This window comes from Enterobacter sp. DC4, assembly GCF_000568095.1.
Classification (GTDB): Bacteria; Pseudomonadota; Gammaproteobacteria; order Enterobacterales; family Enterobacteriaceae; genus Enterobacter; species Enterobacter pseudoroggenkampii.
The window spans coordinates 228,274-285,944 of sequence record NZ_AZUB01000006.1 but is presented as its reverse complement, the minus strand read 5'-3'; the positions used below and the strand labels follow the sequence as shown (position 1 = coordinate 285,944).

At 51.2% G+C, this 57,671-nt stretch carries 47 protein-coding genes and 1 other RNA gene (2 of these 48 only partly in view); 32 read left to right on the top strand and 16 right to left on the bottom strand.

Going from position 1 to position 57,671, the window contains the following annotated elements; translation table 11 throughout:
* A protein-coding gene (gene ffh, locus P349_RS06060; RefSeq protein WP_014884878.1) for a signal recognition particle protein crosses the window boundary here: on the bottom strand, positions 1–1,347 show its 5' portion. The gene continues 15 nt to the left of window position 1, outside the view; the window shows 1,347 of its 1,362 coding nt (coding positions 1–1,347); it begins with the start codon at positions 1,345–1,347; its stop codon lies beyond the left edge, outside the window.
* Between the two features lie 166 nt (positions 1,348–1,513).
* On the opposite strand from ffh, the gene P349_RS06065 reads away from it, so the two are divergent.
* A complete protein-coding gene (locus tag P349_RS06065; protein ID WP_014884879.1) occupies positions 1,514–2,305 on the top strand; it encodes a cytochrome C assembly family protein in 792 nt (263 codons plus the stop codon).
* 18 nt (positions 2,306–2,323) lie between these two features.
* Positions 2,324–3,610, top strand: coding sequence for an HlyC/CorC family transporter (locus P349_RS06070; protein ID WP_032646908.1), 1,287 nt, complete (start codon positions 2,324–2,326; stop codon positions 3,608–3,610).
* A 52-nt stretch (positions 3,611–3,662) separates the two neighbouring features.
* On the opposite strand, the gene grpE is transcribed toward P349_RS06070, so the two are convergent.
* Positions 3,663–4,256, bottom strand: a complete 594-nt coding sequence (gene grpE, locus P349_RS06075; protein ID WP_032646909.1) for a nucleotide exchange factor GrpE — start codon at positions 4,254–4,256, stop codon at positions 3,663–3,665.
* Positions 4,257–4,378: 122 nt separating this feature from the next.
* On the opposite strand from grpE, the gene nadK reads away from it, so the two are divergent.
* The 3 genes from nadK to bamE all read left to right on the top strand — a co-directional run bounded on the left by nadK (position 4,379) and on the right by bamE (position 7,481).
* Entirely contained in the window at positions 4,379–5,257 is an 879-nt protein-coding gene (gene nadK, locus P349_RS06085; RefSeq protein WP_008502500.1) for an NAD(+) kinase, read from the top strand.
* 85 nt (positions 5,258–5,342) lie between these two features.
* Positions 5,343–7,004: a DNA repair protein RecN gene (gene recN, locus P349_RS06090; protein ID WP_032646911.1), complete on the top strand. Its 1,662-nt coding sequence runs from the start codon at positions 5,343–5,345 to the stop codon at positions 7,002–7,004.
* Between the two features lie 138 nt (positions 7,005–7,142).
* On the top strand, positions 7,143–7,481 hold the full coding sequence (bamE, locus tag P349_RS06095; RefSeq protein ID WP_023308883.1) for an outer membrane protein assembly factor BamE: 339 nt from the start codon (positions 7,143–7,145) through the stop codon (positions 7,479–7,481).
* A gap of 103 nt (positions 7,482–7,584) precedes the next feature.
* Here the strand turns inward: bamE and P349_RS06100 are convergent, their stop codons facing one another.
* Both P349_RS06100 and P349_RS06105 read right to left on the bottom strand, forming a co-directional pair.
* Entirely contained in the window at positions 7,585–7,872 is a 288-nt protein-coding gene (locus P349_RS06100; protein WP_023308884.1) for an RnfH family protein, read from the bottom strand.
* Positions 7,862–8,299: a type II toxin-antitoxin system RatA family toxin gene (locus P349_RS06105; RefSeq protein ID WP_024908332.1), complete on the bottom strand. Its 438-nt coding sequence runs from the start codon at positions 8,297–8,299 to the stop codon at positions 7,862–7,864. The genes P349_RS06100 and P349_RS06105 overlap by 11 nt, the downstream gene beginning before the upstream one ends.
* Before the next feature lie 156 nt (positions 8,300–8,455).
* Here P349_RS06105 and smpB point away from each other — a divergent pair, with 156 nt between their 5' ends.
* From smpB to P349_RS06115, 3 genes are all read left to right on the top strand, one after another.
* Positions 8,456–8,938 carry an SsrA-binding protein SmpB gene (smpB, locus tag P349_RS06110; protein ID WP_008502505.1) on the top strand — a complete coding sequence of 161 codons (483 nt, stop codon included), beginning with the start codon at positions 8,456–8,458 and terminating at the stop codon, positions 8,936–8,938.
* A gap of 89 nt (positions 8,939–9,027) precedes the next feature.
* Positions 9,028–9,391: a transfer-messenger RNA gene (gene ssrA, locus P349_RS25685) on the top strand.
* Between the two features lie 204 nt (positions 9,392–9,595).
* Positions 9,596–10,837, top strand: coding sequence for an integrase (locus P349_RS06115; RefSeq protein ID WP_032646913.1), 1,242 nt, complete (start codon positions 9,596–9,598; stop codon positions 10,835–10,837).
* A gap of 398 nt (positions 10,838–11,235) precedes the next feature.
* Here the strand turns inward: P349_RS06115 and P349_RS06120 are convergent, their stop codons facing one another.
* Both P349_RS06120 and P349_RS06125 read right to left on the bottom strand, forming a co-directional pair.
* Complete coding sequence (locus P349_RS06120; protein WP_032646916.1) at positions 11,236–14,526, bottom strand: DEAD/DEAH box helicase; 3,291 nt, start codon at positions 14,524–14,526, stop codon at positions 11,236–11,238.
* The gene (locus P349_RS06125) at positions 14,519–15,373 is read right to left on the bottom strand and encodes a hypothetical protein (RefSeq protein WP_032646917.1); all 855 of its coding nucleotides are present in this window, start codon (positions 15,371–15,373) and stop codon (positions 14,519–14,521) included. The genes P349_RS06120 and P349_RS06125 overlap by 8 nt, the downstream gene beginning before the upstream one ends.
* Before the next feature lie 521 nt (positions 15,374–15,894).
* Here P349_RS06125 and P349_RS0124550 point away from each other — a divergent pair.
* The 4 genes from P349_RS0124550 (at position 15,895) to P349_RS06135 (ending at position 23,712) form a co-directional block, all read left to right on the top strand.
* Positions 15,895–16,524, top strand: a complete 630-nt coding sequence (locus P349_RS0124550; protein WP_050597514.1) for an AbiJ-NTD4 domain-containing protein — start codon at positions 15,895–15,897, stop codon at positions 16,522–16,524.
* A gap of 154 nt (positions 16,525–16,678) precedes the next feature.
* Positions 16,679–19,993 (top strand): NERD domain-containing protein, encoded by a 3,315-nt coding sequence (locus tag P349_RS26035; protein WP_081758219.1) that lies wholly within the window; start codon positions 16,679–16,681, stop codon positions 19,991–19,993.
* Between the two features lie 103 nt (positions 19,994–20,096).
* Positions 20,097–22,721: an AAA family ATPase gene (locus P349_RS06130; RefSeq protein WP_032646919.1), complete on the top strand. Its 2,625-nt coding sequence runs from the start codon at positions 20,097–20,099 to the stop codon at positions 22,719–22,721.
* Positions 22,722–22,869: 148 nt separating this feature from the next.
* Positions 22,870–23,712, top strand: coding sequence for a hypothetical protein (locus P349_RS06135; protein WP_032646921.1), 843 nt, complete (start codon positions 22,870–22,872; stop codon positions 23,710–23,712).
* A gap of 309 nt (positions 23,713–24,021) precedes the next feature.
* Here P349_RS06135 and P349_RS06140 read toward each other — a convergent pair whose 3' ends face one another.
* Positions 24,022–25,320 carry a hypothetical protein gene (locus P349_RS06140; RefSeq protein ID WP_238550723.1) on the bottom strand — a complete coding sequence of 433 codons (1,299 nt, stop codon included), beginning with the start codon at positions 25,318–25,320 and terminating at the stop codon, positions 24,022–24,024.
* Positions 25,321–25,415: 95 nt separating this feature from the next.
* On the opposite strand from P349_RS06140, the gene P349_RS06145 reads away from it, so the two are divergent.
* Both P349_RS06145 and P349_RS06150 read left to right on the top strand, forming a co-directional pair.
* Positions 25,416–25,631: an AlpA family phage regulatory protein gene (locus tag P349_RS06145; RefSeq protein WP_007678426.1), complete on the top strand. Its 216-nt coding sequence runs from the start codon at positions 25,416–25,418 to the stop codon at positions 25,629–25,631.
* Positions 25,632–25,726: 95 nt separating this feature from the next.
* Positions 25,727–27,181, top strand: a complete 1,455-nt coding sequence (locus tag P349_RS06150; RefSeq protein WP_032646922.1) for a YfjI family protein — start codon at positions 25,727–25,729, stop codon at positions 27,179–27,181.
* A gap of 117 nt (positions 27,182–27,298) precedes the next feature.
* Here the strand turns inward: P349_RS06150 and P349_RS06155 are convergent, their stop codons facing one another.
* Entirely contained in the window at positions 27,299–27,925 is a 627-nt protein-coding gene (locus P349_RS06155) for an inovirus Gp2 family protein (protein WP_032646923.1), read from the bottom strand.
* Positions 27,926–28,112: 187 nt separating this feature from the next.
* Here P349_RS06155 and P349_RS26665 point away from each other — a divergent pair, with 187 nt between their 5' ends.
* The 6 genes from P349_RS26665 (at position 28,113) to P349_RS06180 (ending at position 31,420) form a co-directional block, all read left to right on the top strand.
* Positions 28,113–28,283, top strand: a complete 171-nt coding sequence (locus P349_RS26665; RefSeq protein WP_193745673.1) for a hypothetical protein — start codon at positions 28,113–28,115, stop codon at positions 28,281–28,283.
* Between the two features lie 91 nt (positions 28,284–28,374).
* Positions 28,375–28,989 (top strand): EcsC family protein, encoded by a 615-nt coding sequence (locus P349_RS06160; RefSeq protein WP_338010672.1) that lies wholly within the window; start codon positions 28,375–28,377, stop codon positions 28,987–28,989.
* Between the two features lie 141 nt (positions 28,990–29,130).
* Positions 29,131–29,868 (top strand): DUF3944 domain-containing protein, encoded by a 738-nt coding sequence (locus P349_RS06165; protein WP_032664170.1) that lies wholly within the window; start codon positions 29,131–29,133, stop codon positions 29,866–29,868.
* 19 nt (positions 29,869–29,887) lie between these two features.
* A complete protein-coding gene (locus P349_RS06170; RefSeq protein ID WP_032647916.1) occupies positions 29,888–30,574 on the top strand; it encodes a DeoR family transcriptional regulator in 687 nt (228 codons plus the stop codon).
* An 8-nt stretch (positions 30,575–30,582) separates the two neighbouring features.
* Positions 30,583–31,023 carry a hypothetical protein gene (locus tag P349_RS06175; RefSeq protein ID WP_032647918.1) on the top strand — a complete coding sequence of 147 codons (441 nt, stop codon included), beginning with the start codon at positions 30,583–30,585 and terminating at the stop codon, positions 31,021–31,023.
* A 34-nt stretch (positions 31,024–31,057) separates the two neighbouring features.
* A complete protein-coding gene (locus tag P349_RS06180; protein WP_032647920.1) occupies positions 31,058–31,420 on the top strand; it encodes a hypothetical protein in 363 nt (120 codons plus the stop codon).
* A gap of 243 nt (positions 31,421–31,663) precedes the next feature.
* Here the strand turns inward: P349_RS06180 and P349_RS26705 are convergent, their stop codons facing one another.
* Positions 31,664–33,481 carry a hypothetical protein gene (locus P349_RS26705; protein WP_202963025.1) on the bottom strand — a complete coding sequence of 606 codons (1,818 nt, stop codon included), beginning with the start codon at positions 33,479–33,481 and terminating at the stop codon, positions 31,664–31,666.
* 320 nt (positions 33,482–33,801) lie between these two features.
* Between P349_RS26705 and P349_RS06185 the strand changes: the two genes are divergently transcribed.
* From P349_RS06185 to P349_RS06215, 8 genes are all read left to right on the top strand, one after another.
* Positions 33,802–35,151 (top strand): GrpB family protein, encoded by a 1,350-nt coding sequence (locus tag P349_RS06185; protein WP_032647922.1) that lies wholly within the window; start codon positions 33,802–33,804, stop codon positions 35,149–35,151.
* Positions 35,152–35,669: 518 nt separating this feature from the next.
* A complete protein-coding gene (locus tag P349_RS06190; protein WP_032647924.1) occupies positions 35,670–36,518 on the top strand; it encodes a hypothetical protein in 849 nt (282 codons plus the stop codon).
* Between the two features lie 355 nt (positions 36,519–36,873).
* Entirely contained in the window at positions 36,874–37,551 is a 678-nt protein-coding gene (locus P349_RS26415) for a hypothetical protein (protein WP_151432657.1), read from the top strand.
* Positions 37,552–37,920: 369 nt separating this feature from the next.
* Positions 37,921–38,739: a DUF932 domain-containing protein gene (locus tag P349_RS06195; RefSeq protein ID WP_193745672.1), complete on the top strand. Its 819-nt coding sequence runs from the start codon at positions 37,921–37,923 to the stop codon at positions 38,737–38,739.
* Between the two features lie 32 nt (positions 38,740–38,771).
* Positions 38,772–39,245, top strand: coding sequence for a RadC family protein (gene radC / locus P349_RS06200; protein WP_032647929.1), 474 nt, complete (start codon positions 38,772–38,774; stop codon positions 39,243–39,245).
* 8 nt (positions 39,246–39,253) lie between these two features.
* Positions 39,254–39,475 (top strand): DUF987 family protein, encoded by a 222-nt coding sequence (locus tag P349_RS06205; RefSeq protein WP_032647930.1) that lies wholly within the window; start codon positions 39,254–39,256, stop codon positions 39,473–39,475.
* Between the two features lie 21 nt (positions 39,476–39,496).
* Positions 39,497–39,820, top strand: coding sequence for a type IV toxin-antitoxin system YeeU family antitoxin (locus P349_RS06210; RefSeq protein ID WP_032647933.1), 324 nt, complete (start codon positions 39,497–39,499; stop codon positions 39,818–39,820).
* A 31-nt stretch (positions 39,821–39,851) separates the two neighbouring features.
* Positions 39,852–40,175, top strand: a complete 324-nt coding sequence (locus tag P349_RS06215) for a TA system toxin CbtA family protein (protein ID WP_032647934.1) — start codon at positions 39,852–39,854, stop codon at positions 40,173–40,175.
* A 442-nt stretch (positions 40,176–40,617) separates the two neighbouring features.
* Here the strand turns inward: P349_RS06215 and P349_RS06220 are convergent, their stop codons facing one another.
* The 4 genes from P349_RS06220 to P349_RS06235 all read right to left on the bottom strand — a co-directional run bounded on the left by P349_RS06220 (position 40,618) and on the right by P349_RS06235 (position 43,968).
* Positions 40,618–41,664, bottom strand: coding sequence for a bifunctional transcriptional activator/DNA repair enzyme AdaA (locus P349_RS06220; protein ID WP_032647936.1), 1,047 nt, complete (start codon positions 41,662–41,664; stop codon positions 40,618–40,620).
* Entirely contained in the window at positions 41,648–42,424 is a 777-nt protein-coding gene (locus P349_RS06225) for an isocitrate lyase/PEP mutase family protein (RefSeq protein ID WP_032647937.1), read from the bottom strand. The genes P349_RS06220 and P349_RS06225 overlap by 17 nt, the downstream gene beginning before the upstream one ends.
* A 132-nt stretch (positions 42,425–42,556) precedes the next feature.
* On the bottom strand, positions 42,557–43,348 hold the full coding sequence (locus tag P349_RS06230) for a hypothetical protein (protein ID WP_032647938.1): 792 nt from the start codon (positions 43,346–43,348) through the stop codon (positions 42,557–42,559).
* A gap of 305 nt (positions 43,349–43,653) precedes the next feature.
* Positions 43,654–43,968: a hypothetical protein gene (locus tag P349_RS06235; protein ID WP_024908324.1), complete on the bottom strand. Its 315-nt coding sequence runs from the start codon at positions 43,966–43,968 to the stop codon at positions 43,654–43,656.
* Positions 43,969–44,367: 399 nt separating this feature from the next.
* Between P349_RS06235 and P349_RS06240 the strand changes: the two genes are divergently transcribed.
* The 3 genes from P349_RS06240 (at position 44,368) to P349_RS06250 (ending at position 45,782) form a co-directional block, all read left to right on the top strand.
* Positions 44,368–44,724 carry a hypothetical protein gene (locus P349_RS06240; protein ID WP_008502540.1) on the top strand — a complete coding sequence of 119 codons (357 nt, stop codon included), beginning with the start codon at positions 44,368–44,370 and terminating at the stop codon, positions 44,722–44,724.
* 87 nt (positions 44,725–44,811) lie between these two features.
* On the top strand, positions 44,812–45,156 hold the full coding sequence (locus P349_RS06245) for a cupin domain-containing protein (protein WP_024908323.1): 345 nt from the start codon (positions 44,812–44,814) through the stop codon (positions 45,154–45,156).
* Positions 45,157–45,224: 68 nt separating this feature from the next.
* Entirely contained in the window at positions 45,225–45,782 is a 558-nt protein-coding gene (locus tag P349_RS06250; RefSeq protein WP_032647940.1) for a YceI family protein, read from the top strand.
* On the opposite strand, the gene P349_RS06255 is transcribed toward P349_RS06250, so the two are convergent.
* From P349_RS06255 to P349_RS06265, 3 genes are read right to left on the bottom strand one after another with little or no spacing between them, the layout of a single operon-like run.
* Positions 45,774–46,565: an anti-sigma factor family protein gene (locus P349_RS06255; protein ID WP_032647942.1), complete on the bottom strand. Its 792-nt coding sequence runs from the start codon at positions 46,563–46,565 to the stop codon at positions 45,774–45,776. The two genes, P349_RS06250 and P349_RS06255, sit on opposite strands and share 9 nt — an antisense overlap.
* The gene (locus P349_RS06260; RefSeq protein ID WP_081758218.1) at positions 46,562–47,092 is read right to left on the bottom strand and encodes an RNA polymerase sigma factor; all 531 of its coding nucleotides are present in this window, start codon (positions 47,090–47,092) and stop codon (positions 46,562–46,564) included. Before P349_RS06260 ends, P349_RS06255 begins: the two co-directional genes overlap by 4 nt.
* A 7-nt stretch (positions 47,093–47,099) precedes the next feature.
* Positions 47,100–47,627, bottom strand: coding sequence for a tetratricopeptide repeat protein (locus tag P349_RS06265; RefSeq protein ID WP_032647946.1), 528 nt, complete (start codon positions 47,625–47,627; stop codon positions 47,100–47,102).
* A 755-nt stretch (positions 47,628–48,382) separates the two neighbouring features.
* On the opposite strand from P349_RS06265, the gene P349_RS06270 reads away from it, so the two are divergent.
* On the top strand, positions 48,383–57,671 hold the 5' portion of the coding sequence (locus tag P349_RS06270; protein ID WP_032647947.1) for a BapA/Bap/LapF family large adhesin. 815 nt of this gene lie beyond the right edge of the window; the window shows 9,289 of its 10,104 coding nt (coding positions 1–9,289); its start codon is at positions 48,383–48,385; its stop codon lies beyond the right edge, outside the window.

The window sequence follows — 57,671 nt, the reverse complement described above, 5'->3', positions numbered from 1 at the left end:
ACCGGGAGGCATCATCCCTTTCATGCCGCGCATCATCTTCGCCATGCCGCCTTTCTTCATTTTCTTCATCATGCGCTGCATGTCGTCGAACTGTTTCAGAAGGCGGTTAACGTCCTGCACCTGCATGCCGCAACCGGCTGCGATACGGCGTTTACGGGAACCTTTGATGATATCCGGGTTAGCGCGTTCTTTGAGGGTCATCGAGTTGATGATCGCCTCCATACGCACCAGCACCTTGTCATCCATCTGCGCTTTCACGTTGTCAGGGATCTGGCCCATGCCCGGCAGTTTGCCCATCAGGCTGGCCATGCCGCCCATGTTTTTCATCTGACGCAGCTGCTCAAGGAAGTCGGTGAGATCGAAACCGTCACCTTTTTTCAGCTTGCTGGCCAGCTTCTCGGCCTGCGCGCGGTCAACCTTGCTCTCGATATCTTCGATCAGCGACAGTACGTCGCCCATGCCGAGAATACGGGAAGCAATACGGTCCGGGTGGAACGGCTCCAGCGCTTCGGTTTTCTCGCCCACGCCGAGGAATTTAATCGGCTTACCGGTGATGTGACGAATAGAGAGCGCCGCACCGCCGCGGGCGTCACCGTCCACTTTGGTCAGCACCACGCCGGTTAACGGCAGCGCTTCGTTAAACGCTTTCGCGGTATTCGCCGCATCCTGACCGGTCATGGCGTCGACAACGAACAGGGTCTCTACCGGATTGATAGAGGCATGCACCTGCTTGATCTCGTCCATCATCGCTTCGTCAACGTGCAGACGACCGGCGGTATCCACCAGCAGCACGTCATAGAATTTCAGCTTCGCCTCTTTCAGCGCGGCGTTAACGATGTCGACAGGCTTCTGCGCCACGTCGGACGGGAAGAAATCTACACCGACCTGCTCGGCCAGGGTTTCCAGCTGCTTGATCGCCGCCGGGCGATAGACGTCCGCAGAGACCACCAGCACTTTCTTCTTGTGTTTTTCACGCAGGAACTTACCCAGCTTACCGACGCTGGTCGTCTTACCCGCACCCTGCAGGCCCGCCATCAGCACCACGGCCGGTGGCTGAGCCGCCAGGTTAAGCACCTGGTTCTCTTCGCCCATCGCCGAAACCAGTTCATTACGAACGATTTTGACGAACTCCTGACCCGGGGTCAGGCTCTTGTTAACTTCATGACCAACCGCCTTCTCTTTTACGCGGTTGATAAAATCGCGAACTACCGGCAACGCGACGTCTGCTTCCAGCAGCGCCATGCGCACTTCGCGCAGCGTTTCCTTGATGTTCTCTTCAGTAAGGCGTCCGCGGCCGCTGATGTTGCGCAGCGTGCGCGACAAACGATCGGTTAAATTATCAAACATTGTCTCTCGCCTGAGTAGAAACGTTGGGCCGCCATGGGCGACACATACACAGAATTTCGCCGGAGTATAACATGAAGGCGCCTTTGTTGTTATGCAACGGTTGGAGCAGGCGTCACGTAACGTTATACTGCTTCTCTTTCTTATTAAGACAACTGTCGATGCCTATATGCCTGTTTTCGCACTGATCGCCCTTGTTGCCTATTCTGTCAGCCTCGCGCTGATCGTTCCCGGACTGCTGCAAAAAAACAGCGGCTGGCGGCGCATGGCTATTCTTTCTGCGGTCATCGCACTGATTAGCCACGCCTTTGCGCTGGAATCACGCATCATCCCCGGCGACGGCAGCGTGCAAAACCTGAGCGTCCTCAACGTCGGCTCGCTGGTCAGCCTGATGATCTGTACGGTGATGACCATCGTCGCGTCTAAAAATCGCGGCTGGCTGCTGCTGCCGATTGTCTACACCTTCGCGCTGATCAATCTGGCCCTCGCCACCTTTATGCCTAATGAGTTTATTACGCATCTGGAGGCTACCCCGGGGATGCTGGTGCATATCGGCCTGTCGCTCTTTGCCTACGCGACGCTGATCATCGCCGCGCTTTACGCCATGCAGCTCGCCTGGATTGACTACCAGCTGAAAAACAAAAAGCTGGCGTTTAATCATGAGATGCCGCCGCTGATGGTCATTGAGCGCAAGATGTTCCACATCACCCAGGTGGGCGTGGTGCTGCTGACGCTGACGCTCTGCACGGGCCTGTTTTACATGAAGAACCTGTTCAGCGTGGAGAATATCGATAAAGCGGTGCTCTCCATCATCGCGTGGTTTGTCTATATTGTCCTGTTATGGGGCCATTATCATGAAGGCTGGCGCGGTCGTCGCGTGGTCTGGTTCAACGTCGCGGGTGCGGGCATTCTCACCCTTGCCTATTTTGGCAGCCGCTTCATACAGCAATTTGCTGGCTAAGAAACAAAGGAGTTCCCCCTGGAACACATCTCTACCACCACGCTGATCGTTACGCTGATCGTCATGGTGGTCATCTCCGCCTATTTCTCCGGCTCGGAAACCGGCATGATGACCTTAAACCGCTACCGGTTACGTCATCGTGCTAAACAGGGTAACCGCGCCGCACGTCGCGTTGAAAAACTGCTCCGCAAGCCGGATCGCCTGATAAGCCTGGTGCTCATCGGCAACAACCTCGTCAACATTCTGGCCTCTGCCCTCGGCACCATCGTCGGGATGCGCCTGTACGGCAACGCCGGGGTGGCGATTGCCACCGGCGTGCTGACGTTCGTGGTGCTGGTGTTTGCCGAAGTGCTGCCGAAAACCATCGCCGCGCTTTACCCTGAGAAAGTCGCCTACCCGAGCAGCTTCCTGCTGGCACCGCTGCAGATCCTGATGATGCCGCTGGTCTGGCTGCTGAACATGGTGACGCGCGTCCTGATGCGGATGGTGGGAATCAAAGCCGACGTCACCATCAGCAGCGCGCTCAGCAAAGAGGAGCTTCGCACCATCGTGCATGAATCCCGCTCGCAGATCTCCCGCCGCAATCAGGACATGCTCCTGTCGGTGCTGGATCTGGAAAAGGTGAGCGTGAACGACATCATGGTGCCGCGTAACGAAATCGTCGGTATCGACATCAATGACGACTGGAAAGCCATCGTTCGCCAGCTGACGCACTCCCCGCACGGGCGCATTGTGCTCTATCGCGACTCGCTGGATGACGCCATCAGCATGCTGCGCGTGCGCGAAGCCTACCGTCTGATGACCGAGAAAAAAGAGTTCACCAAAGAGGTAATGCTGCGCGCCGCCGACGAAATTTACTACGTGCCGGAAGGAACCCCCCTCAGCACGCAGCTGGTGAAATTCCAGCGTAACAAGAAGAAGGTTGGCCTGGTGGTCAATGAGTACGGCGATATTCAGGGGCTGGTGACGGTCGAAGATATTCTGGAAGAGATTGTCGGGGACTTTACCACCTCAATGTCGCCTTCCCTCGCGGAAGAGGTCACCCCGCAAAACGACGGATCGGTGCTGATTGACGGCAGCGCGAACATTCGCGAACTCAACAAAGCCTTTAACTGGCATTTGCCGGAAGATGAGGCTCGCACCATTAACGGGATGATTCTGGAAGCGCTGGAAGAAATCCCGGCAGCGGGCACGCGGGTGCGCATTGAGCAGTACGATATTGATATCCTGGACGTGCAGGACAATATGATTAAGCAGGTGAAAGTCCTGCCTGTTAAACCCCTGCGCGAAAGTATCGCTGAGTAAGGCTGTAGGCCGGGTAAGGCGAACGCCGCTACCCGGCACTACAGGTAGCGAATTACGCTTTCGCTTTCGCCACGGTCACCATCGCAGCGCGAATGGTACGGCCGTTCAGGGTGTAACCTTTCTGCATTACGCCCAGCACTTTACCGGCTTCAATCTCTTCAGATTCAACCATCGCAATCGCCTGGTGAACGTTTGGATCCAGCGGAACGTCGGTATCGGCAATCACTTCCACGCCAAACTTACGCACCACGTCGAGCATGGATTTCAGCGTCAGTTCGATACCTTCGATCATTGCCGCGTTGTCCGGATTCGCTTTGTCAGCCACTTCCAAGGCGCGATCGAGGCTATCGATTACCGGCAGCAGTTCGTTGACGAATTTCTCCAGCGCAAATTTATGCGCCTTCTCAACGTCCTGCTCGGTACGGCGACGCAGGTTTTCCATCTCCGCCTTGATGCGCAGAACACCATCGCGTTCGCGATTCTGTGCTTCTACCAGTTGGGCTTCCAGATTCGCAATTTTTTCATCGCGCGGGTCCACCTGCTCAGCAGATGCGTCTGGCTCTACAGCCTCAACTTCATCGTGCTGTTCCGTGATAATTTCTTCAGGGGCTTGCCCCTCAGGCGTTTTCTGTTCTTTACTACTCATGAATTTCTCCGCGTTTTTCTGCATTCATCTCGCTAACTTCGCTTATTATGGGGATCAGTTTCCGGGATTCAAGGGAACAAGACAGATTGTCATCATTCATCAGGCACAAGGACCTCCAGAAAATGAATAATCATTTCAGGTGTATTGGGATCGTCGGGCATCCGCGTCACCCTACCGCACTAACGACACATGAAATGTTGTATCGCTGGTTGTGTAGCAAAGGCTATGAAGTGATGGTCGAGCAGCAGATTGCTCAGGAGCTGCAGCTGAAGAGCGTCAAAACCGGCACGCTGGCGGAAATAGGCCAACAGGCCGATCTCGCCGTGGTAGTGGGAGGCGACGGCAACATGCTCGGCGCGGCCCGCACGCTGGCGCGTTATGACATTAAGGTCATCGGCATCAACCGTGGCAATCTCGGTTTTTTAACCGACCTCGACCCGGACAATGCGCAGCAGCAGCTGGCCGACGTGCTGGAAGGCCACTATATCAGTGAAAAACGCTTTTTACTGGAAGCGCAGGTGTGCCAGCAGGACTGCCAGAAGCGCATCAGCACCGCGATTAACGAGGTGGTTCTTCACCCCGGAAAAGTGGCGCACATGATCGAGTTCGAAGTTTATATCGACGAAATCTTTGCCTTCTCCCAGCGTTCTGACGGGCTGATTATCTCCACCCCGACCGGCTCAACCGCCTACTCGCTTTCTGCCGGCGGCCCGATCCTGACGCCCTCGCTGGATGCCATTACCCTGGTGCCAATGTTCCCGCACACGCTCTCCGCCCGTCCGCTGGTCATCAACGGCGACAGCACGATCCGTCTGCGCTTCTCGCACCGCCGTAACGACCTGGAGATCAGCTGCGACAGTCAGATAGCGCTGCCGATCCAGGAAGGTGAAGATGTCCTCATTCGTCGGTGTGATTACCACCTGAATCTGATTCATCCGAAAGATTACAGCTATTTCAACACATTAAGCTCGAAGCTTGGCTGGTCAAAAAAATTGTTCTGATTCTGCATCCAGTACTTTACTGTATAAAAAACCAGTTTATACTGTATGAAAATACAGTTATGGTTTTTCATACAGGAAAACAATTATGCTGGCACAACTGACCATCAGCAACTTTGCCATTGTTCGTGAGCTTGAGATCGATTTCCACAGCGGCATGACGGCGATCACCGGGGAAACCGGTGCAGGTAAATCCATTGCCATTGATGCCCTCGGCTTGTGCCTTGGCGGCCGCGCAGAGGGCGATATGGTGCGCATGGGTGCCAACCGTGCCGATCTGTGCGCCCGTTTCTCCCTGAAAGATACCCCTGCCGCCCAGCGCTGGCTGGAGCAGAACCAGCTCGAAGATGGACGTGAGTGTTTACTTCGCCGCGTGATCAGCAGCGACGGTCGTTCACGTGGCTTTATCAACGGCACGGCGGTTCCGCTTTCCCAGCTCCGTGAACTCGGCCAGCTGCTTATCCAGATCCACGGTCAGCACGCGCATCAGCAACTCGTCAGACCCGAACAGCAGAAAGCGCTGCTGGATGGCTATGCGGGTGAGTACGCGCTTACTCAGCTTATGGCGGAACACTATCGCCAGTGGCATCAGAGCTGCCGTGAACTTGCCCAGCATCAGCAGCAAAGCCAGGAGCGCGCCGCACGTGCGGAGCTGCTGGCGTACCAGCTTAAAGAGCTGAACGAATTCAACCCACAGCCGGGTGAGTTTGAGCAAATCGACGAAGAGTACAAACGCCTGGCGAACAGCGGTCACCTGCTCTCAACCAGCCAGAATGCGCTTAACCTGCTGGCGGATGGCGAAGACGTGAACCTGCAAGGCCAGCTGTATAACGTCCGCCAGCTGATTACCGAACTGGTCGGCATGGACAGCAAGCTTTCAGGCGTCCTGGATATGCTGGAAGAAGCGGCTATTCAGATCTCCGAAGCCAGTGACGAACTGCGCCACTACTGTGAACGTCTGGATCTCGACCCGAACCGTCTGTTTGAGCTGGAGCAGCGTATTTCCCGTCAGATTTCACTGGCGCGCAAGCACCACGTTACGCCGGAAGAGCTGCCGGGCTACTATCAGTCTCTGCTGGACGAGCAGCAGCAGCTTGACGATCAGGCTGATTCGCAGGAAACCCTTTCTCTGGCGGTGAACCTTCACCATGAACAGGCCCTGGCGACAGCGCAAAAGCTGCATGAAATCCGTCAGCATTACGCCCAGGAGCTAAGCCAGCACATCACCGACAGCATGCACACGCTGGCGATGCCGCACGGTGTATTCACCATTGATGTCCGCTTTGAAGAGAACCACCTGACGGCGGAAGGTGCGGACCGCATCGAGTTCCGCGTCACCACCAACCCGGGTCAGCCGCTGCAGGCGATCTCCAAAGTGGCCTCCGGCGGTGAACTGTCGCGTATTGCGCTGGCGATTCAGGTGATTACCGCGCGTAAAATGGACACCCCGGCGCTGATTTTCGATGAAGTGGATGTCGGCATCAGCGGCCCAACGGCGGCGGTGGTGGGTAAACTGCTGCGCCAGCTCGGCGAATCAACGCAGGTGATGTGTGTCACCCACCTGCCGCAGGTCGCGGGCTGCGGCCATCATCACTTTATCGTCAGTAAAGAAACCGACGGTGAAATGACCGAAACGCACATGAAGCCACTGGATAAACGTGCGCGCCTGCAGGAGCTGGCACGCCTGCTCGGCGGCAGCGAAGTCACGCGTAATACGCTCGCGAACGCGAAAGAACTGCTGGCGGCATAAACTTTTTCGGGATCTCAGGGTCATACAGAACAACAAAAACGCCGCCAGACCGGTTTCAAAGTGGGGCAAGGTCTATTATCATCGGCATATTACATATGAGCCGCGTTCTGCTCGGGCCCGAAAAGGAATCAAATCACTATGCGTTGTAAAATGCTGACCGCTGCCGCAGCGGTTCTTCTGATGTTGACCGCAGGCTGTTCCACTCTGGAGAAAGTGGTTTACCGTCCTGACATCAACCAGGGGAACTACCTTACCCCTAACGATGTGTCCAAAATCCGCGTGGGGATGACACAACAGCAGGTCGCTTATACACTGGGAACCCCGATGATGTCCGATCCGTTCGGCACTAACACCTGGTTCTATGTATTCCGTCAGAAGCCGGGCCACGAAGATGCGACCCAGCAGACCCTTACGCTGACCTTCAGCAGCGCCGGTGTGTTGACCAACATCGACAACAAGCCTGCCCTGACCAAATAATCAGAAGTCAGAAATGCAAAAAGGTGCTCATTGAGCACCTTTTTTGTATTTCTTTTATCCCCTCGCCCCTTTGGGGAGAGGGTCAGGGTGAGGGGAAAACACGCTACTTACCCGCCTTCTCCGCACGCTGACGACGCAGCTCTTTCGGGTCGGCAATAAGCGGACGATAAATCTCCACCCGATCGCCCTCTTTCAGCACATCACCCAGCTTCACCGGACGGCTGTAAATCCCGACCTTATTTTTCGCCAGGTCGATATCGCTGCGAAGCTCAAGGATGCCGGACGCACGGATGGCCGCCTCAACGGTTGCCCCCTCTTCCAGCGTCACGCGCTGCAGATACTGCTTCTCCGGCAGCGCGTACACCACTTCTACAGCAATCTTATGCGACACTGTAAACCTCTTTGGCGCGGGTGGTGAACGCCTGAACCATATTGGAAGCCAGCTCTTTAAAGATGCGGCCAAACGCCAGCTCAATCAGCTTATTGGTAAATTCAAAGTCCAGCTGGAACTCAATGCGGCAGGCGTCAGCGCTCAGCGGCGTAAACTTCCAGCCTCCCATCAGGGTTTTAAACGGACCATCTACAAGATGCATCAAAATACTCTGATTGCTGGTCAGCGTATTGCGGGTGGTGAACGTCTTGCTGATCCCCGCTTTGGAGACGTCCACCGCCGCAGTCATCTGCGTCGGGCCGGACTCCAGAACGCGGCTCCCGGTGCATCCCGGAATAAATTCTGGATAAGACTGAACATCGTTCACTAACTGATACATCTGTTCCGCGCTGTAAGGCACAAGCGCAGTACGGCTAATCTGAGGCATAGCATTTCCCATGGTCACACAACGGACAAATAATAACATTTATCACCTGTTAAAAAAACGCTAAGCCTCATCTCGTGCTAAGATAGCGCGTTAGACCTCACAGGACGCAATGAGGTGACTTTTTGAAATCAGATTACCGACGGCTTTACGACACTTATGACGAAGAAAAAAGCACATAAACCAGGCTCGGCGACCATTGCGCTCAACAAGCGTGCTCGCCACGAGTATTTCATTGAAGAAGAATTCGAAGCTGGCCTTGCGTTGCAGGGCTGGGAAGTAAAATCGCTGCGCGCCGGGAAAGCCAACATCGGCGATAGCTACGTGATCCTGAAAGATGGCGAAGCCTTCCTGTTCGGCGCGAACTTTACGCCGCTGACCGTCGCCTCTTCACACTACGTGTGTGACCCTACGCGCACCCGCAAGCTGCTGCTGAACAAGCGTGAGCTGGAATCCCTCTACGGACGCATTAACCGTGAAGGTTTCACCGTGGTCGCCCTGTCGCTGTACTGGAAAAACGCCTGGTGCAAAGTGAAAGTTGGCGTCGCAAAGGGTAAAAAACAGCACGACAAACGTACTGACCTGAAAGAGCGCGAATGGCAGCTCGACAAAGCGCGCATCATGAAAAACGCAGGACGTTGATTCTGCACACTTATTGTACTATTCAATAAGTTAGCGTTCCGGGCTGGTATCCAGGAAGTGAAATCTGGTATACTCAGTTCAACACTATTGGGGCTGATTCTGGATTCGACGGGATTTGCGAAACCCAAGGTGCATGCCGAGGGGCGGTTTGCCTCGTTAAAAGCCGCAAAAAAATAGTCGCAAACGACGAAAACTACGCTTTAGCAGCTTAATAACCTGCTCTGAGCCCTCTCTCCCTAGCTTCCGCTCTTAAGACGGGGATCAAAGAGAGGTCAAACCCAAAAGAGATCGCGTGGAAGCCCTGCCTGGGGTTGAAGCGTTAAAACTAATCAGGCTAGTTCGTTAGTGGCGTGTCTGTCCGCAGCTGGCGTGCGAATGTAAAGACAAACTAAGCATGTAGTACCGAGGATGTAGAAATTTCGGACGCGGGTTCAACTCCCGCCAGCTCCACCAAAATTCTCCATCGGTGATTACCAGAGTCATCCGATGAAGTCCTAAGAGCCCGCACGGCGCAAGCCCTGCGGGCTTTTTTGTGCCTTGAATTTGCCCCACGAAGTCTGATGCCAACTAATTAAATCCGAACCTTTTAGGCACCTTGTTAGGCACCTCATAAAGCTATATTGTTTTTGAGGTGCCTAAAACTATGGAAACCCGGCAATGGCAAGACAAACCAAACCTCTATCCGTTAAGGAAATCGAATCTGCTAAACCCAAAGAAGCGGACTACGTTCTCTATGATGGCGATGGCCTTGAGCTACTCATCAAATCCAGCGGGAGTAAAATCTGGCAGTTTCGCTACATTCGCCCTGTCACTAAGAAACGAGCGAAGAAGAGCATTGGTCCCTACCCGTCAGTTACCCTTGCCGATGCCAGAAACTACAGAGCAGAGTCTCGCTCTCTCCTGGCGAAACAAATCGATCCACAGGAGCATCAGCAAGAACAACTACGCAGTTCGCTGGAAGCTAAAACCAATACTTTCCAGCTAGTAGCTGAACGATGGTGGAACGTGAAGAAAGCCAGCGTGACAGAGGACTATGCCGACGATATCTGGCGCTCTCTTGAAAGAGATGTCTTTCCTGCAATTGGTGACGTTAGCGTTACAGATATTAAAGCTCACACATTGGTTCAGGCCGTCCAACCAGTTCAGGCCAGAGGAGCACTGGAAACCGTTCGTCGCCTGTGCCAACGCATTAATGAGGTCATGATCTATGCCCAAAACACAGGACTGATTGATGCTGTTCCCAGCGTTAATATCGGTAAAGCCTTCGAGAAGCCTCAGAAAAAGAACATGCCCAGCATTCGACCGGATCAGCTACCTCAACTGATGCAGACAATGCGAACAGCCAGCATTAACCTTTCCACACGCTGCCTGTTCATGTGGCAACTTCTTACAATCACCCGCCCTGCCGAAGCGGCTGAAGCTCGTTGGGAAGAGGTAGACCTTGAAGCACGAGAATGGAAGATTCCTGCCGCCCGCATGAAAATGAACCGCGACCATACTGTGCCCTTGTCAGATGAAGCAATAGCTGTGCTGGAGATGATGGAGCCGTTAAGCGGGAACCGAGAATTTATCTTTCCTAGCCGTATTAAGCCCAACCAGCCAATGAACAGTCAGACCGTTAACGCATCGCTGAAACGCGCAGGTTTTGGTGGGGTGCTCGTTTCACACGGTTTGCGATCTATTGCCAGTACAGCCCTCAACGAGCAAGGTTTTCCGCCTGATGTGATTGAGGCTGCATTGGCCCACGTGGATAAGAATGAGGTTCGCCGTGCTTATAACCGCAGCGATTACCTGGAACAGCGTCGCCCGATGATGCAATGGTGGGCTGATTTTGTTAAAGCTGCTGATAATGGAAGTATGATTGAAGGGGGAATAAAAAGTATGCGGCTGGTTGGATAACTTATGTGAACGGAAATTAGACCAAGATTTTGGGATAATCTAAATAAACTTTATATTTCATTCAGTAAGTGTCTAAAGAAGACCTCACATGTGACTATTTTCACCCTGCGAAACACTTACCGCTAAGCGGTAATCTGTTCATTTTTATTCAGCATTCGGAGCAGGTACTGCTCTAGCTCTTGCTGGGTATAAAAAAACCAACTTTAAGTTTCAGTATTCATAAATTGTCATTCGGTACAACATCGATACTGCCTCGGTGTATATGCGCAAGATCGTCAAGAAGGCGTTGGCACTGGTAGGGTAACGTTATTGTTGCCAGCAGAGGCACTCCGTTCTTTGCTCAATGTGTTCTAATATGAGATTGGGGGGCTTAACCCCCCAATCTCAGAAAAGTAGTTCTACTCTTCTTCATCCAAATCCGTAAATGCTTGGAGCAAGATTGCGGCTTGAACCTCCTCTCTAACAACATCCATTTCTGCGGAAGCTCCAGCTTTGAATGAGTCACGAAGTGAGATATGCGTTTCAAAGGTTCCCACTCGCGAGGCAATTTTGGTCATTTGCCTTAAAGCCATATGATGACGATCATAGTCACCGGCTCTCACCATCTGCGGAAGCATTTCAATCACAGGAGACATAGGCACGCCTTGTTCAGCGGCTTTGTAAGCGGCTATCTGTCCAAGCACGCCGCAGAGAAAGCCGATATCAGGCGCAATGCGTATAGCAAATCGGCGGGCCCGTTGTGCTGTAGTGGATTGGTTTGCTTGCTGCTTAACCTCTCCCTCGTGCTTTCGAATGAACGCCAGGAGCCAATGCTCGATTTCGATAAGTGTTCGCCCTGCGCACCACATTGAAACCAATGTTTTGAGTGCTCTCAATATTCTTTTAGAAGAAGCCCTAGGTTTTGTTGTATTCGTGTAAGAACGACCAAAAACGGACTCAAGAGCTGTTTGTCTGACGAAAATTGTTAAATCGAAGGGATGGTCAGCAACTATATCCAGTAGCCAGTTGATCCAGTGCTCTGTCGCCGTCTTTTCAACTGGCGCTGTATCAAACGCCGCAACCAATCTTTCAATCAGCTTTGGTGGAACACCATTACGGATAGCAATTTCCCGTTGCCAATCGAGAACGAGGGGGTCTTCCAGTTGTTCCTCAGCAGCCTTGAGAGCTATTCGACGATGTTCGAGCCACTGGTCAGCTCGCAAAGCATTAGTTTCCCTACGCCGAAAAAAACCTAATGAGCGGCAAACGATATCGTCGAAGCCGCTCTCTCCTGTTGTGGTGACAGCAGACATACGCCGGATAATTGACTGCACTTTAGGATCCGAATTAGCGGATATTTCGATCCGGTCAAGAAGTAACTCTATCGGATCATATATCTCTTCACAGGCATCCTGTTCCGAGAAAATGATCTTCATAATTCCATCCGACGGAAGGGAGAGGTTATCCATTTCCACACAGATAGGTGTTGCAGGAACAACGATTGCCAAGCCGGTTGCGGCATACGCCGCACGACCAGCCCTCCCGAGCGCATTAAGTATCTCGTGAGGACGTAAGTCCGCACGAGGGTTCCCGCTGGGATCATCAACCGCACTTCTATCGGTTCCAGCAAGAATCACAACATCACACGGCAGATTAAGTCCCTGCGCAATTGTGGATGTTGCGGCGACCACATCAAGTCCCAGGTCCTCGCTATCAGTATCCCTACGAGCCCGAAAAAGGCTTTCAGTCAGCCGTCGTTCCAATGGTAACAAGTCACCATGATGAACTGCAGCTCTGCACCCCATAGGGTCAAATGTAGCTTCGGCCGCTCCAATATCCCTAATAACTGATTTACGCATTTCCTCCTGCGCCACATCCAGAGCGATGGTGGCTGGTGCCAGTAGTTCATTGATCTGGCCTGCAACGCTCCCGCACGCTTTGGAATCGTTGCAGAAGACGATCACCCGCTTTCCTATGGCCGCATAGTCTGCCGCGATTCGCGCAGCGACTTCATTTCTGTTTGATGTCAATTTTCCTTTGACATTTTTAAGAAGCGACGGTTTTTGATCCGTGAGGGCCTGTATTACTAGCTTCTCTGGCCTTTTAGGATGCCATCCAGAAATCAGGGAAAAGAGTCCAAGAGGTTGTGCGGGAACCCGATTCCTTGCTGCTTTGGTCTTTGCCTTTGATGCAACTTGTACGGCCTCACGCACGTCAGAGCGGTCATAGATGACGCAAGAACGAAGCTGTCGAGTTGGCTTCCAAGGATCGTCGAACGACTCAACCTCCGTTCCCGTTACAGACCGCAACCAACGTGCGATTTCTGCGCCGTTAGAGACCATAGCTGACAGCAGTAGTAGATCTGCTCTCTTACGATGGCGGAGAAACGTCAGGAGTGCCAACATCGAATCAATGGCTCGTGTACTAATTTTCGATGAAGTAGCGGGATCATCTGCACTAATGAGGTGAAACTCATCGAAGACAAGGAGACCGACCTTGTCAAAAAGCTCAGGTGCGAAACCAAGGAGGGCAAGGCAACGTTCAGGAGTCATGACAGAGAATGGTGGCAGCTTATCCCCAAGCTCTTCGAGCGCAACGTCTTCAACGACGCTCACCACCTCTAACTCGCCGATTTGTGCGGAGAGATCGGTCTCGACTTGATCGACGAGCGCGTGAGTAGGAGCTAGATAAACAACACTCTCACCCGAACATAAAGTTGCTGCGATTTTTAGTACGGATAGCGTAGTTTTGCCCGAACCAGTCGGTGACGTCATCACCATAGACCTGCCACGGTTCAGATATCCTGTCCCGATAGCTTTTAAATGATTGATCCACAGAAATGGACGGGAATGTGTCTGAGACAGGAGCCAGTCAGCCCATGTCCTCGGTTGCGCGCCTGATGGTGCTGGCAGGCGAATCAGCATCGCAGCCTGCACTCCATCAACAAGCCGGCTCAACAAAGTGGCCAAATGATGCGGACCGGCAAACTGGTGATGAACTTTCCCTTCCAACGCTGCGTTGATCTCTACCTCTGAGGCCTCCGACAGGTGGAGAACACGCTTGAGTCTTGAACGAATATCAGTGTCGGGCACAGCGCTTCCACGCGCCTCCTGTCCAAGCCCCTGAACTACATAAGCACATTCCCTTAAAAGAAGGTCAGTGGCTACTTCTCGGCTATCACGCGTTGCGATGGTGTCTTCGCCGAGATCACGCTCTATCAATGTAGTGAGATTACCAGTTGCCAATTCCCGAAGGCTCAGGATCAGTGAACGTCGTACTGCCCGACGTTCACCCTTCGCCCGGAGCTGACTAGCGACTTCCGCTGCGTCTGCTGCCCGACCAGCAATCAGGAATAAAAGCGTCGCTGAAATTGACGATCCTATTGCATCACTTGAAACAACGGTTGGGCGATCCATTGCGGTCTCGCGAACGCGGCTCAATATTTGATGAGCGCTCGCGGCGACAAAAGCCGTGGCGCGCGTTTGCTCTGGTCGAAGATCGAGTGCAACATAGGCTTCGAAGGTCGAAGCAAGGCGTCGAACCTGGTCGAGTACATCGCTTATGGCCTCAGGTTCGCCTTCGCGAGACAGAAGCCGTACAGTCGCTAGTTCTATGTGTGCAGCCGTCAACAGTTCGTCTAGAGTTTCAGGAGCGAGGCCGGGCAAATCAGGGGCTTGTCGCAGGAGCGCGCGGGAACTAGGGTCAAACATTGGCGATCTCCTCGACTTTGGCAGCCACCTCTCCGGCGAGAAGATCCAAACCCGTACGCACATCTTCGAAGGCCAACACACCAGCCGTGCGAGCTTCAAGTTTACCACCAGCCGCAGTTTTGAAACCGGCTATGATATGCAAAAAATTCCCAGCTCTGCGCTGATCTTCACCAGTCGCTACAGCAACTCTGAACTCGCGAGCTCCTTCCCAGAAAATTTTATCCACAGCCTCTTCTGCGTCGATACTTGGAACACTCCTAAGCAAAGTTACGAGGTCGGCGAGGATCTCATCATCGCGATCGCCGCTCCGAATTGTTCTTATTTCAGGCCACACGCTAGAGGTTATAAGATTGCGCGGTGTTTTCGAAGCCTTGTCCTCACAGAGCACAATTCGTTTGATCTCACACACTCTCTCATCTAGCTCGATGATAAAACCGTCAAAGCCTTTATCCGCCTGTCGAACGTGAGGTGACGTCATATAGCCGTCCGAAAGTTCTAGCCGAGCGGCAATCCAGGAAATATGCTGAAATAGAAGTCCATCCCGGTGAATAATAGATGTGTTGATCCGCTTTCTCGCTGCCTCCTTCTGTGCTTCGGTTCCTGACTTAAGTAGCTCGACGTCTTCAGCACGCGGAGCCGTCAGTTTTCTCACGACATTCTCAGCCACCCTGCCTTTCGAAACCCGCCGTCGCGGCTCTAGAGCATCAATTACTCTCTGAGCATTTTCTTCCTGCCGTAAATATAAATAGGCAATCACTTCAATCAGCTTAGCTCGACTTTTATTACTGATTGTCCATTCTGAAAACTCGCACTCTGCAGTTAAGGCCTGATTGAAGGTTATTGGCATCCTATTTTTTCACCTGCAATAGAAGTAATTAATTATAATTTCAGCATGAGAAATTTTTATGACAACATGTTTGATTCAAAATGCTTACGTAAGGAAAACAGGCTTTTTAATTGCATCCGATCACCTTGGTGTAGCTGAACCAATCGATCTTGCAACCAAAGCCACAAGTCAATACAAAAATATAATAAACGAAATACTTCCTTGCGTCTCTGCCACGCGAATCGCTTTGCACAATATTCGCTAGCCAAGAATGAAAACGTGATACCGACTTTTGCCTAACACATCAAGCTGAAATCCGTCCTCGAACTCTGCTCTGTAAATTAAGGCGTGTGGCGAGGACGAACACCTCAACGCGCACCAAACAGCGAGTCGCGAAAATCATGCTAGGTCACAAAATGTCCTTAGCTTGATAGTAATGTTAACAGCATGATTATCAGCCGGATACGGCGAAAACCAGATTCAGCAGCTAAGAAATTTAAATGGGAATATGGTAGCTTGGGGGCTACGGTTAAGGAGGAACTATGGACTCGTTTTCCAGGCGACAGGGTTATTCAAGACCTGACGCAGAAATCAGCATCAGACACGAAGCTCCAGAATCGCTGAGAGCGGCGATCGTGCCTATCGCCTACCGATCTGGCTTCGCCCCCAGCGAACTTCATCATAGGTTGTGCGGCATCCTTTATAAAACTCCAGATAAGAGCAACTGGTCAGAGTATCCGAATATTGATGACGAAGTCAGAATCCTGATGGACGAGCTTGAATGGTTCGAGGTCTACGATTTCATTGAGCATTTAGCTGAAAAGTCTCTTTACAAGGGCGGTGGCTTTTCGGGAGAAGTTAACAGCTATTGTAGGGTGACCGGCATCGGTTGGCTGCTTCTCGATCAAAAGATTCAAATGCGAGGTACTGAAGCCTTCGAGATAGCAGCGAAAGAAGGACAATTACTACTCTCCCAGCAGCATCGCACGACCGCAGCATATGAGCTACACGAGGCTCTGCAGGATCTATCACGCAGGCCTCAACCTGAAATTAGTGGAGCGATCCAGCATGCGATGGCTACTCTGGAATGCGTGGCGCGAGACGTTATAGGAAGTAAGGACACGCTTGGTCAATTGATCCAGCGAAATCCCGGGCTTTTCCCAAGCCTGTAGATCAGATCGTAGAGAAGGCATGGGCCTACTCCTCCAACTTCGGCAGGCATCTCATGGAAAAAAAGCCCCCTGAGTTTGAAGAAGCGGAATTGATGGTCGGGGTGAGTGGAGTGCTATGTCGATATTTAGCGCGTCGTACAGGTAATTCAACCTTATGAGTACAGCACGTCACAATGGGAACGGCATTCGGCTATTTATCGGGGAACGGATAGAACACGCCTCGGATCGCGATGTCTTGGTCACCGTTTGCGATATTCTAGAAAAGGGCACTGGATGGGCCTACATATTCGCCAACTTCAACGTTAACGGGCGTCAGGTTGATGTTGCAGTCTTTTCCGCCACAACTACTCTCGTTATTGAAGCTAAGGGATACACACTGCCCATCAAGGGAGGTGTGAACGGCCGCTGGACGCAAGTCGGACCGTACGGTAGCCGAAAGCTACGCAACGGGTACACTCAAGCGTTGGATGCCAAAAATGCATTGCGTGATTCAATGGTCGAGTTATTCGGCACTCTTTCCGGGTATCCCAACGCCTTATTAGCCATTACGCCAGCGATTCCATCTGGCTCCTCATTGCCACCGAGTGACTTCAAGGTGAAATCTGGCGGACTGGATGCGATCAAGATTGCTCTCGGTTCAATATCAGGAGCCTTGCTAAGTGAAGATCAATGCCAAGCACTCGCAGCCCATTTAACCCTTGAAGGCGTATCGGGAATAGATGCAGCAATTGATGAAACTGTGCTCATATCGGAGCGAACAGTGTCTTGTTATGAATCCGCTTTCTTGGAGTATCATGGGCCAATTGGTGCACGAATGTTACAAGACCAATACCTCCTTGATGACAAACTGATTTCGGCATCAAATATTCTAAAGAAGGCTATGTCATCGCAATCTGCGCTTCTGATCAGGGGGCCATCAGGATGTGGAAAGTCCTTGCTGAGTGCGCGTATCGCCACAGAATGTATGCAGGCTGGTTTACTGCCTATCCACATCCAAGGCAAAGACTTCGAGGGCAAGCTTCAGAAAATAATTGATACCGAGCTTATGTTACTCGGCGCTTCCGTGCGCGATGTACTGAGAGCAAGTCGTCTCCTTGTAAAGCATATTGTCCTGTTTATTGATGGCTACAACGAATGCCCAGAGCATTTGCAAATTGCTTTGACACGCAGTATTCAAGCGTTTTCACTACGCTATGGTGTCGGCGTCGTTATCACCTCACAAGGTGCATTGGCTAGACAAGAGCTTTTGCACGTCGAAGAGATTCAGGTCCGCCCACCGCAACATGCACTGAAGTCACAGATCGCAAAACTTAGCCAAGAAGATAAAAACTTCATGAACTGCCAAGCTCTACTTGAGATAGCACTCTCAGGGCTTGAAGCGGAACTCATTGGGCAGGCGGCCACATCTTTGCCTGCCGGGGCAAGTACATTTGTTCTATTCGACACGGTCGCCAGGATGCGCCTAGGCAGTTTCGCAACTGAGGGAATTAGGGCTCTTTCCGGGTTTGCTGAAAAACTAATCTCTCAAACTGCGTTTAGTATGTCCATTCGAGAGTTCGACAGATTTTGCGATGCGACAAGCGTAACAGACACAACTCGGCACGCGCTCCTTGACTCACGGCTTGTGCTACAGCGCGGTCACAGACTTAGTTTCTCTCATGAAATGTTTTTCTATGCCTTCATAGCGGAATCTGCGATTCGTGTAGCGCGCACAGACTCTGAGCGTGTGCAAGCTTTTCTACGATCTCCACGATTCAATGGTTCTAAGACTCTTATTGTCGGCGCGATGGAAGACGATTCGACGCTAAGGGATATTTTGGAGAAGACAACTGATCGGGGCATCCTTGAGTCTTGCGTGAGGGGAGAGTGTGGAGACACCGCGAGACGTATTGTAAAAGCAAAGCTCGATGTGATAATTGCCGAAATGATCGCAGAGATTTCTGAACTGCGCTTCCTACTAAATGGCGAGGGATGGCATAGCTGTTCAATTGAAACTGGCGTTAATCGGCCAATCCTCTCGAAATTCGAAGTTTTTCTTCCCGCTATCGGCTGGCTTTTAATGCAGGGTGTCTACTTAGAGCAAATCATGACAGCATGTCGCGCCATGGACGAGAAAATTGCCGAAGCCAATCGTGATCTCTATGAAGAAGCAATAGCCAAAAAGGTGCCACTTCGGCACGAGACATTTAGCCAAGCCTATGTGTTTAATCGTAAGATAGCGCTTTCGCAGCTTGTGTCCTTCGTCCATAGTGGCGGCCTTAGTTTTCGCCATAGCCCAGGGGGCAAATTTAGTGAAGCTTTGAAAAAGTCATGGAAGGAAGCGAGCACGCATAGCGAATTCTACGTCATTATCGGAATCACCAAGTTCACAAAGCAAGCTTCATGGGCATCGCCATGTGTGTTGAATCTTCTTGAACATCTGGAAAGCTTACCCTACCACCTTCAGCTAGACACGATAGACTTTTGTGTCCACTTAAATAATGTGGATGATTCCGTCAAGGCAAAGATGATCTTGGCACTAGAAGATTCCATAGACAAATTGGGCATATTTATGAACTCTTTGATTTTGGATGCGCTTAAGAGTTTAGGTGGACTAGATGCCGAAGAAGAAAAATACAGAGCGGTGGTCTTAAAGGAGCTCGAAAGTGTGTTCTCCGAGTCAGGAACACAGTCCGAGACACTAGCATGGAATATCTTCTCTCGACAGTTCGATCACCCCTATGACAGCATTTATTGGGAAGAGATAAACAATCTCGCTAGGGATCAGAAACAGCAGTTCCTCTTCAAGTCACTCAAAGGGGCGAGTACCGAGTATGTTTTGTTTGTCAGTACTCTAATTAGTCAGCTCGCAAAATTCGGTGACCCAGCAGTTTCCGAGGCTATTGAACCATGGCTTACGTTGCCAGCCAAAAGGTCGGTCATGCCGCAAGATGCTGTCGAAGTTTTTTTTGCAGCGCACGAAGCGATGGGGATTTTGGGCCTTCCACTTCCTACCAATACGACATCATCTGTCGATATCGATGGAGCTATGCAGGCCTGCGGGGAGTTAACTTACTGGGCTTGCAAGCTGAACAATGGTGAACTCGAGTCCTCGCCTCAGACTCTTAATGCGCGGACTACGTTACTGACTTACTCCGCTACGGCAAGTGCCGGAGCACTATGGTCTTCAACATCACGAATGTTGTCTACGGATGGTACAAGAGTTAACGTTGCAACGCGCTATCCGAAAACAGCCCTGGCTATCTGCCGCGATGCATTGACCAACCATGAGTCGCAGAAAACGTACCACGAACACGGGTTAATGAATGATCTGGCGAGCATAGCTTCCTTTTCCATTCAAGTGATTGGGCAATTTGGTGACGCCGATGACCTGCAACGTTTACGCAGCCTTTGCGACGAAGAGGCGCTAGGTCATGAAGCACTCAACGCGATCCAGAAGATTGAAGAACGCATTCGTCACATGAAATAAATACATCAGCGCTGAATGTCTAGAACCTTTGAAATCAATACGCCAAGTGACAATGACCAAGGCAGGGATGCGCTACTGCGTCTGACTGTGTAAAGGAGAATACATGGCAAGCATTGTTTCGGAGTACCAACGCTTTCTCGATTGTTTAACGCAGCAGGACGTTCCTGATGATGTCCGGCGACTTGCGTATCTGATCTACGATCATATCCAACCTCTCGCTGAAGTCAGCTCGACTCGCCGGGCGCGTTCAGTTCGTCTTGCTCCCCTAGCTCTAAGACATCTAATTGATCAGCCCATCGCTTACGAAGGCAATTCTGACGCCCCAAAAGCAGGTTCTGGTCTGGGACGATTGCATCAGCTTGAGGTTGGTCCATTCCGTGGATTCATGCGGCAGGAGATATTTGATCTCTCCCACGATATCACTCTTATTTACGGTGCAAACGGTACCGGTAAAAGCAGCTTCTTTGAGGCTCTCGAAGTGTCAATGCTGGGCACTATCAGTGAAGCGCAGTTAAAGCGGGTGGAGCAAAGACTTTATTGCAATAACGCTCGTCTCAAGCACCACGATGCGCCAGTGCTCCTTGCCTGTGAGGCTCAGAACTTACGGCCCGTCCAGCCTGATGCATCAGAGTATCGTTTTTGTTTTATTGAGAAGAACCGGCTTGATGACTTTGCCCGTATTGCTGCAAGAACCCCTAGCGATCAGCGACAGCTAATCGCAACGTTGTTTGGTGTAGATCAGTTCAGTGAATTTGTCCGTGGGTTTAACCCATCACTCGATCAAGATCTGATGCTTTCCGGGCCAATGGCAGCTCAGTTAGTCGAACGGAGACAGCAGGTAGCTGCTTCAGAGCAGGTGATTGCAGCGAATCCGCAGAAAATAGCTTTGATTGAATCGCAGGAAAATGCGCTTGCGCAGCGCATATCCCCCGAAGCGACTTATCAGGCATGTGTTGAATGGCTGGAAGGTACACAACTTCAGCAGGGACGTCTGCCATATATTCAATCTCAACTTGATGCTGTCCCACCACTGGTATATGGGATTACGCAATCCCGACTGGAAGCGCTTCTCGCTGAAGCATACCGTCTACATGGGAGCTGGCAAGAGACCACAAGCGAACTGGCATCACGTGCGACCGAGGTGTCGTATGCAAAACTGTATGAAGCAGTGCAAGCCTTGGCGGTCGGAGCAACCACCTGCCCTGCCTGTGGTACAAATCTTGATACCGTAACAGAGGATCCTTTTATACGAGCGCGTACGGGACTTGAAGCCCTAGCACAGTTGGCACAGATTCAGCTGCGGGAGCAAACATTACGAGCAGAGCTGAACGAGTCTCTCCAGTTGCTGTTGGAGGAAATGCGCCGCACCTTAACAGCAGCAATCGCCGCATGCCCGGAAAATCTTCAGGCTGTAGCACTGCCGGAATTACCCCAGACATCAGTTGGAGCGTGGCTTGAGTGCTGGGTTGAAGGAGAGAAACGACCCTGGAACACACTCCTGTGCATTGCCAAAGAGATTGAGCATATCGATAAACAGTCCCTCGCAGTACATAATCAACGTGGTGCGTTGACCGAGGAGCGGGACCGTCTGATTCAGTATCGCTTCGAAATTGAAAGACTACGTACGCAGCGCACAGCCGCCAACGTTGAACTAGCTGCAGCTCAATCTAATCTGACCCAGTTCAATGACAATAATCGAGATCTGCGCCAAGCCATTGCTGAAGAAGAAACTGTCATAAAGTTAAATCAACGAATTAAGGTAGCTTACGACGGATTCCTACCGGAAATCCAAAGATACATGGCCGCACTACCTGGCATATTGCTTCAGGGATTGGGTGAACAGGCTCGGGATCTGTATAACGCTTTTAACCGAAGCGATGCGCCTAGCGATCTGCTGCATGCACTTCATCTGCCAGTTGCTGAAAATGGCAAAATTGAAGTCGAATTCGCCGGTGAACCAGGCATTCGTTACGATGCGCTAATCATTTTCAGTGAGGGACACATCAAATGTCTTGGCCTCGCAATTCTGTTGGCCAAAAATATTGTCCAAGGATGCCCGGTGGTTATCTTTGATGATGTGGTTAATGCGATTGATGATGAGCATCGAGACGGTATATGGCGTACCTTCTTTGAAGATGGGCTACTGGACGACAAACAGGTAATCCTGACTTCCCATGCCGAAGAATTCCTCATCCGAATTCAACAGGAGTTAGGTGCAGCAAGGGCAGGAGCCATTAAGCGCTACAAATTCCTACCACACGATGGTGAACACGAACTGCGAGTAGACAGCAATCCACCGAGTAAGAATTACGTTCTGCTTGCGCAGCAGGCTCTAGATGGGGATGAAAAGCGTGAAGCTCTTCGTCAGTCACGTCCCGCCCTGGAAAGCCTTACAGACAGCCTTTGGTCTTGGATGGGCAGACGCGGTGACGGACGCATTGATATTAAACTCAGTGGACCACGTTCGCCTTGGGAATTGAATAATAAATGCTCTAAATTGAAATCGGCCGTCAATCGCATTGCAGGGCAGCATCCCGGAGCCCCGGCTGCAGTTGCTGCATTAGAAAGATTACTCGGAGTCAATGGCTCCAGCATTGAATGGGGATATCTGAACAGCGGCGTGCACGATTCACAGCGAGACCACGAATTCGACCGCTCCACAGTAAGAACAATAGTGGAGTCGATTGTGTCGCTTGATGCGGCCCTTAGCGCCATGAGAAATCAGTAAGTGATACACAGTGCAACTGGTGCCGGGGTGGTGTCGCAATCAGCCACCCTAAACGTAGTTTTAGCCGTTCAGATGCTTGCTGGCTTTCTCGATGAGTTGAATCGGGTTAGCCCCACGGTTCAACTGGAAGCTAGCGAGCAACTTACTTATGAATAACATCAGCAATGGCATTATATCAATGATATTTTTTTACCAAATAAAAAGAAACAGATATGAAATAGCTACCGTACTACTCATGATAAGCATTGGACTGCTTAATTTGGGGTGGCTGAGTTTAAAGAAAATTCCTGAAACTCCTCCAGGATATTATGAAAATATCGTCATCGAACACCTGCAATTATTCACAAACCTGCGCAACGAGTATCATAATCAGCAACATGAAATGAAGAATGAAATGCTGTCCAAAGAGCATGCGTCTATAGAAGTAGCTAGAATTGCATTAAAATTAAACATATCTGAATCCCGATATCTGGATTTTTGGGTAGCAGAGAGACCGATCATTATTGGTATGTTGAAGCCTTTTGAAGAGTCAAAATATAGAAGCTGGTATGTACACCTTCCTCAAGAAACTCGAAAACTGGTTAACAACATAGCAGATAATCTACATGAGGTTTATCCCAAACTTGCGAAGTGTAATCAAAATGCGGCTAAGGATTATATGGCATTAGTTTCGGGACTGGCGGCACCATCATCTCGCGATAAAGTATCTGCTGCTTTGGTTGCGCAAACTCGAGTAATAATGCGCAATATTTCTCAAGATCAGCATTCTCCATCAGAGATTTGCGATAGTGCAATGGTGTCATATTTCTCTTCGATACAACTGTTATCGAGAACATATAATGAACTTGCAGATGCTTATCAAGAGCAACTAGAAGCGAATGAATTATTACGTAAAATAGTCAGCACGATATTATCCTTTCTTTTATTTTTAGTTTGCTATAAGTGTCGTGAAAATTTGATAAAAAAGGCAGCAAAATCACTGGGGGGATAATTTTTTCTAAACTATTGAAGTTACTGTTATTAGAGTAAGGATTTTTAGGACTGATTAGGCATAAGATCGATATTTAAATGGAATTTCCTCAAGGTGAGCTTGTTAAAAATTTGTTTTTCAGAATTATACAAAAGAGATAAGAACAGTCTGGTCAGGTGGGCAAAAAAACTAACATTCCGGAATTCCCCTTCGTGCAGGTTAATATTTTTAATTAAGCGACACACCACTTATTTTTGAAATATAAAAACTTCCTCTAAAGGTAATAATCTTTCACATCGCCAAATGAACACTATACCTGCCACCTATGCTTTATGGATAATTACATTCGTTACTTCCTGTACTACAGAACCTCAAAGCCATATCGTAATAATTATTATTATCAAGAAACCAAGGGGTGATAACCCCCTGATTCAATAAAAGAAAACAATAATACTTAACTTGAGAGTAACGTTCTTTTTTTACAGATTTATATCGGAGATAAAGGCTCCGAGCTGATACACTAAAACCATACTCCAAATACTTCAATCTTATTTTTTCTGAAATAGTCCGACTATTATTTTCCTCATAATAAATGGCCATCTCAGGTTCATCATCATGTTCGCATGCAATATCAAATGCCCCCAGCGTTCCCAGCCAACTGCCTTGAGTTCCGCTAAACATACGTTTATGAAGATAATATTTATTTATATTCCCAAGAAAAACATCCACATCCTTAATCGAAATATCGCCTTTACATTGAAAACTCACAAAAGATTGCCTCCCCTCCCCCATAAACCAGTCATCCACTAACCTTTTATAGTGATCAGAAATATTTTTTTGCTCTAAGGCAGACATTCTTGGGTCAGGAGATGGTAACGCAATCGTATTGTTGTTTTTTAGCGATAACATTACCGCTACCGCTCGTTGAAGTATCTTAAACTCGAAAAGCAAACATGCTCTGAGAAACAACAACGACACCCCTGACTCATTTTTTTTCGCATATGTGTCAATATTTAGAGAATATTTCCCACATGAGATAATACCAAGACTTACCAGCTCCCGATAAAACGCAAGAGGGGCCTCTGTATATTCCAATGCATAGCAGCATTCGACAAGACGATATCTAATGAGATAGGGTGTTGCTGATAATTCTAGATCTTGATCATTTACCAACTCTTCAACAGCTCTATCAATGAACTCACCCTGCACACCATTGTTCTCCGCAGCAGCGTATAACATTGTAAGACTAAAATTACTCGCCGTTTGAGTACTCTTGTCATAAATAGTCCCTTCTTCAAAAAGCGTATTTGTATCGGACTGTTCAGAATACTCAGCAATGGCTGAAGAAAGTTTGCCATCTACAGATAGATAAATTTCCAGTGCCCCCAGCAGATAGTGCTTAGCTATCGCAGCCTGTTTTCCCGTCATTCCGACTTCTCGCAGCATATTGTTGATTTTGAGGATAATGCGGGGATACCACTCTGCAATGGGATCTTTACATACCTCACTCATCACAACCTGAGTGAAGTGAAGGGTATCGATCACATCAAAAGCTGCTTTTTGGATAGGTGTTGTCGCTGGCATTTTTAGTGTCAAAAAAAGGAGCTCATAACTTGAAATTTTAGACACTAAAGAACTTCATTACAATCCCCTCCGTACACAAAAAACACCGGTGTTAGGTAAGAAAACAAAATATTAACTATTTAAAACAATGAGGTGACGTAATGACCTGTATTACCCCATCGGTAAAAATTCTGCGCATCAGCGCACTTGTGAAAAAAATTGGAATCAGCCGCTCAACAATCTATGACTGGCTAAATCCGAAGTCGCCACGCTATGACGTAACATTCCCTAAACAGCGCCGCCTGGGTATGCACTCTGTTGGCTGGATGGAATCTGAAATCGATAAATGGCTGGAGGAATGCTGCCCGCAGGTTTGAGGTCTGATTCATATCCCTGTATCAGTTGTGACCAAATGGCATCACAACTGATACCGACAACTTTGTTTTATTTTCTTCTCTATGGAAACCACACAATGCAAAAACATGATAATTTTCCTGTTGATCAGCTTCCTCCAGTTATTAGAAACACAATTTATGAAGTACACCAGATAACACAGGCACCTATACCTCTGATTGGTGCATCCGTTTTAGGCGCTATTTCCCTTGTTTGCCAAAGTCAGATTGATGTCATCCGTCCGGGAAATATTCGCGGGCCAGTCTCTCTTTTTCTGCTGACGCTGGCAGGCTCTGGCGAGCGTAAAACCACTGTCGATAATCTGTTGATGGAACCATTGAGACGTTTTGAAGAACAGCTGAACGAAGATTATTTGGAAAAATATAGTGACTATTTGATAGAACTAAATGCGGTAAAAACAGAGATCAAAGCCCTGAATACTGAGCTGAGGGCACAAGTTAGGCGTAAAGAAGACACACTGGAGATAAAAAAAGCGCTCAACGCCGCGCATAAATCGCTCCCGGAGCCCCCTGTAAAATACAAAATGACATTCAATGACGCAACGCCAGCCGCAATTAAAGAATTTCTGTGTAAAGAGCGCTGGAAATCGGTGGGTATTATGTCAGACGAGGCAGGAGCGATATTCAACGGCCACACTCTGAACGATCTGCCTTTTATCAATAAAATGTGGGATGGCGGAAAATTTACCGTTGATCGCAAAAATGAGCCCGAGGCCACCATCCACGATGCCCGAATGACGCTGTCGCTGATGGTTCAACCGGAGGTGTTCACCGCCTATCTGGAACGGCGGGGAGAACAGGCTAAGGGTGTGGGTTTCTTTGCCCGCAGCCTGATTTGTTTGCCGACATCTACACAGGGCACCCGTCTGATCGAATCACCGGTTATCTCACGGGAACATCTGCCAGTATTCCATCGCCGCCTGATGAACATCGCGACTGAAAGCCTTACCCATAACGGGCAGGGACGAGAGGGCCTTTTATTTTCGTCAGACGCAGAAAAGTTATGGATTGAATTTCATAATCGCACAGAGAGCAGGACTGGTAGCAACGGTGATCTGGCCAGCGTCAGAGATTACGCATCAAAAGTTGCGGAGAACGTGGCCCGTGTTGCCGCATTACTGCATCACTTTTGTGGTTTTAAAAACAACATATCTACCGAAGTTGTTAAAGCCGCAATAGACATCATCAACTGGTACGGTAATCAATACATAGACCTTTTTGTTCATCCTGATGAATCTCAATCCTTTGAAAAGGATTTAGAGAACCTTTTTGCCTGGATACAGGATGAATGCCTTCGGTCGGCAGATTATAAATTTAGAAAAAATCGTATTCTTCAATCAGGGCCAAACCGGCTAAGAAACAAGGAAAGAACCAACGAATTACTCTACACACTGGTTGAACGGGAAAAAATCATTCTGGAGCAGTGGGGGAAAACCTGGTACATCCGTCTGAACCAGGCTAGTTCACTCATGGTAGCCTCGCCGAATAACTCTGTCTGGGGGAGCTGGCGTTAGCCGTGAAATGTCGTATGCCGTGGATAACCATGCATTCCCGGCAGCAAATAGCTTGATAGCGCTCTCTTTGGCTTTACCAGAACAAGGCAAAGGACCAGTCCCTTTGCCTGAATTACATTACGTTCCCATAATAATCGAAGGATTGTTCTGGCTGCATCCAAAAGAACGTCCATCTCCATAGTGCTTTGTGTACTCTTTTGCCAGGTACATTGCTCTCTGACGTGCCGTAGCATACTGGTCTTCATGCTCAGGACGTTTACGCTCTATCCAGCCACAGGGTTGTTCCGGAAAATGAACCAGGCCTGCATAGGCCTCCCAGGGTAATTTCAGCGCACTACACCAAGCTTTCTGGATAACATTCGCCAGTGAATCTATACCATCGTTGCATTGAGGCTGGTAATCTCCCAGCGTATGGAAGGTGTCCTTGTTTACCAACAGCATCACATGGTAATGGCGGTTGCCATCCACCAGGCCGTATTCTCTGCACCAGATATAGCGAATGGACGTCAGATTCTTACAGGTAAGTCCTGCATGCCTTCGGGTAGTCATCTGAGCATTAGCATGGTATTTAAGCGAATCAAAGAAGCGCGAGATCACGCGCTCATCACGACGACCAGTACCGTCAGTCGGAAACCGCAAATCAAAACGAAATGTAGAAAGCCTGGGGTATTGATCAGTCGCTGCCGCCAGTGTTCGTTCTACGCCATCAGTGTATCGCGGATCGTATGTATATTTCGAATTCATAACTTTAGCCTTAGTATAATTTACAACCTTATATTCCAGACAGGTTGCAGCGGAACATTAGTCACTCCATGAAAACAGCACCCAATGGGATTCTATATTTTCTTATTTATATCTCACACCTGCCATCTTTATTTAATAATACCAATACGGAACGTTCTATAGTTAAACACCACTGCAGGACGCAACAGTGGCAAGCAAAACCATCGCATCACACATCGTTTTATTTTCTGGAGTTATTTCTTTAAAAAAGAAATCACAGGAGAAAGCTAACCATTTACTCAAAGGCATTTTTTTGAGAATAACTCATCTCATATGCCAGCCACGTAAAAAATTACATAAAGAATACACAGTCGCTTAATATGAGATTGCGGCAAAAACTGAAAATAAAAAAATACAGCTATATATCACCTTAACGACAACCCACAGAGGCTGTCGTTAAGGAGGTTAGTCTGGATATCAATGTATTACGTCAACTATTTGACGAGATGTATACCCTGGCCGTTGAAGGCACAGCTGTCACCGATTCTGCCACTGAGCTGGCAGAAAATTATCTGATATCAGCTGAAAGCAGGCTCGAAGCCGCAGAGGCTCTCGTGGCCTTTGAATCGCTTAAAGCCTGTGGCTCCGGTTTTGCCTGTGGTCTTGCCGGTGATGTGTTGCTCCCCCTGACGGTCACCGCTGATATCTGCTCGTCGTTGTTTATTCAGATGCGGATGTGTGCCGCTGTCGCCGTGACCGGCGGCCATGAAGTCGGAGATCCGATGGTCCGCCTGCTGTGCTGGGGCGCAATAGCCGGTGATGCCTGCCTGGATGCGGTTAACCGGGTGATCACCCGTCTGATGGCAAAGGCGCTCAGCCTGCCGGAAGCCGAGAAGGCAGTGTTGTCAGTGCTGCGTCAGGTGCTGCTCAGTAAAAACAGTGGACTGCTGCTGAAAACTGGCCTGCTCATCCCTTTGTTCGGCGGTGCGCTGAACGGTACGGCAGCCTGGCTGGTCACCCGTCTGACAGGGCAGATCGCCATTCGCCTGTTTATTCCACCACCAGCACCGCCCTGCGCAGCATAATCTTCCGTATTTCATTTTCGGACACCACCTGTCCGACATTGCTTGTGTAACACGCTGATTTTCGTGTGGCATCGGCCATGTCCCTGCAGGCGGGTTTGTTATCGTTTTTACCCTGACGATACAGACCTGAATGGAGGGAACATGGCCGTTTATCGCGAAGATACTGACCTGCGGTTCCTGGGGCGTTGCGAGAATGAGGACTTGGATTTACTGGTCAGCCTCATTACCCATGACCCACGGGATAAAACCCTGCGCTGGACGGAAACGCTGTCCGGCAGTGACAACTACAAACGCTTTTACCCGGCCCACCGTAATTACTGGCAAGAGATAGTGGCTGAAATCCAGACCTTCGGTGCCAGCAGTATCGCCAGTGTGTTCAGAGGCGGAAAAGGTGTGCTGTATCGGGAAGTTTTATGTGATGTCTGTGACCATACAGGCGTCAAATACAGGAAGGAGGAGGCAACCGAAACCATTGAGCTCTCCCTGCTGATGAAGATGCTCGAAAAAAGCCTCAGCGAAATGTCCCGGGCTGAGCTGCGAGAGTTTGCTGACAGCATGGGCACGGAACTGACCGCGCCAACGGTACCACTGGTACTGATGGCGATACAGACTGCTGTCCGGTCGTCTGGTTTTGCAGCCTATCGTCTGTCGGTCGTGATGCTCAGTACGCTTGCGAAGGTGGTACTGGGACGCACGCTACCCATCGTGACTTATCTGACCCTGACCCGCTCTATCAGTGTACTGGCCGGGCCGGTTGGTATCGCCCTGAGCACCGGTTGGCTGATTGCCGATATGGCAGGCCCGGCACGGCGGGTTACGGTTCCCGCCTGTCTGCTGGTTGCTTGTCTGCGTCAGCAGTATTTATACAAATCACTGTAATCAACGGAAATCCTTCACTATGTCTGCGGAAGAAAAACAGCACGATCGCATGGCATCACGGCTGGCGATCATCATCAGTCGCCTGCTGATGGGGGAACGGTTGTCAGTTACGGGCTTGTCTCAGGAGTTTCGTATCTCGGAGCGCACTCTGCGCCGGGATTTTCGTGAACGCCTGAGCTGCCTGGAACTGACATACCAGCATGGTTGCTGGTCATTGTCCCAACAGCACGAAGGACTACGTACCAACCGGGATATTTTGCACTTTGCACGGGTAACCCGCACAGAGCAGCTATTCCCGGCGATGGATAACCGGCTGATATCGGTGCTGACTGACAGTTCCGTAGAGCCACCTTTTATCGTCTGGCAGTCTCCTCCGGAGCGCAAGCCCGGTCCCTTCGGCAGTTTCTGGCGTATCACACAGGCCATTCTGGAGCGAACTCTGCTGGATCTGACCGCAGAGGGGCTGCAGTACCGCTGGTTCGCACCTTACCGCCTGATTTATTTCGAGAACGGCTGGTATCTGGTCGGAGAGCACGCCCGGAAACTGCAGGTCTTTCTGCTGGAGAGTATTACCGATGTATGCCTGACGCCGAGGCAGTTTCTGCACAGAAGGCAGGTGAGCGAACTGACCGGTGATCCGCATTTCATTCACTCTTTGCCGCACTTCCGGTTTGTCCGGAGAGTGTTGGCTGAAACCGATAATTAAGGATATTTATGAAAAAAACCGTACTTATGATGATGCTACTGGCATCTGCTCAGGCCAGTGCAGCCGCTAATACGTGGACCCGCACCATCGTGCAGGGTGTAACGGAATACCGGATACAAAACAAAAATGGCGCTGAGCTGTTGCTGACCTGTTCGCCGGAGGACAATGTGTTCGTTCAGTACACATCACCCGATGGTAAAACTCTCGCAAGCGGTGGAGATGATGGACGCAGCGTTCAGGCGCAGACCGACAACAGCGACACGTTTCTGATAAACGATACAGTTTCTGATGCCGGGGGCAGTAACTTTGAAGCATTCTGGGATGCAGCCAGAAAATCCCATCGTATCCATATAACGGCGACCGGACTGACCTCCACTACCTTCACTTTCAGCAATTTCGCAAAGATTTTGCCTGAGTTTGATAAATCAGGATGTCTAACTCGCATGTGAGCCTTTATTGCTCCAACAAAAATAAGGAAAAAAAATGAAAACAGCAATGAGTGCCCTCGCCGTGGCACTGATGATTTCACCTCTACTGCACGCCGCAGAGGCCCCGGTCAGGATTGGTCTTGAGCAGGTTAAAAATCCGTATTACCCAAATCTTCATCAGCAGCGTGTTCATGTTCAGGCGCTGATTGATAGTGTCACCATAAAGGATATTGTCGTTAACCGGGGTAACTGCCCGATTCAGAAGATGCCCACGGTCTACGCAGGTAGTAAGCCTGTAGCACTGGTACCTTCAACGTTGCCTTACGGAAAAGAGATTGCCGTCTACATTAAAGGCCCATGCAGTGTGGCAGAGATTAACGTCATCACCAGTCAGGGGGACTGGCTGATGAAGTACTAATGTCTGCCTGATGTCTGGTCTGACAATCAGTTGTCAGACCCTGTTATTCCGTTAGTCCTTAAATAAAAGAATTTAGGTATTAATACTGCGTATTAATAGCCATATATAAACCCCTCCCCCGTATGGTCCCTCCCCTTACGAAGAATTAACCATATTATACATCTTTACTTCAGCATATTGAGTATATGCCGCTCAACGCCTTACAATTATAAGTCATGAGTCGGCTCCTCAAATCCCGCTTGTTTATTCCTGACATATTACGCACCCGAATGCTCCGACCTCAGTACACGCAGCGAAGAAGGATGATAGCAACCAATATAGCTGGACAAAGTATGGACTCGGGGTATTACCCGCTTCAATATCCCTAAATGTTTGCTCAACTGCAGCCTTGCTCAGAGATGAAGTCACAATGGCCACACGTTTTGAGGTGTGCGGGGCATTCCTGCAAATCTCCACTGCAGTCTTTAAATCAGCAGATGTGCCACGGCATGTACGTTGAATACCTGTCCTCACATTGTTATTGCTGTAAAGTCGCCCCCATCGGGTAAACTTTTTGCTCATGGCTGGAGCGGGCAATGTGAGGTTGCCTAGGTTCTTGATCGCCTGGCTTACTGAAATGTGAAATGCGCCAGCTCCGAGTGTCAGCTCACCGTGCTTTGCATGATAGAAGGTGACTCTTGGGGAAACAGGATCCGTTCTAAACCCAACGAAATCAGCCCATTCATCACCGAGATCATCGCAGACTATGACATCATCTTCTCGAGCGATCGTCGACAGTACTGCCCCGAACGTAGAATTTGGATCGAAAGTACGATGGGCAGCAGTAAAGGAACCTTTCTCATCAGTGACGGTTGCTAACTCTGCATTACCGAAGAGATAGCCCAAGAACTGAGTGCCACCATTGACCAAAGTGTCGTCTTGATAAAGACTGCCATCTAAATAGGCAAATTTCGGCTGGTCAAACAAGACGATAAACGTGTCCTGTTTGTCGATGAACTGCTTAAGCGGGGCGCGATTATCATCCGCCCCAAGTGCGAAATGAGTGTCCTCAACGTATACATCGGCGAGCAAAGGCAGCGAAAGGCGTTTCAGAGCGATTCGCGTTTTATTGATCGCGATCTCACCTACCTCTAAACCTGTAACTGGCTGTGACACCAGCAACTTGCCATGGGCGTTTTTGGCAACGCGCAAGATATCTGTGAGCTCCGTGAGTATCAGATCAACCTCTGCCTTTGGCAGCTCTCGATAGCCCATTCCGTCACGCTTGACCAAGCGGATGATTTTGTCATCAAAGATGGCCTGTCCGAGGATGGCGGTATCAACTGCAAATTGGGTGGGGTTTGCCGTCAGATCTGATAGCTCCAACGGTCGTGCGAAAGCTGCCAGGAAAGGGGAGGATGATGGTCTTCCAGGACGAGGTTGTAAGCGTTCGATGATACGACAGGCATAATCAACTAGTTCCAAATAGCCTGCACGATCCGCACGAAGCGAGATTCGCCCAGTGCGCGGCGTCGTTGAAAAGTGTTCGTCTTCTTCAGTGAAGCTGTAACCTAACGGGGCAAATCGAGCCGAGGATGCCATACCTACATTGTTCTGAAGGTTCTCGCCTTCAAGCGTCTTGCTGCGCAAGGCAAAGCGGGACAGAGTCATATGCCTGAGTCGAACCCGGGCAAATACCGAGTCCTTACTCGTCAGTCCACGGTCGACATCTTGGGCACCGATACGCTGCAAATACTTTTTCGAGAAATCAGGAGGGATATCGATCTGGGATTTGAAAATGGCAACATAATCGCGATGCTCGACTATCAGCAAATATCCGGTTACCCGGTCGATCACACCTTTAGTGCCAGGCAGGAAAGCCGGTACCTTGTCGAATTGAAAGCACAAAGCAGACCAAATTGATGCTCCGTGGGGCTGCCGAATGAAAGAGAAAAAATTGTTGGAGGGGGAAGTTTGCGCCTTTCTGATATCACGGAACAGTTCCGTGATCGCGACTTTCGTGATTGGAGCTTTTTGGCGGTAGAAATAGCAAGATTTGCTGGCTTGAAGTTCGTCGATCATATCCGAGTCCCTGTGAAAATGGACGAAGCGAAAATCCCTCAGAATGAGATGCTAACCCAGCACCATCATTATTGTCTAGATAGTTTCTTGCGGGCAAAAGAAGGTTCGTAAGAGACAGCTCCGTGCCATGAGCGGACGTCACCTCGGAATTTTTATCTAGCTCTCAGTCTCTTGTGGGACTGAAGAGTTGAACATAATATCATGCAGGATAAAGTTGTAGTCGCTTGTGATGCGAGCAGAGGCTACTCCTTTGTATTTTGAGACGGTGTTGTTCAAGGATAATAAGAACAATAAATTATAATTTAATGAAGATGGAGTAGATGGTGAACAAAGTTATAATTACTGAACATGATATTTCTTGGACCAATCAATTTTTAGAAGAAGCTGAGAAAATAAAAAATGCCGTCAAATTTTCAACGTGCTACATTGACCACGTTGGCTCAACTTCAGTAAATGGTCTTTGCGGTAAACCTATTATTGACATCCTAATATCAATTTGTGAATGGGGGGATGTTGAAAAAGTAGTTATTGCATTGAAGAGATTAGGCTACGTAGTAAGTGAGAAATGTGATGATATCCCTAGATATTTTTTGACAAAATATAATAATGACTCAAAAAAATATCATGTGCATATTTGTGAACCACATCGTCAATGGGGCAGAGATATGCTTATTTTTAAAAATGAATTAACTGTCGACGATGAGTTTTCGAAAGAATATGCTATTTTAAAGAAAAGTTTAGCTCAAACTCATGAGAATGATATCGTTGGTTATATGAATGGAAAAAAAGATTTTATCGAGAATAGATTGCGTGAGGTCGGTAGCGAATTTGGTGTTAATCGACTACTCAGTTATCAAAGAGCTGAATCAAACAAAGCTGAGAGCTTACAAATACGTATGATGGCACTACAGTTTTTAATATCTATTCTTGCTGCAGTTTCTGTTTACTGTAGTCAGAATGACGTATTATTTTGGTTGGCTATCGGAGGTTTTATTTGTATGTTGATATGGTTTTTTTTAAGCCAGGGCCAACAACGACATCGGTCCGCAGGTGATCAGGCTCGACGTGCAGTACTATTGATTAGCGGCTTAAATGCAATACCATCTGCTGGTCAAAATCTCCGCATTAGTGATAAGTTCAATGTTGCTATTACGAAAGAAACATTACGCCGTGAAGAAGACCATTTTTCGACCCGAGAAAAGCCTAGTTATAAACGATTAGTTGAAATGATTGAAGAATCCTCGTATTGGACATGCTACTTACAGAAAACTAGTGCAAAGGTTATGTGGGTACTGTTATCCATTCTTGTAATTGCAATTTGTCTAGTAACTGGTGCAGCAATTACCTCATTCAATTCAAATAATTTAATGTCACTATCACGGGTTATGATAGCTTTGATGATATTTGTTATCTCAACGGATGCGCTTGGTTTATTACTTTCTTATAAAAATGCAGCGTCATCTATTGGTGAAATATTTAACAGGGTTGAGTCTATTTCAGTAAAGGGATATTTGGAATCAGACGCTCTACTTTTGATGTTAGATTACAATTCTGCTATCGAAAAGGCCCCGGCGACATTGCCTTTGGTTTACAAATTCATCCAGAAAAAGCTTAACAAAAAATGGAGGGTTTATTCTGAAGAGAAACTAAACAGGACACAAACAACCTAATTGAATTGTTTATCCATTGGCGTGTTTGTTTTATGTCATCACCTTGTGGTTGCCAGATGTATATCTTCATGGCAACCTAAGTTTAAAATTTAGGTTTAGTATTCAATTATTAGTCTATTAATATAGTTCATGTGCTGAGCTATGCAATAGGATTTAATGATCCACATGTAGTTAGCAAATTTAAACAACTTACTTTTGGGGCTTCGCATTCTTATGATTTTATGAGGTGAATGTCCGCTCATCGCTCGCAGCGAACCTTCAGCTTCGTTAACACGTCCGCTCCGTGCCAGAAGCAGAAGTTTTTTTAGAAATCTAAGATAATGCTTGCATGCAAACATTAAAGTCTGAAATTTTGATTGAATTTTTCAAGATCGTAGCCTAAATAATCCTTACCCTATTGTATTTACCTCATAAAAGGTATAAGCTACCTTGCGGATGTGTTAGACTAAGAATAGTCATATTCTAAATGCTAATTCACTCTTCGGGTGAAGAATCATATAGTAAATGGAAGCTAAAATATGAGCGATGCAGTAGGAACAATATTAAAAATTATTTCTTCAATTGCATCTCCAAAGGCGGCAGTTAAATTTATCGCCATAGCAATAATTCTTTTATTATCATGGGGTCATTTAAATGATCTTATTGAATCATTGGGTACAACTTCTGAACACAAAAATTTAATTATGTTATTCCTTGCCCTTGGCACTGGCTCGATCGTTGGTGAGATTGTGAGTGTTTTGGGAGAAATAATGTATAAATACTCAATAGGGAAGTATTTTGAAGTTAGACAGAAGAAGAAATCCATTAAAGAAAAAAAAGAATATGGAGAAAGATTACTCACGCATTTTAAACTTACATACAAACATTTATCATTTAGCACTAAAGAAATTTTATGGGATCTTTCTAAAGAACCTCAAACCATTTGGGATGATGATGAGTCATATATCCCCGTTAGATCACTGATTGAGAATGGTTATATTAAGCAAATATCAAGCTTAAGCGCTCATGAAAACTTATATAAGTTACATCCCTACATCTCAACTCACTTAAAAAACAACATAGAGAAAGAAATCGATAATATCATAAATGTATTTATATCTGAGAATAATAATGAGTTAATAAACGCAATAACATCGAGTGATTATTTACCACACTCAGCATACAGTGACTTTTCAAAAATAGCCAATGAAGCCTGCCCTGTCATTGCAATTAATAAAGATTATGAGAGTATTGATTTTTCCAATAAGGTCATAGGATTTGATATTTCTATAAATAAATATTTTAAGGCTAGTCTTGGCGAAAAACTACAAAAAAAAATATATACTAGAAAATTTAAAGTTAATGGAGAGGAAATAAATGCTGCATGAAACACCTAGTGGAAGTATGATTTTGACTTGTAGTATGCTTTTTACCGATTTAACGGCTAGCCCACCAATTATTTGAATCGCGCTTCCTTGCATAAGTAGAACACGCGTGCTGATCGCAGATCTGATGACTTACCGCCTGTCTGCTTCGTGCTAGGAGCGGACGCCACTAATCTTTGGATTTGTTGAGCAAATTCTCTATACCACCACACATCCATGTCTGCGTGAGCATTAACGCTCATAAGAGATTTGATATAATCTGTCGAAAATGTATTGTGTTTCGTGTGCAGTTTGGTAAAGAATTCAATGACCTATATCAGACTAATGAGTAAAATATCATTAATAAAAAGGATAATTAATGGCCGGAAGAGAAGATAGTGTAAAGGCGATTTTTGATACGCAATTTATTAGTGCGTGCAGGTACTTTGGGGGTATTGAAGTCAGAATACCCTTGAATGGCTTGGATCAATTCTTTAATGCGGATACTTTATTCTCAACATTCGATAAGTTTTTTATAGTTGAATTCAAATCTTACCAATCAAGCCTACGCGCGGAGAATGACAAGCCTACAGCCTGTCAAATCTGCTGTGGCTTACCACTTAGCCCTCAAATAATCCCTCTGCATGATGCATGTCACTTTGCTATGTGGGGTAATATAGGAAAAAAACTGCTTTATGGTAATTATGATATATACAGGAATTGCGTATGCAATACATATATATTACCTGATTGTCGGGGAGCCGCAACGTCCCAACTTTCTCCGTCACCAAAAAACTTCAACATTCTTGCTGGATTAGCAGGAAGAAATCTTGCAGGATTGAATTCAGATGAATTCCAGATTTATTTGGAATGGCTTCTTGGTTCAAGAGGTGGTAGTGGAAAAGGGAGTGGCGATTTTAATGCAGCAATCTATGCAACTTCATCAACACATGCAATCAGTGGAATTCCTTTCAAGAATCGATCTATATTACATCGTTGGTCGAAAGGTAAACGTCCAGACAAGCGTTTTGATGATTGGGGGGGGCCAAGCATGTAAATAAGCTTCTCATACGTAGCGTTTTTTTATGTAAAATTTCTGCACTTAGAAAAAATCTAACGAAATATTTGGCTAATGATGCGAGGCTGAATACCATAAGAGCGGCTGCCCTTTAAGTTCTAAAAGCTGCCGCTTAACTTTGACTAGACTTGTTTTAGTTCTGACTACTATTTAAATATGCAGCCTCTTCCCAGATGTAAATGTCCGTTCCTCGCTCATAGCAGACATTAGCTAGCTGTCGCCTCCCTCAACAACAAAGAGTTTTCCCCTATTACCCCTGCAACATCAAATCCATGCAGAAAGGCCGCACTTCTTACCGGAAGTGCGGCCTTTCTATATTTATGCCGTTAATTATAAAGGAGTTTTATCATGAAATTAGCCAGCCGCTTCGGGCGGATTAACCAGATTCGCCGCGACCGCCCACTGACAAACGACGAGTTAATGACCCATGTACCCAGTGTATTTGGTACCGACAAGCACGAATCCCGCTCGGACCGCTACACCTATATTCCGACCATCACACTGCTTGATAGCCTGAAGCAGGAAGGTTTTCAGCCGTTCTTTGCCTGCCAGACCCGAGTGCGCGATCAGAGCAAGCGCGAGCACACTAAACACATGCTGCGCCTGCGCCGTGAGGGGCAAATCACCGGTAAGCAGGTGCCGGAAATCATTCTGCTTAACAGTCATGACGGCTCCAGCTCATACCAGATGTTGCCGGGGCTATTTCGTGCAGTCTGCCAGAACGGGCTAATCTGCGGTGAGAGCTTTGGTGAGGTACGTGTGCCGCATAAAGGCAACGTGGTGGAGAAAGTCATTGAAGGGGCTTACGAAGTGCTCGGGATTTTTGACCGGGTGGAGGAGAAGCGCGATGCCATGCAGTCGCTTTTGTTACCGCCACCAGCACAGCAGGCGATGGCGAAAGCGGCATTGACCTATCGCTTTGGTGAAGAGCATCAACCGGTGACGGAATCGCAAATCCTTTCCCCGCGTCGCTGGCAGGACGAGAGCAATGACCTGTGGACTACTTACCAGCGCATTCAGGAGAACTTAATAAAAGGCGGACTATCGGGACGAACGACGAAAGGTCAGCGTGCTCAAACCCGTGCTGTCAAAGGTATCGATGGAGATGTAAAGCTCAATCGCGCTCTGTGGGTGATGGCTGAAAATATGCTTCAACTTGCTTCATAAACGACTTTTACTATTACCTCTAAGGCCCTGTCATGTCAGAGATAAATCTACCTCCTGATCTTCCGGTAACTGAAGCACGCACTATTCGTCGTGCTCTCCGCTTACTGGAAAAATATCAGCGCCAGCCTGGCGAACAATTTAATTCAACTACTTTCACCAAAACCTGGCTACAACTGCATCTTGCCCTGCAGGAGCGCGAAGTGTTTCTTGTTTTATATCTCGATAATCAGAACCGTCTTCTGGAATGCGAGACGCTATTTACGGGCACGATTAACCATACCGAAGTCCATCCACGCGAAGTGGTGAAACTGGCACTACGCCATAACGCTGCTGCTGTGATTCTAGCCCATAACCATCCATCCGGAGAGACAGAGCCGAGTAAACAGGATCGAAACATCACTCAACATCTGGTGAACGCACTGGCAATGGTAGAAGTGCGGGTGCTGGACCATCTTATTGTTGGCATCGGTGATGTGCTTTCTTTTGCTGAACGTGGCTGGCTATGAGGCTAACCATGAAAATCATCGATAAAAAGGCCGCGATGGCGATTCAGCGACAGCATCCGGATTCCCGGATCTTTCGCTACTGCACGGGCAAATACCAATGGCACGGCAGCGCCAGTCATTATATCGGTCAGGATGTCGCGGAGATTTCCGGTGTGCTGGCAGTTTATGCAGAACGCCGTCGTGACAACCACGGTCCATATACACGCCTGATGTGCATCACTACCAACTAACATTTAATAAGGAATAGAAAAATGCAAAATTCATGGGGACTGAAGTGCGATATCTCACCGTGCTTCGGTGCAAGGCTTGTGCATGAAGGCTGTCGCCTGCATTTTCTGGCGGACCGAGCAGATATTAGCGGTACGTTTAACGAGGAGGAGGCACTGCGTTTGGATCAGACATTTCCGCTAGTGATGAAACAGCTTGAGTTGATGCTGACAACCGGTGAACTGAATCCGCGCCATCAGCATTGCGTCACGTTGCATCATAACGGACTCAACTGCGAGGCTGACACTCTCGGCTCTCATAGCTATGTTTACATCGTTATTTATCCTCAGGCATCTGCAAGCCAGTAATACCTTCTCTTATTTTATCAGGTCCCAACTCATGCAAATTTCATCTGTACCGGCCACGGTGCCGGTTTCGTCACGCCTGTCGCCCGTGCAGGTCTGGCAGCAACTGTTGACGTATCTGCTGGAGCAGCACTACGGCCTGACTCTCAACGACACACCATTTCATGACGACAAGGCCATCGAGGAGCATATCGATGCGGGAATAACACTTGCCGATGTTGTTAATTTCCTGGTCGAAAAGTACGAACTGGTTCGTATCGATCGGAGGGGATTTTCATGGCAAGAACAGACCCCCTTCATTACCGCAACGGATATTCTGCGTGCTAAAAAGAACATCGGGCTATTGCCCACATCATAAATTTTTCTAAGTACATGCTGCTCAGTGTTGCTATTTCCGCTACAGTAGCGGAAATAGCAACGGCATCGCATCTGACATTTAAAAAATCAAATCAATATTGATAATAATTCTCTTTTTACCGTGAGCTAAGATCGAAGCCTTATGAGCCCCTAAGTATTGCAAACCAATCTCTCATTTCTCACTAAAAGAAGGCGGTAAAAATTTTAGGCACCTTCTTAGGCACCATCGAAAAGTTGAATTAGAAATTAATATAATAAATTCATTGAATTACAAACCCAATTCAGACTCCGCCAGCCCACCAAAATTCTCCATCGATGATTACCAGAGTCATCCGATGAAGTCCTAAGAGCCCGCACGGCGCAAGCCCTGCGGGCTTTTTTGTACCCTCAATATGTCCCGCGAAGTCCATAAAATTTCCCGGCGACACAGAAACATCACGCCATTAAACATGGTTTCTCTCATGCTCAATGAGCCATTCTTTGCGTGAAATCCCCCCTCCATAACCTGTCATCGCACCATCTTTTCCAATTATCCTGTGACAGGGGATCACAATGGCAATCCGGTTGGCACCGTTAGCGGCAGCGACGGCGCGCACAGCATTTGGCTTATTAAGCCGTAGTGAAATGGCCTGATAGTGTGAGATCTGTCCATAGGGAACAGCACGCAACGCATGCCAGACGGATTGTTGAAAATCACTGCCCGGGGCATCTAAAGCGAGATCAAACTGTCGGCGCGTTCCGGCAAAATACTCGTCGATCTCTTTTACTGTCTGTCGGGTATGGTTGTTTTCGCCGGTGACGATTCTGGCGTTAAATAAACGCTGAATATCGCGGAATTCAGTTTCCAACATCCGGCGATCGGTAAACTCCAGCAGACAGACTCCCCGCTCTGTCGCGCAGACAAACATCGGTCCAAGCGTCGTGGTGAACCGATGAATGACTATCACCTGGGTTGCCTGAGTCGGCGCTGCGCCAGTAAGCCGCTTGTAGGTGTAACCAAAGCCGCTCAGGGATTCATAGCCATTGTCCAGCGCAACGTCAGTCGCCGCTCGTCCGCTTTTCAGCTCCTGCAGGGCAACGTTCACCCGCTGCATTCGCTGGAAAGCCTGAAAAGTGATGCCGTGATGTTGCAGGAACCAGCGTCTTACCCGCTCCGGGCTGATGCCATGCTGACGAAGCTCCGCGTCTGCTACACGGGATTTAATATCGCGCCTGACAAGCGCAAGCGCCTGCTCAACGAATAATGGCGTGCTGTGCGCATTTTCAGCGGGCCTGCAGACCTTACAGGGACGAAAGCCAGCCGCCAGGGCAGATTTGGCATCTTTATAAAATTCGACATTTTCACGTTTGGGCTTTCGCGCCCGGCATGCCGAAATGCAGAATACGCCAGTGGTTTTGACGCCAACAAAAAACACGCCAGTATATTCTGAAGAACGTTCAAGTAATGCCTGATACCAGATATCGCATAAATTCTTATCGGTTATTTTCATCACTAAAAAGTCCTTCAAACGTCTGACGCGCTCGGATCGCATGCATGACATCAGTCAACGTTGACTGCATCGCTGAATGAACAAAATTGCCCATTGAAATGCGGCTTGCCCCGGCCCGTTTCAGCCTGTCGAATGACGGTAGATCGGGCATACACATGACATTCAGGGGCAATCCCGTTGCCTCTGCTATGAGTCTGATGTCTTTCTCTGACGTCAGGCAGGGAACAAAAAGGCCGTCGGCACCTGCAGCTTTATAGCGTTGACCCCGTAATATCGTCTCCTGCAACGCGTCTTCATGCCCGAGCAAGTACGTGTCAGTCCGGATATTCAGAAACAGACGATAATCTTCCCTTCTCAGCATATTGCACACTGCTCTCAGGTTACGGGAAAAATCAGAGGCATCGTCAAGCTGACGACCCCCGTTTATGACTCGGCTGTCTTCGAGGTTAACGCCTGCGACGCCTGTCTGAGCAAGGCGCCTCAGATTGGCTACTATCTCTTCAGCTGAATCACCATACCCTGCTTCCATGTCAACGCTCAATGGCAGGTTGCTGACAGCCCGGATCCGGGTAACCATATAAAATAACTCATCAAACGGCATTCCCTGGCCGTCGTCATATCCCAGAGTGGACGCTATAGCTGCACTGGACGTTCCTAGTACCTGATAGCCTGCTTTTTGCGCTGCGACAGCACTGGCGGCATCCCAGACGTTGGCGATAAGAAGAGGCTCATGCTGATAGTGGCGTTCTGCAAAGTTCATATTCATATCCTCTCGATAGATTGAAAATGAATCTAAGCACTCAGCAAGAACCTCACAACCGAAATTCAGACAACCATTTTTTTAGCAAACGTCGTCTGAACATGGGTACGGAACAGACCAAACTTTTTAAGGTCAGGTTCTGGCTTCGAGCATGGCAAGGATCGCCCAACGGGCCGCATCGTCCGCGATATTTTCCGGCTGCGCATCAGCACGCAGCGTGATATAAGCATCAACAGCCTTTCTGAGGGACATGCTGACGGAATCACGATCGTGCATTGCCAGCGTAGAAGCCAACAGGTTATCAGGATCAATGCTGAGGAATTCGATGCGGCGAACCCCACGTTGCGGTAGATTTGCTCGACGGTACAGCATAGGTCCCAGCACTTGCTCCCGGAAGAATGCCAGCATGCCTATCGCTTCAAAGAGTTCTCCCCTTCCCAGTTTCACCACCGCGTAATGAAGCCAGATCCAGGCTCGGGACTCAAACCACTCCGGCGTCATATCAGGCCAGTTAGCGCTAAATTTTGCCAGTTGGCGCTCCAGAGCGGTGTTATCACGGGTAAATAACACCACGGGCTCCTCAACGCGCTGAGTGAGCATTTCCAGGGTGACAAATTTCAGATCGACATGAAGGAGTTCGGGACCATACAGGCAGATAAGCAGACGAGGCTCTCCCACATGTTCCCCGGTGAAAGCATGGAGCAGGTGACCCAGTGTTCCGGCGAACACAATACGCTGAGCCATGATTTCGTCATAGTAGAGAGGGTCTACCACAACGACAAAATCAAGATCGGAGTATTTATCAAACCCGCCATGAACAAGCGAGCCGCCAGCGAGAAGGGAGTGAATCCGCGAATCAGCCTGAAATTTAAGCTTAAGTTGCTCTGCAAAACTTCTGTGTAAATCGGGTAACGTACTAAGCATACTTTTTCCTGTTCACAAAAAAGACAAAGCATTACAGGGTATCGCGCAGTGAACAGGCAGGCCAGATATTTTTTGCAGGAACAATAATGTCCTAAGAGGGTTCTCCCGATGCGTTATATTGCCCTGTAAATTCGGAGAAATCTCTGACCATCGTCGATTACTCGGATATCTGACTAACATAGTCGTACCAGTAAAGGCAACAAAGCAGTCCTTATGAGATTATATGGACTCTATGAGTCGGCCAAAACTCACCATGAAAATCATTGGATATGGCATAAACGCAAAAATTGTTTTTGACTTGCTGTCTATTGATAATAATCCTGCTTAAAACGCCAGGCTTTATACGTTAATTTGAGGGGGGTCATCCAACAGAAGATACCAAAGATAAACACTACAGCAATGCCTGATGAAATGATATTTTCTCGCGAAGCGAAGCAAACCGCCAGTATGAACAGAACCGTAAGTACGACTGAAAATATAACAGTCCCTTTAAACCGATTTGAAAGCGCAGGAAGCAAAATATCCAGCGTCGAACGCTGAGTATCCACGTAGCGTTTAAGCTTTTGCAGCTCTTCTTTTGTGAAACCAGATCTAAGCAACGCTTCTTCCGTTATCGCCATGCTATTCCCCTCCTTCTAATCAAAGCTACTATATCTTGATCTTTAAAACATAACGACCTACCGGCTGGTTGTTTATGTTGTACTCCCCTGGCTTTGACAAACATCAACACCCTCTCCCCCCGCCTGTGCAAAATTACCCACATCACCCAGCGCTACGGATTAGCCGCCCCAACCCGGAAGGAACCCCAACATGTACAAACCCATAACCGTCATAATCTTCGTTCTCCTGGCCCTCGCCGCCCTTGTTGAAATAGGCTTTTTATCCTTTGGATAATCCTCAGGCGAAATCCCCCTCATCAGGGCACATTGATCTCATTACAGTTTTTTCCTAAAGCCATCCCGCTTCGCCTGTGCCATGCTGAATCACGCTCATAACCGATAACGTTAAATGAGGATATTATGAAAAAAACAATTATCGCATTATCTGCCGTTCTGCTGGCTTCCCCAGTATTTGCTGCGACCACACATGCAACTGACGATACCGTCGCTGCGGCGAACGCAAACGCCAACGAGGCGAAGCAAAAACTGCACGAAGAGCAGAATAAAGGTGAAGAGCTGAAGCTGAAACAGAAGCACGCTGCGGAAGGTAAAAGCGAAAGCTTTGGCAGCAAGGTCAGCGAAGATTCCCAGAAAGCCTGGCATAAAACCAAAGAAGGCACCGAGAAAGGGTGGGATGCCACCAAAGAAGGCGCTGAGAAAGGCTGGAACAAAACCAAAGAAGGTGCCAGCGAGCTGGAAAAGAAAGTCACTGAGTAATCCCTTCGAAAGGCCGCATACGCGGCCTTTTTTATTCCCTCCCACCCTGCTTCCTGAAGGCTAAACTTATTTCAGGAGGGCACCGTCATGAGCCACAAAGAAACCGCACCAGAAACCCAGGGCGTTACCGTTGAACTGCTTTCCATCGTCGATCTGGGCCCGGAGATCGCAGGCATGGACGGTCGACAGCTTCGCATGCGCAGGGTGACACTCGCCCCCGGCGCGGTCTTTGGTCCGGTGCACGATCATATCGATCGCCCCGGTACCGTTTTTATCCTTGAGGGGACCATCACCGATCATCGTAACGGTATCGCCACCGATTACGGTCCCGGCGTCGGGTGGCCGGAAGACCATAATACGGTCCACTGGCTGGAAAATCGGGGCCCGATCGCCGCCGTCGAAATCTCGGTGGATATCGTTAAAACACCCTGACGCACAAAAGTCGAATAGATCCCGGGGGTGACGCGTTTACTCCCTGCCCCCCTAAAAGAGATCCTGAGATGCTGCGACGCCTGGTGATAGTGCTGATTTTGTTTTGTCCGTGGGCATTAGCTGCCCCAAAAAGCTACATTATCGACACCGACAACACCGCCATTCGGCTATCGTGGCATGCCTTCGGCGGTATCCTCTCCTGGGCGACGTTCAGCGGCGTGACGGGCGCCGTGGCCCTCAACGCGGAAAACGACGTCGACGACCATATTCACGTCACCATTCCCGTAGCAACTCTGGTGGCCTCAAACAAACTGCTTACCTGGCAGCTGAAAAGCGATATGTTTTTTGATTCTGAGCACTACCCGACTATCGAGTTCATCAGCTCTCGCGTGGTCGCCCTGGGTGACGGGCGGTTCAGGGTGTTCGGCACGCTGCCCGTGCGTAACATTGCCCGCCCGGTGCTCCTGGAGGCCGTGGTGAAAGACCCGCATGCGCAAGTCCTCACCCTGGATGCCACCACGGCGATCTCGCGCGCGTCCTATGGGATGGATAAGTTTGCGCTGGTCGTGGACGATCGTATTGCCATCGCCATTGCGATTAAGACAAACGACGTGCCGTCATCCTGAAATGAGCCGCTGTAGCTGCTCCGCATTTCCCCGCAGGTGAGACGGTGGATTGCGACCAATCAGGACAAACTGGTAGCCCGCCTCCTGCCACCACGCCAGGTTCATGCTGTGCCGCTGCTCCTGGCGCAGAGAGGCCCTGGTCTTTTCGTCAACAGGAGAAATACAGAGCGCCATCGGGCCGAAGTCGGCGTTGATCCAGGCAATCTGCGCGATAGAGGTGGTTTCATAGCGCAGCATTCGCACCATCTTCAACTCTGCCCCCTGCAGGACTAGCTTCGACATGTGCAGCTTTATGCCGATATCCTGTGCGGCCCGTTCCAGCCCGCGCTGCAGGATCGGCGTTGCGCTGTCCATATCCAGCAGCGTCTCGACGCTGTACAGGGACATATATTGCGCTTCGAGGTCGCGAATATGGGCGTTCTCATCCGCTGGCGCGGAAGCGGGCCGCAGCAGGTAGCCCAGCCCGGAGCCGATCATCAAAAAGCTGATCGATGCGGCAATCAGCGACCGCCTGCTAACGCCAGGCGCCGTGGAGGACTGTGGTTCGGGAATAGCAGCCAGACGCGCCTGCATTGTCTCCAGAGGCGCGTCATCCAGCAGGGAGGCAAACGCCCCGGCGTAATCCTGGCTGCTTTTCATCAGTTCGTTGGTTCGCCCGGCGAGGCGTTCATCACGTTTCAACTGTTCTTCAAAATGCTGCGCGTCGGCGCGGCACATCTCGCCATCTATCCATGCCACGATAGCGTCGTCGTTATAGGGCGGTGCAAAACGGTGCGCGTTCAATAGCGTTTCTCCTTTACCGGAGGCAGTGCGTCAGCGGACCTGGCAAGCGCCGCCCGTGCCGTTGCCAGCCGGCTCATCACGGTACCGATCGGCACCGCCAGGGTGTCCGCCGCCTCCTGGTAGGTAAATCCTTCGACATAAACCAAAAATACCGCGTTGCGCTGGGCTTCAGGCAGCGTGTTGACGCGCTGCATCACCTTAAGGTAATGCAGACGCGTCTCATCCTGTTCGCGGGTGTCCGGTGCCAGAATCTCGTCGCTGGCCACAAATCCCTGTCCCTGACGCACGTGTCGAGCCCGAAGCTCAGAGATCCAGATGGAGTGCAGTATCGCGAACAGCCACCTGTCGATGCGTGTGCCTGGGGTATACTGGCTACTCCTTTCAAGCGCACGCACGCAGGTGGACTGAACCAGCTCTTCAGCGATATCCCTGTTTCGCGACAGCACCAGCCCATAGCGCCAGAGACGCGACAGATGTGCGGCTAACTGTTGACGAACCTCACTGGTAGCGATGGGCTTTCCCTCCACGAGAAAATCAGGATTCCGGATGTCCGTTAATGGCGGCCTGCAGGTCACGGTACTCCTCGCAGGACTGGCCACAAATACCGGCAATGACCTTCAGCTGTTCTTTCGCGAGGTCAGGACGTCCTTTTACCATCCACGCTTCACCGAGATATTCCCGGGCTTTGGCATAATCCGGGGCGATAGCCAGCGCACGCTGATAGTAACCAATGCCTTCGTCCGTACGACCAAGTTTGCGCGTGGCGAACCCGCGATAGTTCCACGCTTCAGCCGTATTGCCATTTTTCAGCGAATCAAGCAGATTCAGCGCCGCCTGGTACTCTCCTTTCTTCGCGAGATGGTACGCATAGTTGGTTTTGTCCTGGTCGCTGAGGCTGCTGCTCTTGTCCGGCACGCATTTCTGAGTAGCGCTGTCATACACCTGTCCGGAAGGACAATCAGGCGTTTTGCTCTCGGTACTATTATTGCCCATCGCCAGCGCCAGTGGGGACAGCAGGGAAAAAACCAGCACCGGGATCAAACGAAACGAGGTCGTGTTCATATAAAGCTCCAGGGTGAGTGGGGAGTGACGTCAGTAAACGTCCGACTGATGAGTTTTATTCATTCTCCGCGTCATTTTTTTGCTGCCGCGAAATCATGCTGACGTTGTAGCCCAATGAAAATAAATCAGGTTATCTCATCCTCTCCTTAACGTTATTATTTCGCGTGATAGCAGAGTTTTAACTTCACATAAGAATATATTTTATAGTCCAAGTGACATAATATATTTTATATCAAAAACGTTACCTTAACTTAAATGAACATTAAGCAAACCTAAAGAATATCGTTTTACATTATATTCAAAACATTCCCTACCAATTATCGCAGTGCGTAAACCACGCTAAGAAAAAACATTACATACTAAAATTAAAGACATATAAAACAACTGATTGCATCAGCCTAATTATTGACGACATCAATATATCAATGCCTTCCACCTTGTTTTCGCACTTATTTGCGAAAGCTTAATTTGCACAACCCATGTTTTCTGTCTATATCAATTTTATATCCTCAAAAATAATTCCTCTATTAATTACAGGGTTTTACAAAACATAAAACACGAATAAAACGGTTCTCTTGCATAAAAATTAGATTCGTTCTGATGTTGCCACTCTGAATCCTGGCGGGCATCGTGCGCGCTAAAAAACGGTCAGTGCTGCGTTCTAACAGCGACTGCGCCGGGGGCGCCCTTTACCTTCTGCAGAGATGGCTCGTCTTGCTCGCCGTTCATGACACATCTGCTGGAGTAATAACTAAATGAGCCAAATCTCTGTTATCTCGAAACTTACTGGCGTGGAAACGAAAATGGAAGGCACACAGGTCACGCTGAGCCATTCCTCCATCGTTGAACTTCATGTAGAGCGAGCGAGTGTCTCCCACTTCGCGCGAAGCGGTAACGATCTGCTGGTGACATTGCACTCCGGTGAGGTGATCACTGTAAAAAATTTCTACGTCACGGACGCGCAGGGGGTAAGCCAGCTGGTTCTGGAGGACAGCAACGGCGCATTATGGTGGATTGAAGATCCCGCCGGGGCCGCCACCTACGAATCTATCGCGTCTACGGACGTGCTGCTTGCGGCGTCAGGAAGTGATGCCGGTGGCGCCGCCTTCTGGCCATGGGCCCTCGGCGGTATTGTCGCTGCAGGCGGTATCGCGGCTGCGGCAAGTACCGGCGGCGGTGGAGGAGGTGGCGATAATAACAACAGCACCAACCCCAACACTCCTGTCGATCCTGCCGATCCGGATACGACACCGCCGAATGCCCCCTCCAGCCTTCGTTTCTCGGCAGATGGTAAAACCGTTACCGGTACTGCCGAACCCGGCAGCACCATCACGCTGAAAGACGCGAACGGCAATGTCATTGGCACCGGAAAAACGGGCAGCGACGGCAACTTTACCGTCTCCCTCGGAACACCGCTGATCAACGGCGAGCACGTGACGGCCACGGCGACGGATAACGCCGGGAATACCAGCCAGGGCACAAGTATCACCGCACCGGATCTCACCGCACCCGATGCGCCAACGATTGGCAGCGTAATCGACGATATTGCCCCTCTGACAGGGACGGTGACCAACGGCGGCAGCACCAACGATCAGCGGCCACAGCTCACCGGCACCGCCGAAGCAGGCTCCACCGTGACGATTTATGACGGCGGGATAGCCATTGGTACGGCGGTCGTCGCCAGCAATGGCACCTGGACCTTTACCCCGTCAGTTGACCTGAGTGAAAGCACTCACCAGATTACCGTGAAGGCAACCGACGCCGCCGGCAACACCGGCCCAGCCTCACCGGTGTTTACGCTTACGGTGGATCTTACTCCGCCGGACGCACCGACCGCGATTGTGCTGACCGATGACACGGGCCTTATCAGGGGCACCATTACGTCGGGCACGCCTACCGATGCGTCAAAACCAATTTTGGCGGGAACGGGCGAGCCCGGTGGAACCATCACCATTTACGATAACGGCGTGGCGATTGGCACAACGACGGTGCTGCCCAACGGCACCTGGAGCGTTACGCCAAACGCTCCGCTCCCGGACGGGACGCACTCCATCACCGTCACTGAAACCGATGCCGCCGGAAACCAGAGTTCGGCATCAGCACCTATCACCTTTACTGTGGATACTACCCCGCCGTCAGCCCCTGGAAACCTCGTGGTTTCGAATGATGGCGGCACCATCAGCGGCATTGCAGAAGCCGGCAGCACGGTGACCATCCGTGAAGGCGATGTCACCCTTGGCACAGCTGTTGCCGATAGCCAGGGTAACTTCAGCCTGACGCTGACCCCGCCGAAGCTCAACGGCGAAATCCTGACGGCAGACGCTACCGACACGGCAGGCAACACGAGTCCAACCACCTCCGCGGCGGCACCGGATATTACCCCACCGCAGACGCCAGTTATCGTATCTGTGATTGATGACGTGGAAGCCGCCACCGGCCCCGTGGGCCCGAACGGGCTTACCAACGACCGGGCGCCCACCGTGAACGGAACGGGCGAGGCGGGCACAACCATCACGATTTCTAACGGAAGCGTTATCCTCGGCACGGTGGTGGTTCCTTCCTCCGGCCTGTGGAGCTTTACGCCGCCCTCACCGCTGGCCGATGGCACCTACGTGCTCACGGCAAAGGCGACGGATGCCGCCGGTAACCAAAGCGGAATCTCAGCCGCGTGGATAATTAACGTCGACGGGACGGCACCTGACGCCCCAGTGATTTCACAAGTCGTGGACGATGTGCCCGGTGGAATTGTTGGCTTGCTCGACCCAAATGACACGACCAACGACGCCACCCCGACGCTCAGCGGTACCGCCGAGCCAAACGCGACGGTCACCCTCCGCGTGGACGGTGTGGCTATTGGTACGACCGTCGCCAACGGCCTCGGCGTATGGATCTTTACGCCTTCCTCGCCAATCGGTGAGGGTACCCACGCCCTGACCGCCGTCGCGACCGACGCGGCAGGTAACACCAGCGGCGTCTCCAACGCCTGGACTCTGACGATTGACAGCGTCGCGCCTGCCGCTCCGGTGATTACCCTGGTGATAGATGATGCGCCCGAGCGCGTCGGCGCGCTCAACTCCAACGACAGCACCAACGACACCACGCCGACGCTCAACGGCACCGCTGAACCGGGCTCGACGGTCACCATCCGCCTGGATGGCAGCGTTCTTGGCACGGCCCTGGTCGACAACAACGGCGTGTGGACCTATACCCCCACCGTACCGCTTGGCGAAGGGCCTCATACCTTCACCGTCGTCACCACCGACGCAGCGGGCAACACCAGCCTGCCGTCTGCCGACTTCAACGTTATTGTCGATACCACACCGCCTGGGGCGGTGACCATCACTGCCGCGCTCGATGACGTCGGCGGCGTTCAGGGCACGCTCAACAGCGGCGATACCACGGATGACACCCAACCGCTGCTGCAGGGCTCCGCTCCGGCGGATGCGGTGATCACCGTCTATGACGGCACAACCCTGCTCGGCACCGCCACCCTCGACGGCAGCGGCGGCTGGAGCTTTACGCCGGTCACCCCGCTCACCGACGGCCCGCATTCGCTGACGGTTCACGCCACGGATGCCGCCGGCAATACCACTATCTCCAGCCCGTTTGTATTGACGGTGGATACCGTCGCGCCTGCGACGCCTGACGTCCCGGCCATCACCGTCAATCCTGACGGCGGCACAACGCAAACGCCACTGAACCCGGGGGAAACCACCCGCGACACCACGCCAACCCTGAGCGGTACCGGCACGGCGGGTGATACCGTGACGATCTACAACAACGGCGTCAAAATCGGTGACGCTGTCGTGGACAATACCGGCACCTGGTCCTGGACGCCGCCCTCCCCGCTGCCCGGCGGCACCTATGACATCACCCTGACCGTCACCAACATGGACGGCACGGGCAACGAAAGCGCCCCGTCGCAGCCGGTCACCATCACCATTGATACCGATCCTCCGGCTACGCCTGCGGCACCGATCGTCACCGACAGCGTCACCCAGATCACCGGCCCCGTTCCCGATGGCGGCATCACCAACGATCCGCGCCCGGTACTGAGCGGCACCGGTACGCCGAACGACGTTATCAACATCACTGACACCGTCAACGGCGGCACGCCGACTATCGTTGGCACCGTCACGGTAGACAACAACGGCAACTGGAGCTGGCGTCCAGACATTAATATTGCGGAGGGCAGCCACGTCTATACCGCCACCGCCACCGATGAGGCGGGCAACGTCTCTGCCGCGTCACCGGCAATTACGATCAACGTGGACACCGTGGCGCCGGATACGCCAGTGATTGGTGCCGTGGGCGGCGAGCCGAACGGGGGCTACATCACGGATACCACGCCGACAGTGGGCGGAACTGGCGTTAACGGTGAGACGGTGATCGTCTACAACAACGGCGTCGAGCTGGGCCGTGTCGCGGTGGTTAACGGAGAATGGAGCCTGACGCTTCCAACGCAAACGGACGGCCCGCTGAACATTACCGTGGCGGGCGTGGATGCGGCGGGCAATCTCAGCGCGCCGAGTGCGGTCTTTACCGTCACGCTGGATACCGTTGCGCCTGGGATTCCGCAGATTAATGCCGTTTCAGACAGCCAGCTCACCAACAACGTGCTCTATACCCGCGACGGCACGCCGACCCTTACCGGAACCAGCGAACCCGGCACCACCGTTATCGTCTCCATCGACGGTACCCCGTCGGGCGTGCCGGTGACGATACAGCCGGACGGCAGCTGGAGCTGGACGGCAGGCACAACGCTGTCGGATGGTGCGCACACCTTCACCGTCTCGTCTGTCGATCCTGCGGGTAACGCATCCGGAAACTCGACGCCGCTGAGCGTGACGGTGGACACCGCCGTACCTGCCGACCCGATCAACATGTCCCTGGCACTGGAGGGGACCCCGTTGACCGGTAATGCCGAAGCGGGAACCACCATTACCGTGAAAGACAGCGGCGGGACCGTCATTGGTACCGGCGTTGTCGCAAGCAACGGCAGCTTCTCCATTGCGCTGAGCCCGGCGCAGCTGGATCCGACCACGCTGACCGTAAGCGCTACCGATGCCGCAGGAAATGCCAGCCCTGGCACGTCCTTTATCGTTATCGATTCACCGCTCGACCTGCCGCAGGTGCCCGTCATCACGGCGATCAACGACGACGTCGCCCCGATCGTCGGCGATGTGAAAGACAAAACCACCAATGACACCACCCCTACCCTTACCGGCACGGCTCAGGCGGGAAGCCTGATCGCCATCTATCAGGACGGTGGCGTAACGCCCGTCTCGACAGTCACTGCCGACGGCAGCGGCAACTGGAGCTATACGTCGACCACGCTTGGCGAGGGGCTGCACACCTTTGAGGTGACCGCGACCCTCAACGGCCTGACCAGCGGTCGCTCTCCGGCGGCCAGCGTTACCGTTGACCTCACCGCACCGGGCACGCCGACCATCGGCGCCGTGATTGACGACGTCGGCCCAGGCACCGGTCCGCTGACCAGCGGCCAGACCACCAACGACAACCAGCCGACCCTCACCGGCACCGGCGCGGTGGGCGATACCATCTCCATCTACAACAACGGCGTGCTGCTGGACAGCGTGGTGATCGGCAATACCGGTAACTGGAGCTATACCACGCCGGTCCTGGCGGAAGGTAATAACGTCCTGACCATCCACGAGACCGATCCAGCGGGCAACCAGAGCGGCCCTTCGGCGGGCTTCACCGTCGTGGTGGACTCCGTTTCCGCCACGCCGGTTATTACCAACGTCACGGACAATGTCGGTAACGTCGCCACCACTGTGGTCAGCGGCACTGAGACGAATGACGCCACGCCAACCCTTTCGGGGACAGCGGACGCAAACAGCGTGGTGAACATTTTCGACGGCGGCACGCAGATTGCCGTAGTGACGGCTGATAGCACCGGCGCATGGACGTTTACCCCTGACACCGCGCTCGGCGAAGGCTCGCACAGCTTCACCGTCCGGGCGACCGACCCGCAGGGCAACGTCAGCGCGGTCTCAGCCCCCTGGAGCGTGGTGGTTGACCTGACGGCACCGACGGTTCCGACGCTGGATAATGTGAACGACAACGTCCCTGGCGGCGTCACGGGCAACCTCACCAGCGGCCAGGTGACCAACGACAACACCCCAACCATCAGCGGCACCGGGCTGGCAGGCAGCACTGTTCACATCACGAACAACGGTACGGAAATTGGCACTGCAACCGTTGACGGAAGCGGGAACTGGTCCTTTACGCCGACCGCGCCGCTGGACGACGGCAGCTACGCCCTGCGCGCGTATGCCACGGATGCAGCAGGCAACGCCTCGGCTAACTCCTCGGTGTTCGCCTTTACCGTCGATACCGTAGCCCCCGGCGTACCGGTGGTGACGAGCGTCATTGACGATGTCGCCCCCGTCACCGGGACGCTCACGTCGGGCAACACCACCAACGACGCGCGTCCGACCTTCAACGGTACGGGCGACGTGGGTGCCACGGTGCATGTTATTGTCGACGGCAGCGAAATTGGCACGGCGGTGGTGAATGCCCAGGGCAACTGGACCTTCACCCCGGGCACCGATCTGGGCGAAGGGCCGCACGCGATCACCTTCAACGCCACCGACGTGGCTGGTAACACCGGCAGCACGACGGCGCCGTTTAACCTGACGGTGGATACGGTCGCGCCGTCAGCGCCGGTCATTTCGACCGCGGCTGACAACGTGGGCAGCATTCAAACCCCGCTCTCTTCCGGGCAGAGCACTGACGACACCACGCCGACGCTGAACGGCACTGCGACCGCTAACGCCACGGTCACCGTGTATGAGAACGGGCAGCCGGTTGGCACCGTACAGGCGGACGGGACCGGCGCATGGAGCTTTACGCCGTCAACGCCGCTGGCCAGCGGCAGCCATACCTGGACCGCCACGGTCACCGATGCGGCGGGCAACGTCAGCCCGACCTCGCCGAACTTTACCCTGATTGTTGATACCGCGGCACCGAACGCGCCGGTTATCAGCCAGGCAATCGACGACGTGGGCAGCATCACCGGCCCGCTCACGTCAGGGCAGACTACCGACGACACCGTACCGCGGCTTGTCGGAACCAGCGAACCGTTTGCCACCGTGAAGATCTACGAGGGAAGCACGCTTGTCGGAACGGGCACCGCGGATAGCGGCGGGAGCTGGAGTATCTTGCTCACCACCACGCTGGCGAGTGGTCCGCACAGCTTCACCGCGCAGGCCATAGATGCGGCAGGCAACACCAGCGTGTCGTCGGCAAGCTTTAGCCTCACCGTCGACGCCACGCCGCCTGCGCTGCCGGTGCTGACCAGTATTGTGGATGACGTAGGCAATGCCGCCACGCCGATCGCCAACGGCGGTGTGACCAACGATGCTCAGCCAACCCTCACCGGCACGGCGGAAGCCGGAGCCACGGTGAAAATCTTTGATAACGGCGTGCAAATCGGCAGCGTGACGGCGACCGGTGGGGCGTGGAGCTTTACGCCATCCCCGGCGCTGGGCAACGGTTCGCATAATTTAACCTTTACCGCCACCGATGCGGTGGGCAACGCCAGCGCGCCAACCGCCGGGTATGTGATTAACGTCGATACCCTCCCACCAGCCGCGCCGGTCATCAGCTCGGTCATTGATGATGTCGGCAGCGTTACCGGACCGGTAACCGGCACGAACCCGACCAACGACACACGTCCAACGCTGAACGGGACCGCCGAAGCGAATGCCACGGTGCGGATCTACGATGGCATTACGCTCGTGGGCACCGTCACCGCCGATGCCAGCGGCAACTGGACCCTGCCGCAAACCACCACCACGCTGGCGGAAGGCACGCATAACTTCACCGCCACGGCCACAGATGCAGCGGGCAACACCAGCGTGGCGTCAGCCGTAACGACGATTATCGTCGATACGATCGCGCCAACGGCACCGACCGGGACCTTCAACGCTGACGGTAGCATCCTGTCCGGGACTGCCGAAGCAGGCAGCACCGTCGCTATTCGTCTCGCTGACGGCTCAACGGTGACCGCCACGGCGGGCAGCAACGGCACGTACAGCTACACCTTCACGAACAAGCAGACCGAAGGCCAAACGCTGCAGATCACCGCCACCGACGTCGCGGGCAACACCTCGCTGCCCGGCTCCGCCCTTGCACCGGTGCTGCCGCTCTCCGCCAGCAATAACGTCGAAGAGCTGAACCTCAGCACCACGGCAACCGTGACCAACAGCCAGTACAGCGATTACGGCTTCCTGCTGGTCGGCGCCGTCGGCAACGTCCTGACGCTGCTGGGCAATGACACCGCACAGGTGAACTTCACGGTGGGCAGCGGCGGCAGCGCGGATATCGTGGTGAACGCCAACGCCACGGGGGCAGTGCTCTCTCTGCTCAATACCCTTGAGCTGGTGGTTCAGCATTACGTCAACGGTGCGTGGACCACCGTGGTGGATACCGGCCAACCGCAGTTTGCCGATCTGCTGACCCTCGGCGCTACCGGCGTGTCGCTGAACCTGACCGGGCTGGCTGACGGCAACTACCGCGTGCTCAGCTACAACACCAACCTGCTGGCGACCGGCTCCTACACTAGCCTCGACGTGGCCGTGAAAGAGACCGGTCCGGGTACGGTCACCGGTGAAACCAGCCACAACGGCAACGTGATCCTTGATAACGATCCAACCGCCGGCAGCGACAACGCGCCGGCCGGAACCACCCTCTCCGCGGTCACTAACGCCCAGGGCGTCACCACCAGCGTGAACGCCGACGGCACGGTGATTCAGGGCCAGTACGGTACGCTGACCATTAACCGCGACGGCAGCTACACCTACAGCCTGACCGACACCAGCGCCGCGGTCATTGGCCGCACGGAGAGCTTCACCTACACCATCACCCATAACGGCGTCAGCGCGTCGGCACAGCTGGTGCTGTCCCTGGGTGCCGGTACGGTAGTCAACGGTATTGTCGCCGTTGACGACACCAACGCCCTGACCTTCGACACCAGCGTGCACGAAATCAATAACGGCGCCTCGTCGCAGGGCGGCTTTACCGTGGTGGGCATTAATCTCGGCAACACGCTGGGGCTTAACCTGCTGGACGACATGACCAACCCGATTATTTATAACGTGGAGGAAGGCACGACCCGCACCATGACCATCCAGGCCTCCGTGGGCGGCGTGGCGCTGGCGTCGGTATTCGATCTGTATGTCTATAAGTTCAACAACGCCACCCAAACCTTCGAGCAGGTTCGCGTCGAGTCGGGCTGGCTGCGCGCCCCGCTGCTGGGGGGCACGTCATCCCAGCTGACGCTGAATCTGCCTGCCGGGGAGTACCTGTTCTTACTCAATACCGCATCGGGGATCGCCGTCCTGACGGGCTACACGCTGAGCGTCCTGCAGGATCATGTCTACAGCGTGGCGAGTATCAGCGAAACCACCACGGGCGACGTGCTGGCGAATGACCCGGTTCCGGCGGGCACGCTGGTTACCGAAGTGAACGGCGTAGCTGTCAACAGCAGTGGAACCACCGCCATTCAGGGAGAATACGGCACGCTGACCATTAATTCGTCCGGCCAGTACACCTATACCCTGAGGAGCGGCGTGGGGGCGGACCATATCAGCACGCCGGACACCTTCGTCTATACCGTTACCGCGCCTGACGGATCGAAGGATACGGCATCGCTTAACATCACCCCAACCGCACAGGCGATGAATGCGGTCAACGACGTCAGCGCCGCAATGGACGTCACCTCGGTGCATCACACGTCGGTCTACTCCGATACCACCGTGGGCGTCGCCAGCTGGACGACGGCCCTGCTCTCGTCAACCCAGGGCAGCGGCAGTGGCACCTTCGTGGTCGACCCGAACACCGCGCTGCACAACGCGTCGCTGCACTTTAGCGTGGCCTCTCTGCTGGCGCTGGGCGGGCTGACGGTGAACTGGACAATCAGCGACAGCTCAGGTGCGATCCGCAGCGGCTCCTTCAGCGGCGGCTCGCTGCTGGGCGGCAGTATCGACGTTCCGCTGACCGGGCTGGATCTCAACG

Excerpts from the sequence above, each read along its gene's own strand:
- P349_RS06065 (WP_014884879.1), top strand. The coding sequence starts at position 1,514 with ATGCCTGTTTTCGCACTGATCGCCCTTGTTGCCTATTCTGTCAGCCTC.
- grpE (WP_032646909.1), bottom strand. The coding sequence starts at position 4,256 with ATGAGTAGTAAAGAACAGAAAACGCCTGAGGGGCAAGCCCCTGAAGAA.
- nadK (WP_008502500.1), top strand. The coding sequence starts at position 4,379 with ATGAATAATCATTTCAGGTGTATTGGGATCGTCGGGCATCCGCGTCAC.
- recN (WP_032646911.1), top strand. The coding sequence starts at position 5,343 with ATGCTGGCACAACTGACCATCAGCAACTTTGCCATTGTTCGTGAGCTT.
- bamE (WP_023308883.1), top strand. The coding sequence starts at position 7,143 with ATGCGTTGTAAAATGCTGACCGCTGCCGCAGCGGTTCTTCTGATGTTG.
- P349_RS06105 (WP_024908332.1), bottom strand. The coding sequence starts at position 8,299 with ATGCCTCAGATTAGCCGTACTGCGCTTGTGCCTTACAGCGCGGAACAG.
- smpB (WP_008502505.1), top strand. The coding sequence starts at position 8,456 with ATGACGAAGAAAAAAGCACATAAACCAGGCTCGGCGACCATTGCGCTC.
- P349_RS06115 (WP_032646913.1), top strand. The coding sequence starts at position 9,596 with ATGGCAAGACAAACCAAACCTCTATCCGTTAAGGAAATCGAATCTGCT.
- P349_RS06120 (WP_032646916.1), bottom strand. The coding sequence starts at position 14,526 with ATGTTTGACCCTAGTTCCCGCGCGCTCCTGCGACAAGCCCCTGATTTG.
- P349_RS06125 (WP_032646917.1), bottom strand. The coding sequence starts at position 15,373 with ATGCCAATAACCTTCAATCAGGCCTTAACTGCAGAGTGCGAGTTTTCA.
- P349_RS0124550 (WP_050597514.1), top strand. The coding sequence starts at position 15,895 with ATGGACTCGTTTTCCAGGCGACAGGGTTATTCAAGACCTGACGCAGAA.
- P349_RS26035 (WP_081758219.1), top strand. The coding sequence starts at position 16,679 with ATGAGTACAGCACGTCACAATGGGAACGGCATTCGGCTATTTATCGGG.
- P349_RS06130 (WP_032646919.1), top strand. The coding sequence starts at position 20,097 with ATGGCAAGCATTGTTTCGGAGTACCAACGCTTTCTCGATTGTTTAACG.
- P349_RS06135 (WP_032646921.1), top strand. The coding sequence starts at position 22,870 with ATGAATAACATCAGCAATGGCATTATATCAATGATATTTTTTTACCAA.
- P349_RS06145 (WP_007678426.1), top strand. The coding sequence starts at position 25,416 with ATGACCTGTATTACCCCATCGGTAAAAATTCTGCGCATCAGCGCACTT.
- P349_RS06150 (WP_032646922.1), top strand. The coding sequence starts at position 25,727 with ATGCAAAAACATGATAATTTTCCTGTTGATCAGCTTCCTCCAGTTATT.
- P349_RS06155 (WP_032646923.1), bottom strand. The coding sequence starts at position 27,925 with ATGAATTCGAAATATACATACGATCCGCGATACACTGATGGCGTAGAA.
- P349_RS06165 (WP_032664170.1), top strand. The coding sequence starts at position 29,131 with ATGGCCGTTTATCGCGAAGATACTGACCTGCGGTTCCTGGGGCGTTGC.
- P349_RS06170 (WP_032647916.1), top strand. The coding sequence starts at position 29,888 with ATGTCTGCGGAAGAAAAACAGCACGATCGCATGGCATCACGGCTGGCG.
- P349_RS06175 (WP_032647918.1), top strand. The coding sequence starts at position 30,583 with ATGAAAAAAACCGTACTTATGATGATGCTACTGGCATCTGCTCAGGCC.
- P349_RS06180 (WP_032647920.1), top strand. The coding sequence starts at position 31,058 with ATGAAAACAGCAATGAGTGCCCTCGCCGTGGCACTGATGATTTCACCT.
- P349_RS26705 (WP_202963025.1), bottom strand. The coding sequence starts at position 33,481 with ATGATCGACGAACTTCAAGCCAGCAAATCTTGCTATTTCTACCGCCAA.
- P349_RS06185 (WP_032647922.1), top strand. The coding sequence starts at position 33,802 with ATGGTGAACAAAGTTATAATTACTGAACATGATATTTCTTGGACCAAT.
- P349_RS06190 (WP_032647924.1), top strand. The coding sequence starts at position 35,670 with ATGAGCGATGCAGTAGGAACAATATTAAAAATTATTTCTTCAATTGCA.
- P349_RS26415 (WP_151432657.1), top strand. The coding sequence starts at position 36,874 with ATGGCCGGAAGAGAAGATAGTGTAAAGGCGATTTTTGATACGCAATTT.
- P349_RS06195 (WP_193745672.1), top strand. The coding sequence starts at position 37,921 with ATGAAATTAGCCAGCCGCTTCGGGCGGATTAACCAGATTCGCCGCGAC.
- radC (WP_032647929.1), top strand. The coding sequence starts at position 38,772 with ATGTCAGAGATAAATCTACCTCCTGATCTTCCGGTAACTGAAGCACGC.
- P349_RS06205 (WP_032647930.1), top strand. The coding sequence starts at position 39,254 with ATGAAAATCATCGATAAAAAGGCCGCGATGGCGATTCAGCGACAGCAT.
- P349_RS06210 (WP_032647933.1), top strand. The coding sequence starts at position 39,497 with ATGCAAAATTCATGGGGACTGAAGTGCGATATCTCACCGTGCTTCGGT.
- P349_RS06215 (WP_032647934.1), top strand. The coding sequence starts at position 39,852 with ATGCAAATTTCATCTGTACCGGCCACGGTGCCGGTTTCGTCACGCCTG.
- P349_RS06220 (WP_032647936.1), bottom strand. The coding sequence starts at position 41,664 with ATGAAAATAACCGATAAGAATTTATGCGATATCTGGTATCAGGCATTA.
- P349_RS06225 (WP_032647937.1), bottom strand. The coding sequence starts at position 42,424 with ATGAACTTTGCAGAACGCCACTATCAGCATGAGCCTCTTCTTATCGCC.
- P349_RS06230 (WP_032647938.1), bottom strand. The coding sequence starts at position 43,348 with ATGCTTAGTACGTTACCCGATTTACACAGAAGTTTTGCAGAGCAACTT.
- P349_RS06235 (WP_024908324.1), bottom strand. The coding sequence starts at position 43,968 with ATGGCGATAACGGAAGAAGCGTTGCTTAGATCTGGTTTCACAAAAGAA.
- P349_RS06240 (WP_008502540.1), top strand. The coding sequence starts at position 44,368 with ATGAAAAAAACAATTATCGCATTATCTGCCGTTCTGCTGGCTTCCCCA.
- P349_RS06245 (WP_024908323.1), top strand. The coding sequence starts at position 44,812 with ATGAGCCACAAAGAAACCGCACCAGAAACCCAGGGCGTTACCGTTGAA.
- P349_RS06250 (WP_032647940.1), top strand. The coding sequence starts at position 45,225 with ATGCTGCGACGCCTGGTGATAGTGCTGATTTTGTTTTGTCCGTGGGCA.
- P349_RS06265 (WP_032647946.1), bottom strand. The coding sequence starts at position 47,627 with ATGAACACGACCTCGTTTCGTTTGATCCCGGTGCTGGTTTTTTCCCTG.